This window comes from Psychrobacter immobilis, from assembly GCF_904846225.1.
In the GTDB taxonomy this organism is placed as follows: Bacteria; Pseudomonadota; Gammaproteobacteria; order Pseudomonadales; family Moraxellaceae; genus Psychrobacter; species Psychrobacter immobilis_F.
The window spans coordinates 1-57,671 of sequence record NZ_CAJGZJ010000012.1; the positions used below are offsets into that span (position 1 = coordinate 1).

Here is a 57,671-nt window from a genome sequence, read left to right on the forward strand (position 1 = left end):
TAATGAGGTGCGTATTATAGACGCTTTAATTAGATTGTCAAGAAATAAATTATTTTAATTTAGAAGTAACTTAAAATAGTTTATCTGGTTGGCTAGTTTACTAGAATGATGAATCATTCCCTAAACTGCCTTCCCTTCCGACTGGGACGCATTATACGTGGTTTTAATAAGGGGTCAAGGGGTTATTTCATAGATTTAGCAATTTACTTCGGTCAATATTAAATACTCGCTTTGTTTCAATACGTTATACGCTTAAATGAGTTTGATGTTATTTGCAGAGATAGGAGTTTGGTTGTTGTTTGCTTAGGTTAGGGTTTGCTGGCATAAAAAAGCCACTATTCATGATAGTGGCTTTTTAATAAAATTTAAATTTAGAATCTGCAATTATTAGCGTTTTTGCAACAACAATCACTGGACTACTTATAGTCAATCAACTCTATACGTAATCAATCGCCATCATCAGGCATAGCGCCATCATGATGACAATAGAGAGTCCAAAAATTTTATAAGCCCATTTGATTTGTTGCTCAACTTGGTCTTGCTCGCTATTGACCTTGATAGGTTTCATGGCGACAAACAGCCAATAGCCAGATAATAGTAAATGCACCCCTAAATACCAGTAACCTGTCGCTTTTAAAGCTGTCAGCAAACTGCCAATAACGATGAACAAGGCAATGCTGATAGTAATATGCCATTGCGTCGTTCTAAAAGAGTGCTTGACTGGTAGTACTGGAATATTGGCTGCGCTGTAGTCTGTTTTGCGAAACACAGCAATGGCATACGCATGGGGCATTTGCCAAATAGCAAACATCGCAAACAGCACCCAGTACACAGCATCGATAGAAGGTGTTAAAGCAGCATAACCAATAACTGGAGGAATAGCACCAGAGAAACTGCCTATAAAAGTACCCCAAACAGATTGGCGTTTAAAATACAGGCTGTAAAAACCGACATAGACTACGTAGCCGAACAATGCTGAATACAGTGCCAATGGAGTGGTAGCGGCTAAACATAACACACCTACTCCTAGCAACAATACCGCATAGATTATGGCATTAGTGATAGAGAGCTGACCGGTGACCAAAACACGGTCACAAGTGCGTTGCATCTTTGAGTCAATATCGCGGTCGATGATATTATTGATCACACAACCAGAGGCTATCACAGTCAAGGTACCAACCAAGACTTGAATCAACACCAGCCAATCAGGATTACCTCTAGCCGCTAGGAAATATCCACCTAACACGGTGATAGCATTACCGAACACGATGCCAGGTTTGATCACCTGAACAAGGGGTTGCTTGGCAACATCGAGTTTTAACTGTGCAAGTTTATTCATGATTGTCCATCAATTAATATCGTCATGATACCTTAAGTTCATTGGCAAATCGTTGCCATTTAGCACCGTAATGAGTCCTAGCGTAGCGACTCATTATTAAGGCATTTACGATAACTTGCGCCAACTTGCAGCGCAGATAATAAAGGCAGAAATTTACTGCTGCATCTCAGGCATATCTGAATGATCAGACATGTTTGAGTGATCTTCTTGGGTAGCACTAGCATCACCACCTTGCGTGGGCGCTTGATACGTATCCGGTAGATTTAACTTATCCTCAAATCCTTCAAGCTCACGATCTAATCGAGGGGTACCATCTGCATTAGTAGGCATTTGCATAGGCATCTCTTTGTCCATACCCATACCCATGTCCATATCCATGTCCATGTCTTGACCCATACCAGGCATCATGTGTTCGTTGGCATTGTGCATGATCCATAAGGAACCGACCATAACAATTGCAACCACAAATAGCGTGAACAAAAAGCTGAAAAGCGTATTGCGCTGTTCAGGGCTAAAGTCCATATGCAAAAAGAAATAAACTTGCACAAAAACCTGTACAGCGGCGAAGACACCAATCATCCAAATTGCACTGGTTCCTGACATTGTACCGCTCATTACCAGCCAAAAAGGAATAATCGTTAAGACTGCCGATAGTACAAAGCCGGTAAGGTAACTATTTCTACTGCCATGACTACTCTGACCGTGGCTGACATCCCCATGTGCATGAGCTTGTTGTGCTGCATGCAAATCTTCATTTTTCATAATGCCACTCCTACTAGATACACTAGTGAAAAGACGCAAATCCACACGATATCCAAAAAGTGCCAGAACAGACTTAGACATCTCAAACGCGTCATCATACGCTCAGAAAGACCAAACTTATTTATTTGGAATAGTGTAAAGAACAACCAACAGATACCGACCGTTACGTGAATACCATGCAAACCTACTAAGCTAAAGAAGCTTGATAAGAAAGCACTGCGACCAGGTCCAAAGCCTTCAACAATCAGATGATGGAATTCATAAATCTCCATCCCAATGAAACCCATGCCGAATAGTGCAGTAATAACCAGCCAAGTCTTCAGCTTTGCCATATTATTCTGATACGCACCAAGCATAGCAAAGCCAAAGGTAATACTACTGATCAGTAGCAAGAAGGTCTCAATTAAAACAAACTTAAGATCAAAAATATCCTTAGGACCTGGACCATCTGCTACGCCAACATTTAATACGGCATAAGTGGCAAAAAACGTCGCAAACAAAATCAAGTCGGTCATCAAATAAACAAAGAAACCTAGTACTTTATTGCCCTGCGCATCCAGATGATCTGGATGGTGTGGATCACTAAGGTTAAAATAGTCTAAGTTACCTTTGTTGTTATTATCAGACGGCAACAGCTGCTCACCGTTGTCGTCTGGTAAGTTGCTGTTAGCTTCATGCTTGCTCATACTTTCGGTACCACTCATAATCCATCTCCTGCGTGGGCCGTACGAAGACGCTCGTAATAAGCATTTTCAATTACTTCGATTTCATGAACCGGCACCACATAATCAATATCACGCTTATTCGCTTCACGAATAACAAAGAAAATCATGACTAAGAAAGAGGCAATGACCAACCACCAGATATGCCAAATAAAGGCGAAACCAAAGACAAATGTCAGTAGACCAATGATCACACCAGAATCGGTATTCTTAGGCATATGAATTGGACTGTAATACTCAGGCGCTTTGTCTGAAGTCCAACCACCCTCTTTCAGATAAGCCAATGCATCAAGATCATTGATGACCGGTAACTGAGCAAAGTTATAGAACGGTGCAGGTGACGGCGTGCTCCATTCTAAAGTACGACCATTCCAAGGATCACCGCTAACATCAGCAAGACGTTCACGATCACGATAACTGACATAAAACATCATTAGCTGGCTGAAAATACCGAACATAATAATAGCGGCACCGATAGCAGCAATGATTAACCAGAACTGCCAAGAATCATTAGCATAATGGTTGGTACGGCGCGTCATACCTAGGAAACCTAGAACATATAGCGGCATGAAGGCTGTAAAGAAGCCGATGATCCAGCCCCAAAAAGCGCGCTTGCCCCATTTTTCATCCAAACGATAGCCAAACATTTTCGGCCACCAGAATGCAATACCTGCAAAATAACCAAATACCGCACCACCAATAATGGTGTTATGGAAATGCGCGATAAGGAACAGACTATTATGCAACACATAATCAATACCAGGAACCGCCAGCATAACGCCTGTCATACCACCAACAGTAAAGGTAATGATAAAACCAATGGTCCACATAATCGGAGTACCGAAAATAATCTTGCCGCGATACATGGTAAACAACCAGTTAAAGACCTTAACCCCTGTGGGAATGGCAATAATCATGGTAGTAATACCAAAGAAAGCATTCACATTAGCGCCTGAGCCCATCGTGAAGAAGTGATGCAACCAAACGATGAAACTTAAGATAGCAATCACTAGAATGGCATAGACCATACTGACGTAGCCAAAAAGTTTTTTCTGTGAGAAAGTCGAGATGACTTCTGAGAAAATACCAAAAGCTGGTAATACCAAGATGTAAACTTCTGGGTGACCCCAAATCCAAATCAGGTTGATATACATCATGACGTTGCCGCCGGCATCATTGGTAAAGAAATGCATACCAAGATAGCGGTCAAGCGTCAGCATAATTAATGTTGCAGTCAATACAGGGAAAGCGGCAACGATCAAGATATTGGTACAAAGTGCTGACCAAGTAAAAATAGGCATATGCATCAGGTTCATACCAGGCGCACGCATTTTTAAGATAGTCACTAAGAAGTTGACACCCGTCAGCAACGTTCCCAATCCTGACAGCTGCAAGGCCCAGATGTAATAATCTACCCCCACTGTCGGGCTAAAGTTAAGCTCTGATAATGGTGGGTAAGCCAACCAGCCTGTCGCCGCAAAATCACCAATCACTAGCGAAACGTTGACTAGTAGAGCACCAGTCACGAATAGCCAAAATGACAGTGAGTTTAGAAACGGAAAGGCCACATCGCGCGCACCAATCTGTAGAGGTACGATCGCATTCATTAGTCCTACGACCAATGGCATAGCCACAAAGAAGATCATGATCACGCCATGGGCCGTGAAAACCTGATCGTAATGATGCGGCGGTAAATACCCTGTGCCAGGGTAATTGGCCAGCATCTGATGGGTACGCATCAAGACGGCATCACTAAAACCGCGTAGTAACATTACTATAGCTACGACGATATACATGATACCAATTTTTTTATGGTCAACCGAGGTCATCCAATCATGCCAAAGTGTGCCCCAAAGCTTCTTTTTGGTTAGAAAAATTAAAACTGCTAGCCCAGCCAAGGCCATCATACCACCAGCCATCATAATGATAGGCTCGTGGAAAGGTATTGCCTCGAGGGACAATCTACCGAATATTGCTTCCATAGTCGCCTTTCCTATTATTGAGCGTCAGCTTCTTGCGCATCATCTTTATTTGATGGCGCTGCTGGATTAATACTACCTTCGCCGTCATTCTTCAAATCAGACTCCAGACCTTCTGTCACAGCGACTTCATTATCACGCTGATTGACTTCGCTTGGCGCTACAAACTGATTTTGATTCTGTGTGTGAGAACCATATTGATTCACAATATAATCAAACATGTTAGGTTGCGTCGATTTAAAATATTCGATGGCATGGTTCTCTGATGGTTTCGCTAATTCTTCATAGACAGCGGTATCAAGAACTTTGTTGTCCCCAGCTTTAACTTTAGCTACCCAATTATCAAAACCTTGATTATCAACAGCATGAACTAAGAACTTCATGTCTGAAAAACCAGGTCCACTATAGTTAGAAGATAGCCCATTATAGACACCTGGTTCATTGGCAACTAGATGCAGCTGCGTTACCATGCTTGACATGGCATAAATTTGGCCACCAAGTCTAGGAATGAAGAATGAGTTCATCACTGCATCAGAGGTAATCTTAAAGCTGACTGGTCGATCTACAGGCATATAAAGCTCATTTACAACGGCAATATCTTGCTCTGGATAGATAAACAACCATTTCCAGTTTTGCGCCACAACTTGAATCACAAGCGGTGGGTTATCACTGGTCGTCTCTAGCGGCTTATAAGGATCGAGTGCGTGGGTACTTTTCCACGTAATTACACCTAAGATAGCGATAATAATAATAGGGATAGTCCACATTATTATTTCAATCCAAGTGTTATGTGACCACTCTGGATCGAAGTCTTTATCGGCATCTGGTCTATCCGCACGATAGCGGTAGGTAAACCAGACAGTCATGACGATGACTGGTATAACCACAATCAACATCAAGATAGTAGTAACAATGAGAAGCTCTTTAGTTTGCACGCCAACTTCGCCTTTGGGATCCAATATCCCAGTATCACAGGCAGTTAGGAGCAAGCTGCTTATCAATACCACTAAGTTGGCTTTTAGCCAGATCGGTAATTTGAAAAACGTCATGCCTTGTTAACCTTATATTCGGTCAGTCTTGTTAGCATCTGCTAAGTTTCAGGGTCACTCTATAGATGGCGCAATGTCTTCAAATACGTCAAAAAATGACGCTGGACTTTGATCTCATCTGTACTCTTATATAGTATTCATTGTCATAGCATAATCACTCTCACCAATCGAAATTCAGTAGAGTGAACATGTGATAACCATCAAACTACAAAGAGATTGAGCATTAAATATATTGAAACAATGATCAATAGAATAAATCTTAATACTCACCTACCCAATTAAAGCAGTAGAACAGGCCTAAAAAACAGTAGCAATAATGCTCTGTTTCGATCAGTCTGAAAGATTGGGGGTTGGTAAGTCGCTTTACTAAGAGGGTATCAATATTTAAGAGCCGCTTACTTTAATGCTGAATTTTGTCTGAATAACAGAACAAATATTGCATGCCATATACAAGGTATAGAGGCATTAAAAGCAAACCTTTCTAATTCACTAATACTATACGCTTCTATTTTTTAAAAACACTATTTGCAATAGAGTAGAAATAAAAAAACATGTTTTCAATACTTAAAACATATATATTAACATTGAAAACTTGATTAAGTTCAAAAATATAAAATTTCATCTAAAATCAATGAGTAGAATAGCCGGAATTACTTGATATTTGCTAAGAAAAACTGGTATCCAATAAATATTGTATTGGTATTCGTTAATAATAAGGCGTTAAAGCAAATTTAGCTATCACTCATCGTAGCCCTAAGCGTCTAAAATCTTACACATGCTAGCTAATATGTTCGTTTGAGTAGATCAACCTCACACTTCTAATAGTACAGTAGATACTTATTAGAAGAATATCGGCTATTTGTTACAAGAGCGGTAAAATAGTGCTATTAATTATGACTAAGTCAACAGTAGATATATATTTTAGAATACCCTTGTATGACGATAGTGCTAAATCAGAGACGCTTACGTAAGGTAGTAACGATCCCAGACAAAGCGTAGATAACACCAATGGCTAAAATACCCACAGGTATGTCATAGATCACAATACTTATGACCAATACACCAATGATAAGAACGACAAAAGGGACTTTCTTTTTATCAAACTCTTTAAAGCTGTAGTATTTGACGTTGCTTACCATAAGTAGGCCACAAACGACGACCCAAGCTGCGAATAACAGCATAACTGCCGTATCATACTGGCCAATCCATTCATTATGATCGACCGCCACCATCACAGCTGCTGTCACTAATATAGCGGCGAGCGGACTTGCCAAACCGACAAAGTATTTTTTATCGACGATACCCACTTGCACATTAAAGCGTGCCAAACGAAAAGCACCGCAGGCCGTAAAGACAAAGGCACAACCCAAACCAATGCGGCCAAGTGGCTCTAAGGCGAAGCTATAAATCAAAATAGCAGGTGCAACACCGAATGCCAACATATCTGCTAAAGAATCATACTGCTCACCAAAGGGGCTTTGCGCATTAAGCATACGCGCAACTCGCCCATCTGCGCCATCAAGAATGGCAGACAAGAAAATAGCTAAAGATGCTTTGTAAAATTCACCTTGTGTACTAGCCAAAATCGAGTAAAAGCCTGACAATAGCGACAAAGTAGTAATCAGGTTAGGTGCTAAATATACACCGCGACTAACCACTCGTTTGCCTTCTGCCACTTCCGCTTCAATGACTTCGAATGTCAGACCATCATAGCTGTCATTATCCGCTAAGCGAATATTAAACTCATGCTCATCAATGAAAGGCGGCTGAGTTGCTGCGTTGTCTTGTAATAATCCATCGTTTAAAGATGTATTATTTGATTGGCTTCTAGGTGGTTGCACGTTAGTCATCTCAATATCCTTATTTGCCGATATATTATTCGACTATTCGCCAACCAGCCAGCGTACATTCGTTGCACTGTCAGGTGTTAAGTCTGGCGCATCTGCCACCTTTAGGGCGGGCTGTAAAAAGCGTAAGATTTCACGCGCCTGATTATCAAACTGCCAAGGTGGATTGATAACGAGCAGACCCGTACCATTTAGACCAACGGCCACATCATTTGGATAAATGTTTAACTCACAAACCAGCTGACGTCTCATTTCAGTACGCTTAAGCTTTTTGTAGAACAGCTCAACCGCTTCAACATTTTTGATAGGGAACCAAAGCGCATAAGTGCCTTGTGGCCACTTATTATAAGAAGCCACTAACAGATTGATAAGGCGTGTAAAGTCTTTGTGCTCTTGCTCATAAGGAGGGTCAAGGAAAATTAGACCGCGTTTCTCTTTTGGGGGAATGACCGCAGCGATACCTTCAAAAGCATCACGATGTTGGATGCCGATTGGTAGTTTATGCAACTGATAATTTAGCGCATCATATTCGCTAGCTTTGGCTTCAAAAGCTTCACCGCGTACGCCCGCATCAGGATTTTTTTCAACATGATGGGCAATCCACCAAGGAGAGCCGGGATAGACTTTACTATCATAAGTAAATCTGGCTTGCTTAATGCCTTCCATATAGTCTTTGACAGCGGCTGGTGCCTTTTCGGTATCTGCCTTTAATAAAGCTTGAATACCACCTTTGGCCTCCCCTGTCTTGCGCGCTTCTTCACTGCTGAGTGAATACAGTCCACGACCGCCATAAGCGTCAAGCACATAAAAAGGTTTTTTCTTCTGCCCCAATTGATTGAGGAGTTGTACCAATAAAATGTGTTTAACCACATCAGCAAAGTTACCAGCGTGGTAGGCGTGTTTATAGTTCATAATCTCAAAAGTTTAAATAAGAAAAATTACATCTATGGTAGCATAGGCAGACTAAAAGATAACGATGGTTTTGGTAAAAAGGCATTGATTGACGGTGTATTGACCACTGAATGACAATAAAGAGATGAAATGACGAAGATTATTAGCAATCTTGAGGTTACAAAGCTGATCGTCGATCATCCGATCGGTCAGGATAATCCGCCCATGCTTTTTGTGCCGACTAATGACAAGAGCGCGAAGCCGCCAAATCAGCACGTTCTAAAAATGTCTGACTTTGATGTAAATTGGGAAGACAGGCTAACAAATACGCAGTTTGATACGTTTGTGGATGATGGCTGGCTAATCATTGATAATGTTTTTGACAGTACCGCATTATTGGCGCTGCAAGCAGAAAGTGGTTTTATTGATTATCGTGATGCCGAGCTGACTGCTGGTGTGCGTATCAGCGATATTCGCGGTGATAAGATTCGCTGGATTACTGACAGCTTCTTTGCTGGGTTTTATTATTTGCAAAGTATTAATGCGCTTGCCTCTTTATTCAATCGTAGCTTGTTCGCCGGTATTCGTCATAGTGAAGCACATTATGCCTGCTATCCAGTGGGCTTTGGCTATCAATTGCACAGCGACAACCCTGCTGGGCGTGACGAACGTGTTATCTCAGCGGTCTTTTATCTCAATGACGAATGGGCAACCCACGATGGTGGTGCGTTAGAAGTCGTCGATAAACACGGTGGCCATCATAATGTCATGCCTGTTGCCAATAGATTGATAATATTTGACAGTGACCTCAAGCATCAAGTGCAAATTGCGCATCGGCAGCGCTACTCTATCGCCACTTGGATGCGCCGAGATGGTTTAGTACCCTTTGTTGAACAGGGCAATTAATACTCAATGGCTAACAAACCGTTTATCATGCTCAATTTTGCAAAGATTTTAAAAGCGGTGTAATTGATAACACACAATATAAAAATAAATAGGTGGATATCACTATAGTGTCACTAACGCCATCAAAACGTTAACAGTTAACTTTAAATATAAAAGGTTTATCCATGTCTGATTCCAATAAACAAACAACGACTCATCAACAAGCGACCCTAGATTTAAGTATTGCGTTGTTGGAGCGCCCTTCGGTCACTCCAGATGATGACGGTTGCCAAGACATACTATCATCTCGACTAAAACAGGCGGGATTTGACTGTGAGTTTATGTATTTTGGTGATAAACAAAAAAGCGGTGAGCATGCAGAAGTCAAAAATTTATGGGCACGCCGTGGCACAGCCGATCCGGTAATTTGCTTCGCAGGTCATACCGATGTCGTACCAACTGGTGATATAAATAATTGGACATATCCGCCATTTACGCCCACTATTGCAGATGGTTATTTATGGGCACGCGGTGCTGCTGATATGAAAACGGGTATTGCCGCTTTTACTATTGCAGCTGAACGCTTCGTTGCTAATCATCCTGAACATAATGGCTCTATTGCCTTTTTAATCACCTCAGATGAAGAAGGCCCGTCAGTTAATGGCACAGTTAAGGTCATTGAGACACTAGAAGCGCGTCATGAAAAAATTACTTATTGCCTCGTTGGTGAGCCATCAAGCACGGATACGCTGGGCGATATTATTAAAAATGGTCGCCGCGGCTCATTGGGTGCAGAACTTACCGTCACTGGTAAACAAGGCCATGTAGCCTACCCGCATCTCGCGTCTAATCCTATCCATGCCGCCATGTCAGCATTAGCAGAATTGACAAACGCCACTTGGGATACTGGTAATGATTACTTCCCTGCGACGTCTCTACAAATCTCTAATATCAATAGTGGCACAGGGGCGACCAATGTTATACCCGAAACTTTAGAGGCCATATTTAATTTCCGTTTTTCAACAGAAACCACTGAAGATGAGCTAAAAGCAAAAACGCACGCTATTTTCGATAAGCATTTCGTTGATAGCAAAGCAAATTATGCGATCAATTGGAAGCTATCTGGTCAGCCGTTTTTGACACCTGAAGGTAAATTGGTATCAGCATGCCAAAAAGCTATCAAAAAAGTGACCAATATCGACACGACGCTATCAACCTCTGGTGGCACATCAGACGGACGTTTTATCGCACCAACGGGTGCCCAAGTGGTTGAGCTTGGTGTGCGTAACGCGACGATTCATCAGGTCGATGAAAAAGTAGAAGTGGATGATTTAGGAAAGCTCGCGCAGATTTATGAAGGGATATTGGAGAATTTGCTGCTTGATTAATTGCCGTTATTCAAAGTAAAAAAAGCGCCCTCTGATACAGATTGGGCGCTTTTTTTATTATTTTAATGTGAATGGCTTAAAAAACTTACTAAATGATGATCTTAACTCATATGTTTTCATGTTTTTCAAAACCAATTTCAGATTAAGATTGTTGCATAATGACTTTTAATACGTATAATTTTATTCAATACCAATATAAAGATCAACTTGACCATATTCTAGATTGCCACCGATATAATGCTCAAAATCAACATTGTACGTTCGTACGTGTTCACAGCTGCGATCATTAAAATAGGTCCAAGCCTTTTCCCAAGCATTCATCACGGTATATGGCATTCTACCCTCTTCAGAGAACACCAAATACTTTTCTGCAGGAATATTTACTGTTACTACGTTTGCAGCCTTAGCGGTATTGTCTGATGGCTCTTGCTCACTGTTTATTTTCCAACCCGCCACAACATCAAAAGCGCCTACCAAATCATCGCTCTCATAGCTATGATAAACACCATAAATGTCTTCACCTTTAAGAAGATCACCCGCATGGTTTTGATAAAATTTTTGCCATAGACGACCCAGCTTAGCTGTTTCTTGGCTAATCTCAGCGTTATTAGTAGTACGAACGCTAATGCCACTGCAAGCAATCGCTTCGGGTAGCTCTTTAATTTGTGGAGTCATGATGTTGCCTATCCTGTATATTTATTTGGTTTTTTATTTGAGATAACATTTAAAACTATACTTAAATCAGTGCTTAACGTTGCAGCATTTGTCTAATCCGCTTCATCAATCCAGTTCATCTGAATGGCTTCTAAGATACCTTCGTTAGATTTTTGTGGATCATCATCGAAACCTTCAAGTTCAGTTACCCAGCGATGCAAATCAGTAAAACGTACATACTGTGGATCTGTCTCTGGGAATTTTTCATACAACTCAATGGCGATATCTAAGCTGTCGGTCCATTTTAATTTTTGTGGTGTCATAGTGGTTCCTTAATTTTTCATCACTTTTATAAAACGTTAATTATTTTCACAAAATAATATGATCGACTTAATAGGCTCTATCCTACCAAAATTCGCCAGATGATTATAGACAAGTTCTCTATGCTTTCACTGTCTGTTTGGCGGATTTAATGGCTACTTGATGCTTATTCCATGTAGTAATGACATCGGTTAGTTGCTCTCCCATCATATCTAGCACCTCTGGCACCTGCTGTTGTCCTTTTTTATCCATCAAGACAAACTTACTCATACCAACACTCATGAGCTGGTTTTTCACAAAGAATCGATGTTCGAAATATACATATTTATGGTCCCAACCTGCAACTGCGCTACTCAGCGTCATTTTGTCCAAAAAATTGATTTGTTTCAAATAAATCATTTCTTGCATCGCAATCACCCAATTTAAAGGCTTGATGCCTTTTTGATGACAGCACGCCATTAGCCAGCGGGTCACATTTAATTCAATAAAAGACAGATAACGGTAATTGGGCAGATGATCACGAAAGCCCATATCATGTGGTAATACGCGATAATGACGGACTGTTGGTGCGGTCAAGGTCTCTATACTAAGACGCTCAGTGACCGATTGCTGTTTGAGTTGTTGTTTTAGCAGACTGCTCATAATAAAAAAACGTATCAACATATTCATAAATGACTCTCTTATTTCTTAATATTTATAATTGGTACTTATATATAGCCAGTGAAAAGTAATATCGATACGTCACGCACTGCTGCTATTAATTTTTTTGCTTGCTGTACCTGCGCAGACAGAGGCTGCAAAAATTTGATATCAGCAGTACCGTAGCGTTTTTAAGGTATTTTGACTATAGTCGATTCAATTTAAAAATGGTACAAGGCAACCGATTGCAGATGTATCAGTCATACTTCAAGCGAGGTTAACGCTGTAACAATTTTATAAGGGAATGACTATATCGTAGGCAATAATATCCAAGTCATAATTGCCGCACACTTTAACGCAAAAAAGCCACCTCAGTGACTTTTTATTGACAAGCTCCTATGTAAAAGCTTATTTCAAAGTTTAATAAGCACCATTAATACTCCGAACCATCTCTTCAACCATTTTCTTCGCATCGCCAAAGATCATCATGGTTTTGTCCATATAGAACAAGCTATTATCTAAACCGGCATAACCCGTGCTCATTGAGCGCTTAATCACCATCACCGTTTGGGCTTTCGTCACCTCTAAAATCGGCATCCCAAAGATTGGAGACGTCGGATCATCCTTCGCAGAAGGATTCACCACATCATTTGCACCAATGACTAACACCACATCGGTACTGGCGAAGTCTGAATTGATCTCATCCATCTCAAGAATGTCATCATAAGGCACGTCCGCTTCCGCCAATAACACGTTCATATGTCCTGGCATACGACCTGCGACCGGATGAATAGCAAAGCGTACATTGACGCCTTCTTCTTTTAACAACTCATACAGCTCTTTGACCGCGTTTTGTGCACGGCCTTGCGCCATCCCGTAGCCGGGAACAATCACCACACTACTGGCATTGGCCATGAGGAAACCTGCGTCTTCTGCTGAGCCTGCTTTGTAATTCTTTGGCGCGCCATCATCGCCGCCTGCTGCTACTGCTGCCGTACCCATACCACCAAATAAGACGTTGAGTAATGATCGATTCATGGCTTTACACATGATATAAGATAAAATCGCACCTGATGAGCCAACGAGCGAACCTGCGATAATCAGCATCGAGTTGCCAAGCGTAAAACCAATGCCTGCGGCGGCCCAACCCGAAAATGAATTCAGCAAAGAGACAACGACTGGCATATCGCCACCACCAATTGGCGCAATCCACATCCAACCAAATATAACCGCAATCACTGCCATCGCATAAAAGGCTGGTAGCGAATCCGTGACGAAATACACGCCACCGAAACCAATCATCGCAATGAACAATAATGCTTGGACAGGTTTGACCCAACTGCCGACCAGTGTCTTCGCCCAGCTTTTTGCCGCCAATTTACCAAAAGCAAAGACAGACGCTGAAAAGGTAATCGCACCGATGAAACAACCGATAAACAGCTCAACTCGGGCAACGGCGCCATGCTGCTGCTCAGTATGAAGTACCGTTGCTAACGCAATCGCCACTGCTGCTAAACCGACAAAAGAATGCATCAAGGCAACCGTTTCTGGCATTTGGGTCATCGCGACTGTCTTTGCCTTCCACATTCCGACAACAGCACCTAAAACCATCGCGCCAATAATCAACCAAAGGACAGGGCCTTCTGCTAAAAAGAATGTCGTTATGACCGCAATCGCCATTGCTGCCATACCAAAGCGATTACCACGAATAGCAGTCTTTGGGCTGGATAAACCCCGTAAGGTCAAGACAAAGAGAATAGCGCCAACCAGATAGAACCAATCAGCATTCGCAGAAATCATAGCTGTTAAATCACTCATGCGCCGCCTCCACTTTCAGTGGTATTGGTTTCAAGAGCAGAGATCTTTTTTACTTTCGGTTTAAACATCGCAAGCATCCGCTCAGTCACGGCAAAACCACCAAAGATATTGATACTGGCCAAAAATACGGCAAAGGCTCCAAGCAAGCTGGTCGGCGTAAACATCGATCCATCAATCGTGACGGTCTGTAGCATCGCACCCACGATGACGATACTTGATAGTGCGTTGGTTACTGCCATCAACGGCGTGTGTAATGCTGGGGTCACGCCCCAAACGACGTAGTATCCGACAAAAATAGCGAGCACAAATACCGTGAAAATCGCTACAAATGGTGTGCTACTCATGGCCGCACCCGCTGGCGCTGCCGCTAAAACAGTGGCAATCATCATATCCTCCTAAAAATTATTTTGTGTCTGGGAATGAAATCATCGAGACTTGAGAGTTAGCGCTGAACGAGGCGTACCTGACTATCATGTGTCACCGCCAGTGCGCCTTGAATCTCATCATCCATGTCTAAGTTAAGGGCCAAGCTAGGTGATGCGTCATTTGCTGAAGCGTCGTCGCTAGCAGGCGCAATCAAGGTGGTGATAAAATTAACCAAGTTATTGGCATATAAGTCTGAAGACTGGGCAGCAAGTTGTGAGGGAATATTAGCGGCACCAACGATACGTACGCCATTTTCTGTGATGATAGTCTCGTTAGGCACGCTGCCTTCGACATTACCGCCAGTACCAGCCGCCATATCGATGAGTACTGAACCCGCCTTCATTTTGGCAAGCGTTGCCCCGTGTACTAAACGCGGTGCTTGACGACCAGGAATCTGTGCCGTGGTAATGACGATATCAGCATGACTCAAGGCTTTATCAACGATGGCTGCTTGGTCTTTAATATATTGTGCTGATGGCGTCCACGCATAGCCGCCTGTGGATTTAGCGGTCTCAGCTTCCTCTGCACTCATCGGCACATCAAGCCACTTACCTCCTAATGACTCGACTTGCTCGCGAGCGGTCGGACGTAAGTCACTGGCTTCTACCACGGCACCCAAACGCTTGGCAGTAGCAATCGCCTGCAAACCCGCCACACCAACGCCTAAGATGACGACCTTGGCAGGCTTAACTGTTCCCGCTGAGGTCATAAACATGGGAAACGGACGCGAGTATTCATTGGCGGCGAGCAACACAGCTTTATAACCGGCAAGGTTGGCTTGTGAGGATAGTACGTCCATATTCTGCGCCCGTGATAACGTACGCGGTAATAGCTCCATGGCAAAGGCGGTCGCGCCTTTGGCTGCATAAGTATCCAGTTGTGTATTGCGATACGGATCAAGCATGCCTATGACGATTTGCCCCGCTGTCAAACTCTCTGTCACCGCAGCAGACAAGTCATTGACCGTGGTAATAATCTGAGACTGGGTGACGACTTCGGTGCTGCTATTAGCAATGTCGGCACCTACGGCCTGATACATCTCATCAGCGTAATACGCTGCTTGACCTGCACCTGACTGTATGACGACGTCAAACCCAAGCTTACGCAATTTTTTGACTGCGTCTGGGGTTAGCGCGACTCGACTCTCACTTGCGACATCTGCACTGATTACACCAATTCTCATATCGTCTCCTTACTTCTTAATGACTATCCTTAATACCTTCAATGCACATTTAAAAAGCACAGAGGACAAAAAACCTTTGGCCTATTGGTTAAATATTAGCAACCAAAGATTATCAATTTAATAAATGATAGATACTTTTCCATCACGTCTTTTTATTATAGAGACAACGTCTGCTAACTTTCATTGCCAAATGATGACCCATAAGTAAAATAAAAAGTTAAGTGTTTACACCATTTTCATAACTTTTATTGTTATATTGAAAGTTTTGTCTTTCTATCATATGGTATGGTTTATCAAAGATCGCCTCACCACCATGACTTTTTAAATAATTATAAAATTTAAGAGAAATATAAAACGACCGTCAGTAAGAGAAATTACATCGGTGAGTATCGTATAGTCTAATCCAAATAATTTCGATACAAGGAAGCCACGCACAGATAGTACGAGTAGTACATCAAGCGGGGTTGACGATGTAGCGGATTTATAAGGGTTTGACTATATAATAAGAAAGATTGATACTTTGATAGGTTGGTCATTGATTCACTATAAGAAGGAATAACGATGTATTTTTTACTATCCCCTGCCAAATCTTTGAACGACACAGATACGGTGCCAGTAAACCTTGGTAACTATTACAGTCAGCCTGAATTGATTGAACATTCACAAGCATTGATGAAAATACTCAAGTCGAAAGAGCCGATTGATTTGCAAGCGCTCATGAGCATCTCTGATGATTTGGCTCAACTCAATGCCCAACGTAATCAAGACTGGGCTTGGAGTAAAGATCAGCCGTTTACCGATAACGAGTCTGGTAATACTGCAAAACCTGCTGGTTATTTGTTCGATGGTGATGTTTATAGTGGTCTTGATATGTATCACATGGATAAAGAGTCGGCTATTTATGTCAATGAACATTTAGGTATCTTATCAGGTCTTTATGGCTTGCTAAAACCGTTAGATTTGATTCAACCCTATCGATTAGAGATGGGCACTAAGCTGAAAAATGAGCGTGGTGATAACTTGTATGAGTTTTGGGGTGAAGAAGTGACCAATACTATCAATGCGCGCATGACGGATAGTGATGACAACGTGTTGGTTAACTTAGCTTCTAACGAATACTTTAAATCCGTCAAGAAAAAATCACTTCATGCGCAAATAATCACGCCACGATTTGAAGACGAAAAGAACGGTCAATATAAAGTCATTAGTTTCTATGCCAAAAAAGCACGCGGGCTAATGGTTAAATATGCGGCCGATAATAAGCTGACCAATGCTGAGCAGCTAAAGCAATTTGATTTGGCGGGATATTATTACTGTGAAGCTGAGTCTGATGAGCAGACTTGGACGTTTAGAAGGGATGCAGCTAGTCAGTAGTTTTAAAAATATATATCTAATTAGCATAAAAAACCCCGATAAGCTCTCGCCTATCGGGGTTTTTTAAACTAGGTTTACTAAGTGCTTTATGACAAAGTCATACTTCTAGCGAAAAGCGATTTGTCGAGAGAGACGAGCGAAAATAGTACCTATCGTACATTGAGCGCGTCTGACAAAGAGAAATCGCTTTGCAGCAGAAGTAAAATTACATCATGCCGCCCATTCCACCCATACCGCCCATTCCACCAGCGCCCATGCCAGCCATGCCATCATCACCTTGTGGCAAATCAGTAATCATGACTTCGGTCGTTAGCATTAAGCCTGCAACAGATGCCGCATTTTCTAGTGCTGAACGAGCTACTTTCGCTGGGTCAAGAATACCCATCTCTAGCATATCGCCGTATTCACCAGAAGCAGCGTTGTAACCGTAGTTACCAGTACCGCTCTTCACTTCGTTAACGACAACTGACGCTTCTTCGCCTGAGTTGGTAACGATTTGACGCAATGGCGCTTCCATTGCACGACGTAAGATATTGATACCAGCGTTTTGGTCGTCGTTATCACCGCGTAGCTCAGACAATGCATTCATTGCACGAACTAGGGCAACACCGCCGCCAGGAACAACACCTTCTTCAACCGCTGCACGAGTAGCATGTAGCGCATCATCAACGCGATCTTTTTTCTCTTTCATTTCAGTTTCAGTCGCAGCGCCCACTTTGATAACGGCAACGCCGCCAGCCAGTTTCGCCATACGCTCTTGAAGCTTTTCTTTATCGTAGTCAGACGTTGATTCTTCAACTTGACGTTTAATTGATTCAACGCGGTTTTCGATATCAGCAGAGTTACCAGCGCCATCAACGATTACAGTGTTTTCTTTACCGATAGTGACTTTTTTAGCCGTACCCAATTGCTCAAGGGTCGCAGTTTCTAAGCTAAGACCAATCTCTTCAGAGATAACGGTACCGCCAGTTAACGTGGCGATATCTTCTAGCATTGCTTTACGACGATCGCCAAAACCTGGTGCTTTGACGGCACAAGTTTTTAAGCCGCCACGCATGTTGTTTACAACTAACGTTGCCAATGCTTCGTTTTCTACGTCTTCAGCAATGATTAGCAGTGGTTTGCTTTGTTGCATTACTTGCTCAAGTAATGGCACGATTTCACGGATATTGCTGATTTTTTTATCAACTAGCAAGATATATGGGTTTTCAAACTCAGCGGTTAAGCTGTCTTGCTTATTTGCAAAGTATGGGCTGATATAACCACGGTCAAACTGCATACCCTCTACTACTTCCAGGGTATCTTCAAAGCTTGAACCTTCTTCAACAGTGATAACACCTTGCTTACCGACTTTTTCCATCGCTTCAGCAATCAATTCACCAATTTTGGTGTCTGAGTTAGCAGAGATAGAACCAACTTGAGCGATTGCTTTTGAATCGTCAGCTGGCGTTGATAACAAATGAATTTGCTCAACGGCTGCACGAACGGCTTTATCAATACCGCGTTTCAGATCCATTGGGTTCATGCCAGCGGCAACTGATTTCATGCCTTCTTGCAGGATTGACTGAGCCAATACGGTCGCTGTGGTTGTACCATCACCAGCAACATCGTTGGTGCGGCTAGCCACTTCACGAACCAATTGAGCGCCCATGTTTTCAAATTTGTTTTCAAGCTCGATTTCTTTGGCAACCGATACACCATCTTTAGTGATGGTAGGCGCGCCAAAAGATTTATCGATAACCACATTACGACCTTTAGGGCCTAAGGTGACACGTACTGCGTTTGCTAGGACGTTTACGCCGTTCATCATTTGTTTACGGGCATCTATGCCGAATTTTACGTCTTTTGCCATGTTAAATTACTCCACTATTATAAGTATGAGAATGCGTTCGAATGAATCGATATGGTATTGTGAAAAACAATTGTCAAAAATGTGCTGAGTATAAAATACTCAAAAAGGACTAGCCTTCTAACACACCCAATACATCGGATTCTTTCATAATAAGTAATTCTTCGCCGTCAACTTTCACGGTTTGACCAGCATATTGACCGAACAAGACTTTGTCGCCAGCTTTTACATCTAACGCGCGAGTTTCACCGTTGTCACGGATTTGGCCATTACCAACTGCAATGACTTCACCTTGTGAAGGCTTTTCTTGAGCAGAACCAGGAAGTAAGATACCACCAGCCGTTTTTGTTTCTTCTTCTATGCGGCGGACAACAATACGATCATGTAAAGGACGAATATTCATCAATATGTCTCCAAAAATGAGTTATTTGAATTAAGGGTTTATTTGAATTAATACTCTCAGTACCAATATCTATTAGAACTGCTAATTAAAAATAGCGTTCTAACGATAAGCCTTGAGCTTGTATCAAAAAGTGGGGGCAAGCTAAGCGAGGTTCAAGTGTAAACCCCAAAAATTTACAAGATTTTTTGGAGGCTTTATACTAAAAGCGACCTTTATAAGCGAGCTTGGAAGAAAGTGCTGTACTTAACATTTAATGCTATTTATTAAATACTGAGTACCATTGGCAGAATAATAAAAACACGACACGACAGCTATAGATTAAAAAAGCTCGCGAGGCGCAGTCTTTGACTTAAAGCTTGTCAATTTACTTATTTCTTTTGATGGGTTTGACAGCAACATTGGCTACAAGAGCAACACGTTAAGGCTAGCCCCTACTCTTGAAAATGTAACAAAGTATGGCCATTATAGTCTCTTAGATTATCATAACAGTCATAAACAAAATCTAAAATGACCGAATAGACGTTAATTAAGGAATATGCATGCGTTTTTTATCAATCAATAAGAAGTCGTCTGTCGCTAAAGCTAATGACACACAGCCTAGTAAATCTAAACTCTTAACTGCCTTGACCACAGGCACTGGTATCGTTGCTATTGGAGCTTTAAGTATGACCGCACCTGTACTTGCTAATGCAAAAACCATTAAACCATCAAGCGCCAGTTATAGTTTTACGGTAGAAGATAAGTACAAAGGCACGGCTACTCGTACGCTAAATAAGTCAGGTGATACTTGGAAATATGATGTAAATGCTCGAGTGGCTGGCGTAGCAAGCGCGGCACAAAGTAGCACCTTTACGATCAATGGTAATAATGTCATCCCTACTAAAGCCAGTACCACTTATAAATTACTAGGTCTTGGTCGCACGCATAAATTAGATTTTAATCCAAGCGCTAAAAAAGTCACTAGCAACTATAGAGGCAAAACGACAACCTTGAACATGCCGCAACAAGCCTTTGATGACTTGAGTCTGGAAGCACAAATTCGCCAAGATTTATTAAACGGTAAATTCTCTGGTAATTATTATATGGCGAAAAAAGACAAAATCGAAAAGACACCATTTAAAAAGTCTGGTAATACCAAAGTAACTGTGCCCGCTGGTACATTTGACACGGTGCGTGTCGATCGTATCCATGATGATAACAGCCGCTCTACCAGCTTTTGGTTAGCACCAAGCTTAGATTATTTGCCCGTAAAAGTGAGTCAAATTAATGATGGTAAGAAAATGGATTTAGAGTTGACCAAGGTTAATGAATAAAACTACAGTCAAAAAACAATAAAAGCGGCGTCCTATTTTAGAGCGCCGCTTTTTTATGTTTAAAATTGATAATATCTAGCGGTTTTATATGATGATGACTATCACATTAATTTATTAGCTACGTGGTTGTTTGATGACATTGTTCATCGATGGCAAGCGCTTAAGCAGAATAAACAACCAAACATTGATGGCTAATAATAGTAAGAAATCAAGCAGATAAATGATTATCTCAGCCCAACTACTGCCGTAAACGCGAGCGAATAGCACCACACCACTGGCACCCAAGTAAACTAATATAAACATACTGCTTATTAATAACGCATAAGGGGAGCGTCCACGCAGTATCCATGGGGTCAATATAAACGCAGGCACCAACCATAGCGCTTGCCATGCGATACCACCGACGATATCGGGATTGCTTGAATTAAAGACGCTAATAAAAATAGGCAATGCAAACAACCTATAGAACAACCAAATGAGCCAAGTCACCATCAAGCGTTGACGAATAGGCGCAATCGGCTTCTTAGCTTTGATAGGTTTGCCATTTTTTTTCACTGGTCGGGTCGCATTTATTTCACTATTTTCACTATTTTCACTATTTTCACTATTTTCACTATTTTCACTATCGGATCGGTTGGTAGCCATTAGATGTATTTACTTCCTAATTAATCGCCCAGTACTTCACTGTCATTAAAGCACTGTATGAGAGGGCAGCTTAGCGGCTCCAATTGGCTTGCGCCAATGCAGTTGCACTAATAGCCAAACGACGACCTTGGACCATAGCCAGTTCGCGCTCATCCACAGATATCGGCTGATCATGTAATGCACCACTGACATGACTGGCACCATAAGGGGTGCCGCCACGATGAGTACGATTGAGCGCGGGCTCCGCATAAGGTACGCCAAGGATAATCATACCGTGATGCATCAAAGGTAACATCATAGTCAATAGTGTCGTCTCTTGACCACCGTGCATCGAACCTGTTGCCGTAAATACTGATGCTGGTTTGTTCTGTAGATTACCTGCCAGCCATACGGTGACCGTATTGTCCCAAAAATACTTCATGGGTGCAGCCATATTACCAAAATGCGTTGGGCTACCAAGTGCAAGCCCACTACAATCTTTCAAATCATCCATCGTGCAATAAAGGTCACCCTCATCAGGTATCGCAGACTTGCTGGATGTGGTCTCGGGTGCAACGGTTGGTACCGTGCGGATACGCGCCGTCATGCCTGCATCTTCAATACCTTGAGCGATAGCATATGCTAATGTCTTAGTCGTACCATAATTAGAATAATAAAGCACCAAAACATAAGGGGCAGTCTGACTCATTAGCATCACTTCCTCATAAAATCGTTAATGTCATTATCTATGTCAATCGCCTGTATCATCTTCTACGTCCATTTAGGTATGGATAAGAACCGTATCCACCGCATAGAAATATATAGACGGTATTTTTACCGTAGAAGTACGTGCACATTATGCCCGAGTCATTCACTGACATGCAAATGACCTCGTTTAATAATCTAGCAGGTAACATCCTATCATGGAGACTGCTGTGCATTTTGACACAATTAAATGGCAGATGATAACGACCTATGTTTGTTACACTATTCTCACTCTAATCCTCGCTAAATGGTCGACATGGAAAACTTATCAAAAAAAATTCCGTTTTTACATCAACGCTGGTTTCAATTTTTACGATTTTTAACTCGGCATTTTTTTGAAGACAATTGCCAACAAAAGGCGGCGTCACTCACTTATACGACGATGCTATCGATTGTCCCTATATTGACGGTACTGTTGATGATCTTATCCTCAGTACCAGCGCTCGCGTCAGTTAGAGCGCAGATCTATGAGGTAATTTATAGTAACTTGTTACCAAAATCGAGTATGCAGGTCAGTGAGTATATCAATAGCTTTGCTGAAAAATCGTCCAATTTAACCATTATTGGCGCTATGATTTTATTCTTTACGACCATTATGACGCTGACGACTATCGAGCGGGCTTTTAACCAAATTTGGCGGGTAGAAAACCGCTCAGGCGGCCTAAAAAGCATGTTGCGCTACTGGACTATCGTCACTATGGGTCCGCTGGTTTTGGGAACCGCTTTTATCGCCTCAAGTGCGGTACAAAGCCTGAGTTTCTTGAATCGACAAATCGCTGGTTATGGGATTGATTGGTCATTTTGGGTTCAAGCTGTCTCTATCGGTATCACTCTCGCAGGCTTTGTTGGAATGTATTGGTTCATTCCTAAAGCACGCGTACCAGCGAAAAACGCTGCCATCGCTGGTATATTTGTAGCGATCGTATTTGAGCTGATGAAGACCCTTTTTGGTAATGTGATGGCTAACTTTACCAGCTATGAAGCTATTTATGGGGCATTTGCCGCGCTACCCATATTTTTATTATGGATCTATTTATCATGGAATCTCATCTTATTAGGTGTTGAGATTAGCTATACCTTGACTATTTTTGAAACCGAAGAGGTGTATCCTCGCCATCCATTGCTGAGCTTGCTCGACATGCTAAATTTGGCCTATACCCATCACCTAAAAGGTGAGGCCGTCAGCGAACAATCACTGCGTAATGTACTCGGACGCAAAGAGTTGCCAAAGTGGTATACCTATATAAATTATTTACAAGACTGCAATCTAATCACCATGACAGAAGACAATGATTATGTGCTCAAAAAAGATTTGAGCAAAATGACATTGTGGGATTTTTATCGCACTTTGCCTTATCCTCTACCTATTAAAGATGAGCTTGATGAGATGACATGGGAAGATCAAAAACCGTGGTTGAGCTTGTTGGTAGATCGTTTTGAGCATACTGAAGCTTATGCAAAACAGCAATTAAACCTGCCACTAAATGTTATTTTTGCCAATAGTGAACCGCGTAAAAAAGCATCGCCTGACACAAAAGATGTTCGCAAAGATGATAAAAGCAATTTATTTAGAAAAACAACATCTACAATGAATAATCAGTCATCAAAAGAGCGTTCAGACGGTGAAGAGTCACCGCACTTTGACCCTGTCGCCTACGACAAAGAAAGCGATATTGATTATGATGAGCACAATAATGAAGTGATTATTCCTATCGGCTCTGATGATGATAAGAACGCGATCATTACTGAAGCGGACAATCCAAGGCAAATTAACCAAAAGTAGCAAATTAACTAAAAGTAAAAAGCCATCGCTGGACATTTAGCATAGAACCATAAAGTTATAAACAAGCCGCCATACGATTAATTTTGGATACATTGACACTTATGACAGTGAAAAAAGACGATAAAAAGAGCTCATGGATACGTGCGCTTGAGATGGGACAAAACAGATTCAGGCAGTTTGCTCAGTTATGGTCGCTACAGACACTAACGGATTTGCCTGACCGTCTCAGAAATATGTGGCAGCAGCTGATTGGCTCTTACTGGTTTATTCCAACTGCTTGTGTGCTCTTGGGCATTTTGCTGGCACCCATATTAGTGACGATCGATCAGCACTTTGACCGTGCAACCGTTCGAAAGATTACTTTTGCTTTTACTGGTAACGATGATGCGGCACGCGCAATCATGACAGCGATTGCAGGGGCAGTATTGGGCGTAGCAGGAACCACCTTTTCGATTACAATCGCTGTACTATCGATGGCCTCTTCACAATTTGGCCCAAGATTGTTACGCAATTTTTTGACAGACAAGCCAAATCAGTTCGTATTGGGCGCGTTTATCGGAACCTTTAGCTACAGTTTATTGGTATTAAAATCTATTCATAAATATGACGTGGCTTTTGGTGTGCCGCAATTAGCAGTGACTTTTGCTATTATTATGGCCATTATCTGCGCCCTTCTACTTGTGTACTTTGTACAACATATGGTACATGCTATTCAAGCGTCACATGTCATCCAAAATGCCAGCAATGACGCTATCAGTAATGTTCACTACTGGTATAGCGACCACTGTGATATACAACATCAACGCGATGTCCAGCATCATGAGGTTGAGCAGTTTCACGATTGGCCTGCCACGCCTATTTATCCGCCAAGCTCAGGCTATGTCCAGCAATTTTATATTGAGTCAATGATTACGCTGACACAAGAATATGGCGGCGTGGTGCAAATTCATATCAACCTCGGTGATTATGTCACTGATAAAAACGTGATTGGGCATTTTTACCAACGTCCAGCAGGTCATCCAGACAATCGACAAAAAGCGGCAACACCGCACTTAGCGATTGTACCGCGCGCGCCTGATGGCATGTTTTGGCAGCGTTTTGTGGGTTGTTTACGACTCGAACAACGATTGACGCATTCTAATGACATCTCTTATAGTTTAGGTCAAATGACTGAGATTGCAGTACGAGCATTGTCTCCGGGCATCAATGACCCAAAGACAGCTGTCAATTGTGTCCAATCCCTGACCAGCTGCTTGAGTATTATGATGCGCCGTCAACCACCAAGCCCCTATCATTTTTATATACCAACGCAAGATACTGATGCTCCTGAGTCTGTGGTCGAACAGCAAAGAGTGGCAATATTAGCTCTGGTTACTCACACGCCCAAAATATCTGACTTCATAGATGTATCGCTTGGCGAGATACGTCGCTATGCAGCGGCTGATCTGATGGTGCTAAAAGCATTGTGTGAGGCAATGGTGAATCTAAATTATGCCCGAGTAAATATTGCCCAGCAGCAAACACTATTGCACGAGCTGAATTTGGTTAAACGCGCTGGAGAGGAGAATCTAAGCTATCAAGAGTTGGTGGATGATTTGACTGACATGTGCCAACAAGCAAAGCAATTTATCACTGATGATGACGCGCAACATCGACACTTTAATTATGTGAGTGAGTTCTCAAGCCATATCGAGCAAGCGTTACAAACACAATCAAGATAAAAACCTACGTCAGTCTTATATGTAGGTTAAATTTTATATTCACACGAGATCTACTTTATGGCATCTGCAAACAACCTCTCCATACTTGAAATCAGCGCCATATTTTTATCCATTACAGCGTCATTAACCTATATTAATCATCGCTTCATTGGTCTGCCCACTACGATCGGTGTGATGGTTATTTCCATTTTATTGTCTATTGGTGCGATATTTTTGGGTTTTTTAGGATTTGATCAGCTGATCGATTACGAAGTCAGTTTATTAGAACAGCTCGATTTCACCGAAGTGCTATTAGACGGCATGCTCTCTATGCTGCTATTTGCAGGTGCCTTACACGTCAATATTGGTGATTTAAAACGTTATAAATTACCCATTGGCATTCTTGCAGGGCTCGGCACTATCGTATCGGCAATGCTCATTGCCATCGCTATTTACTTTATGCTGCCGCTGTTCGGTTTCGGTTTACCATTTCTTTGGTGTCTGCTGTTCGGTGCTCTGATATCGCCCACTGATCCGATCGCGGTCATGGGTATCCTTGCATCAGCAGGCGCACCAAAAAGTATTGAAACCGTCATCGCTGGTGAGTCCTTATTCAATGACGGTATCGGTGTGGTCATTTTTGTCTTGCTGCTTGGTATTTTATCAAGTGGCGATATTCCAACGGTCAACTACGTCGTACATACCTTAGCGGTTGAAGCTGGCGGTGGTATAGTCTTTGGTTTGGTACTTGGGGCGATTTTGTATTACTTACTCAAAAGCATTGATAGCTACCAAGAGGAGGTCTTATTAACCCTAGCGGGCGTCATCGGCGGCTATGCACTCGCTAGTCATTGGCACCTATCAGGGCCACTAGCCATGGTAATGGTTGGGCTAATGGTTGGTAACCGCGGGCGTGAGCTGGCAATGAGCGATCAAACTCGCCATTATATTGATTTATTTTGGGAACTGATTGATGAGATATTGAATGCGATCTTATTTGTTTTGATTGGTCTCGAAATCGTAATCATTAGCTATTCAGGTAATTTATTTATCGCTGGCGGATTGACCATTATCATTGCCCTATTAGCAAGGCTGATCGTCGTGGGTCTGACGACTAAAACGTTTCATCGTCAGCTCGACTTGCCAGCAGGAGCATGGAAGGTGCTGACATGGGGCGGGCTACGTGGCGGTATTTCGGTTGCCTTAGTGCTACAGTTGCCAGTGGGCGACGAGCGCGATATCTTATTGGCACTCACTTATGCAGTCGTTATATTCTCTATATTGGTGCAGGGTTTAAGCGTCGGTAAAGTGGCAAGAAGCATTCGAACAGATTAGAAAATAGCGGTGCATTAGCAATAGTCGATGAAAATTTAAACCGATAAATCAATATTCAGCTACTACTGGTATAAACTTCTCTCGCTTGCTGTGCCGTTGCAGACAGAGGCTTCGCAAAATCCATTCCAGCAGCACTGTCGCGCTTTTATTGTTTTTTAACGATATAAAATTGCTCAGATAGCAAAAAGCCCAGTATAAAAATACGATTTTTATACTGGGCTTTTTACATTAAAGGTAGAAAATTTCTGTCCTTTAAATCAGGCCTTTATGCTTCATGCTGCGATATACCACAATCACGATTACCACGTTCAAAACAAAAATGGCTAGGTTAAACCAATCAAAAGGACTGGAGACCAAGTAGTACAACTCAATAGGAATGAATAGTCCATAACCAATGACGCTGAACCAATATGCCCATATTTTATCTTGCCATAATCCATAAGCTTCGATGAACCGTATCGCCGCATAAATGAATATTACAAACAGAAATAAATCCCAGTTATCACTTGCGTCCTGAGCAATTTTTACGATGCTTGCTACTTGCGGGGCGAGAAATTGACCAAAATTCTGTTGCCACGTTAATGTGGCCGTATCAAGCCAACGTTCAAGATCATCATGCCATAACCACAAGGCACCAGCGCCCAATAGCGCGCCAATTCCTTTCACAATCTCATAGATAGCCACAGCCTTGATGGATTCGCTAGATTCTCCCTGCAGTCTATTAACGTGGCTAAGCGCAGCCTGACTATGACCCTTTGAAGAGGCCTGCAAGCCATCATCCTGTCGTGGCGAATTAACCAAAGAATGTCTCCACAACACGACCTTGTAGTTGCTGATTAAAGAATGGCGTATTTTTACCATTTGATAGCATTGATTGTGCAGTGACTTTCCATTCAAGAGTCGGATCGACCAACACCGCGCCGCCGATGTTTTCATATTGCTCGCTAATACCTGCAATTTTTGCAGGATTGAGACATATTTTATCCACCAGTTGCGCTAAGGTTAATACGTCATCATGTACCAACTGACATGCCAGCGCCATAAACGTATCAAAGTTTGAAATGCCAGGGGTGCTTTCAGCAAACGGTGCCTTTTTGGCAGTGCTATTTAAAGGCTCATGATGGCTACAAATCGCATCAATGGTACCATCTTTTAGGCCACGGCGAATGGCTTGCTGATCAGTGTTACTACGCAGTGGTGGTAGTACATAGGCTTGGGCATTGAAGCCTTCCAAATTATCGTCGGTTAGATAGAGTTGATGCATCGCCACATCGCAAGTGACTGGCAGGCCTTTATCTTTTGCCCAGCGCATCAGCTCTACTGAAGACTTGCAAGACAATTGACTAAAGTGAGCAGCAATGCCTGTTTCTTCAACCATCAACAACTGGGTAGACAAAGCAACTGTTTCAGCAATCCATGGGATACCTTGTAGCCCGTGGTAGGAAGCAATGTACCCTTCATGCGCGACTCCGTCTCCTGACAAGCTTGGTTCATCAGGATAAAAGAATACTTTCATCCCAAAAGTCGCGGCATACTCTAAGGTACGTAGCAGTACCAAGTCGTTTTGAAAAGGTCTACGCGCATTAGAGACGGCAATACAGCCGCCTTTTTTTAATCCAGCGATGTTGGATGGACGCTCCCCTTCCAAGCCAGCGGTCAACGCTCCTAAAATGTGCAAATAAATCCCGCCATCATCAAGCGCGCGCTCGCGTAAACCTTTTAACAGCGAACCGTTTTCTAAGATAGGATTGGTATCAGGAGGAATCACGACATGCAAAAAACCATTAGCGCGTGCAGCACGCCCTTCAGACTCTAACGTGCCATGTTGCTGTTGTCCGGGTTCACGTAAGCGTGCACACAAATCAACCAATGGTGGCAGTAACCACATTTCATGCCCTGATTTAAGGCCAGCCAGCTTGTCAGTTACAGCGCTTGGCAACGACTGTTTAATGGCATTAGGAAGATGGTCAATTAGCGGTGCATCAGTATTCAGCATAGTAGACATGAGCGTTATTACCGTATCAATAAAATGGGATAAATAATTATAAAAAAGCGAGGCAGAAGATTATTTACTCGCAGCTTGATGAGCGCGTTGACCTTCCATCGCAAGCGACAATACGGCCATACGAATAGCGATACCGTTATTTACCTGCTTTAAAATCACCGACTGTGCGCCATCAGCCACGCTCGAAGCAATCTCAACCCCTCGGTTCATCGGTCCTGGATGCATGACCAACACGTCAGGTTTAGCAAGCGCCACTCGCTCTGGCGTAATACCATAGTGTTTGTAGTATTCACTCGAGGACGCTAATAGTGGCGAGCCGATACGCTCGTTCTGGATCCTCAATCCCATAATGACATCACAGTCTGTGACGCACTCATTCATATCTTCATAAACTTGCACACCATAACGCTCTATTCCTTTGGGCAGCAATGTACGTGGCGCACAGACACGGATGTCTTTGACGCCTAAGGTTTGCAGCGCACTGATATCAGAGCGAGCCACCCGTGAATGCTTAATATCACCAACGATAGCCACTGACAGCTCTGCAAATGGACGCGGCGCTTCACGATGGATGGTCAGCATATCAAGCATGCCTTGCGTCGGATGTGCATGCCAGCCATCACCACCATTGATAATCGCAATATCAGGCGTCACTTCTGTCGCCATAAAATGGGCAGCACCCGATGCTGAATGCCGTACCACAAAGATATCTGCCGTCATCGCTTGCAGATTCCATAGAGTATCGCGCAAGCTTTCGCCCTTTTTAGCACTAGAACGTTCGATATCGATATTCAGTACATTAGCGCCCAAACGCTTTTCGGCGACTTCAAAAGTAGTGCGCGTACGAGTCGATGGCTCAAAAAACAAATTCATTACTGTATAGCCATCAAGCTCAGGACGATTGATTAGCTGGCCATTGTCATCAAAAAATGTCTCTGCTTTTGCGATAATCGCCTGCAACTGTGCTTTGTTCAGACCTTCGACACCCAAAAAATGACGAATACTACCATCTGTATTGAGCTGCGGACGACTCAGTGAGGTATTGAGCTTTTGATGAATAGTATCGGAATCGAATTTTGCATAATCAGTCGGTGAGACCGTATGTGTTGAGTTGCTATCGATAGATTTTGACATAATGACAAGTCTTTATTGTGGGTTGATATGAGTCTATATTAATCATTTATTCATCTTTATTCGAGCATTTATCATTGATACGCACAGATACAGGGACATTTTGACACTTATTTGCTACAATTTACCATGATAAAATCAGCGCCATAAAACATCACTAGCCACTCTGTTAACTTAGATAATGTAAGAAACGTTTTAACACCTATTATAGAAAATAAAATTGGCAAAACTATCATTAAATAATAACACACATAGTGTAGCTGATTTTTTGGTCGGGACAAAGATGCCTTATAGGCTATTTAGAATTTTGCTGGCTTAAAACGCACTTCAAGCAATCCATTTTTCACTCATTCTTCTCTATTTTTTACTCTCAATATCATTTATTAGGAAGCTTTATGACCACTTTAGCAAATTATCTAAACGATCATACGACCAATCCTGCGCTTAATGACGTGATTACAACGGTTACTAACGTTGGCAAGACTATTTCTCAGTTACTTAGAAAAGGCGCTTTAGCAGATATTCTAGGTGAAGCTGGTAATCAAAATGTCCAAGGTGAGGATCAGAAGAAACTGGACGTACTGGCCAATGATTTATTATTAGACGCTCTGGCAAAAAATGCGCATTGTGCAGGTGTTGCTTCAGAAGAGCTCGATGATGCCATTCCTGCCAATGATAACGGCAGTCTATTGGTATTGTTTGATCCACTTGATGGCTCATCAAATATCGATATAAATATGGCAGTTGGGACTATTTTCTCTATTCTGCCGTATGAGCGTCAAGGTCAAACCAGTGAGAACAGCGATTATTTGCAGGCAGGTAATAAACAGCTTGCAGCCGGGTATTTGTTATATGGCACCTCTACCGTACTGGCACTGACCATCGCAGATAACGTTGTTATGTTCAGCTTAGATCCAGATACTGGTGATTATGTGCTCATTGAAGACAATGTCCAAATTGATGCCGATACCAGCGAATATGCTATCAATAGCTCAAACTATCGCTACTGGCGTGCGCCCATGCAACAGTATATTGACGAGTTAATCGCAGGCGAGGCAGGCGTGCGTGGTCGCGATTTCAATACACGCTGGGTTGCTGCCATGGTGGGTGATGTTCACCGTATCTTATGTCGCGGCGGTCTATTTACTTATCCATTTGATACTAAGTACGCTCATAAAGCCGGTAAATTACGCTTGATGTATGAAGCCAATCCAATGAGCCTATTGATCGAACGCGCAGGTGGCGGCGCTACAGATGCCGTCAATCGTATCTTAGATATCGAGCCGACTGATATTCATCAGCGTGTTCCTGTGGTACTTGGTAGCACAAATGAGGTCAATTATATTAAAGACTTACACGTAAATTATTCTGATCAATAATTGATTTAGCATTTATTAAGAACCACCCGCATAAAGCTAAATGATAAGCTTTATGCGGGTTGTCCAACCTCCTCACTCTTCTCTAAGCGATCCACTATGGTACTAAATCCCACCGAGCTGATTACCTCAGATAAGAATACAACCGTGAAGCTTGTAAAAGCGCTATTGGCACAAGCACGCCAGCGTAAAAAGCATGGTCAGACCGTCATAGAGGGTATTCATCTAATCGATGCTGCACTTCGTAGCGACTATCCATTTGTTCAAATATTACTGGCTGAATCAGCGCGTAACCATGCCGAGGTTCAGCAGGTACTCACTCGCCTGCCTACTTATACCCCTATTCTTACTTTGTCAGACACGATTTATGAAAGCATTCGCAGCTTGGGTACAGGCATCGATATTATGGCAATCATTAAAGTGCCAGAACCTCGTTTATCAATGATTAATAATGACTGTCTGATTCTGAATGACGTGCAAGATAGCGGGAATGTCGGAACACTGTTACGCACGGCAGCAGCGGTTGGTATTCAGCATATTCTCTGTACCAGTAATACGGCTCAAGCTTGGTCTCCTAAGACATTACGAGCAGGCATGGGCGCGCAATTTGCACTAACCATCTATGAAGGTTTAAGTACGCAAGATATTTTAGATCAGGTACAAGTACCGCTGTTAGCAACCAGCTCCCACACTGATACGTTAATCTATGATCATAATCTATCTGCGCCTGTGGCTTGGATTATGGGGCACGAAGGTCAAGGCGTTTGCGACGAGTTGATGCAGTGTGCCACGCCTATTGCCCTACCTCAGCCAAATGGACAAGAGAGTCTTAACGTCGCGATTGCAGGATCGTTATGTCTGTATGAGACCTTGAGACAAAGACAATACGCCTAAAACATTCTGTCATATATGTAGTCCAGATAAAGCAATGACTGAGTCAATATATTGATTCAGTCATTTTCTTATTTAGAACTTATTTTATCAACGCTATGTGAAAACTAACTTTGTGCTTCCATAAAGCTTGTAGAGTAATTGTTCGGGGCATTAAAGTTAGTAAAACTAATGCTAATGGATTTCTCCAGTCCATTCACACAATGCCACCACCCAATAGGAATAAATAATGCCTCGCCAGCTTTAATAGTGACTTCAACTGGCGTTACATGCTGCATCAATGGATGTTTTGTCAGATCAAAATCAGGAAAGTTCACTTCACTATACACGTGCAAATCATTATATAACCAAGGCACTTGCCACGATGGGATCAATGTCACTTTCTTAGTGCCATATACTTGAACCAACATATTGTTAGTTAGATCATGGTGGAGCGGGGTGAAAGTGCCTTTGGGTCCCATCCAAAAATACGTACTAAAGGCTGCGTCATTATCTAAAAGCTGGCGATAACCTTCACCAAAATCACCGATGTCATCCAGTGTCTGTCTAATGGTCTCAACGTTTTGTTGCGTGTTATTGGCAGTCATATAATAGTTGTTACTTTCACCATCATTTTCTATCATATTAACAAATTCAGACATCAGCATTGATTTACGATACTTATCAGAATGACGTTCGAAAAGCGCATCATTCTCGCGATTAAACTGTACCTGTATTTCGGCATCTCCTACTGTATCTGCGAAATACTGCGGACTCCATTTCTTCAGCGCTGGCCAATGATCAATACCTTTCTTAAGCACCACAGGCTTATTCTTACTATAATAATCTTTGATAAAGATTTCAAATGCTGGCGTATCGATTACCTCAATTTGTTGATTATAACCAAAATCTAACTTAGCTAAGTCATCACAAGTATTAAGAAGCCATTCTCGTTTTTTTAGTAGCTTAACGGCTCTAATACCTGCTTGTAGATAAGGGCTTTTAGAAGCCGTCTCTATTTCTAGCAATACCTCTGCATGACTAAATCCTTGCTTTACTAATAATTCCGCAATACTATTTTTACTGGTGCCTTCAAGTAAATTGGTAGCGACCCATACTTTCCAGTTATTTGGCAGACTACGAATCGGTTGTTTACTATCGTTTTCCACTCCCTTGAAATAATCACTCAGCGCAGCTTTAATTTGAGCGTCTGAAAAATGATTATCCTTTAGTGTTTGGACAATTGTCTCTGGTTGTACACCACGAATTATATTAGTCGCTACCCAGTCATTCCATTCCTGAGGTAAGCGTTCTGGCATATTTAACTCTACCTTCATTAGTATTCCCTAACCCCTTAATGTACTAATTAAGCAGTCTATTATATAATCCATCTATTATTAATTGTAGTAAGTAAGTTAATTACCATTAGAAACATGCTCTACAATTTGTACAAATCAAACGATAACATCAATATATTAGCTGACATTTATCCATTTGACTAGAGCATGTCCTCATTTTAAAAATGCAGATACAAAGAAGATGAACTGCAGCCATAGAAAAAACAGCGCCTATTATCAAAGTATTGAGAATACTCTATAAAAAAGCCTTCGATTCATTGAATCGAAGGCTTTATGATTTGTGATAAATTAAGTGATATTAAACGCTTAACCACTCAAATCTATATCTTGCTGGTTAGTTCAGGTAGTGCTGTAAACAAGTCAGCTTCTAAAAAGTAATCGGCAACGCTAGCAATGGGTGATTCTGGATCATTATTGATAGCAACGATGACTTTAGAGTCCTTCATGCCTGCTAAATGCTGAATAGCACCTGAGATACCAACGGCGATATAAAGCTCCGGTGCAACGATTTTACCTGTTTGACCGACCTGCATATCGTTTGGTACATAACCTGCATCAACTGCGGCACGTGACGCACCAACGGCAGCGCCTAATTTATCAGCCAATGGTTCGATGTATTTGGTAAAGTTTTCACCGTTTGCCAATGCACGACCACCAGAAACCACGATGCCAGCTGAGGTCAATTCTGGACGATCAGACTTCGCCACTTCTTCACTAACGAAGCTTGCTTTGCCAGTTTCTTGTACATTGTCGATAGTCTCAACAGTGGCTGAACCACCTTCGCTAGCAACTGGATCAAACGCCGTTGTACGTACGGTTAGTACTACTTTATCTTCTGATGTTTTGACGGTTGCCGTCGCGTTACCTGCATAGATAGGACGCTCAAAAGTCTGAGCATCTACGACAGCCGATATTTCTGACAACATGCTGACGTCAAGTAACGCAGCAACACGTGGCATAAAGTTTTTGCCAGTGGTCGTTGCAGCTGCTAGGATATGGCTGTAATCACCAGCGATATCAGCAACCAATAGCGCGACGTTACCTGCCAATTGATGCTCATAGGCAGCGTTGTCCGCTAATAATACTTTGATCACACCTTCCACTTTGGCCGCTTCGTCAGCGACAGCTTGGTTACCACTACCTGCAACCAGCACATGGATATCATCGCCTATTTGTTTAGCAGCAGCGATTGTATTTAAAGTTGCCTTTTTTAGACTGGCATTGTCATGTTCTGCATATACCAAAATTGCCATGGTTTTAATCCTTTATTTATTCGTATTATCTATTCATGATGTTGTTTGTGTACACAGCTATTGAGTAGTCAATATTTTAATGTTAAATAAGTGAGCCAAACATATAGCTTTGCACCTGATATGCCGTAGCGAAGTATTAGATTACTTTTGCTTCGTTTCTTAGCTTATCGACCAACTCATCAACTGACCCTACTTTAATACCAGCTTTACGTTCAGCAGGTGGCACAACTTTAATAATCTCTTGCTTAGAGGCCATATCAACACCAAAATCAGCTGGTGTTTTTTCATCAAGTGGCTTCTTCTTCGCCTTCATAATGTTAGGCAATTTGGCATAACGCGGCTCATTCAACCGTAAATCAGTTGTGATAAGTGCTGGTAAATCAAGTGCAAGCGTTTGTAGCCCGCCATCGATTTCACGCGTCACGTTTACTTTATCGCCTTCAACTTTCACTTCTGATGCAAACGTACCCTGACCGATACCCATCAACGCTGCGAGCATCTGACCCGTTTGGTTGTTGTCATCATCAATGGCTTGCTTACCTAGCAAAATAATATCAGTACTTTCTGATTCAGCGATGCTTTTTAGAATCTTGGCAACTTGCAGTGGATATGGTTTGGCATCAGTCACTACTAAAACGCCGCGATCCGCGCCTAATGCTAGGGCTGCACGAATCTGTTCTTGCGATTCTTTTGGACCAATTGAGGCAACAATGATCTCGTCAATAACACCCGCTTCTTTTAGACGCACTGCTTCTTCTACTGCAATTTCGTCAAAAGGATTGATTGACATCTTAGTGTTTGACAGATCAACGCCAGAGTTATCAGCTTTGACACGAACTTTTACGTTATAATCAATGACACGCTTGACCGCTACTAATGCTTTCATACGTTCCTCGTTTATTAATGTTATGAATTAAAATTATCAGTTAAGCACTAAACATTTCTGGTTACTTAAACTGTCGTTCAAAATACTACTTAAGGTTATTACTGCCTCAGCGAAAAATCATTAACCAAGCAAGGTGAATCGATGCCCAAAAGCATACTGCCATCATATAGCTTATTAATAAAATCTACTGAAGCTAAGCCAACCGTTATTATAAGACTTATATATCTTGCGTGACCACAGGCATAAGGTCAAGACAACGCCGTGAATAATGCGTCATAAATTTGTCACTATTCTATAATAAATCGTTTATAGACACACAATTTCACAGATTTCTTTACCTCTTTATAGCATTACTACTTCTCTGTTCATTTAATATTTTGTTATTATTTATCTCTTTGAGAGTATTAGAACATCAGAATAGTACTACGATGAGCTTTTTTTAGGCTTAATCAGTAAATCACTATCACGTATATCATCGAATAAAGTCCAATCTGGTATGGTTTCATTATTTTTAATGACACTCATATCACCTGTCGTTTCCATAATGACGGCAAATACTTCCGTTTTAGACTTGAGACCATTCTTACGTAATACTTCTTGGACATCACTAGTGCTTAGGTTGGCTTCCTTTAAGTTATCCTCAAAATACTCACCATGTGCCATCAAGATGATAGCCTGATTATCTATCAAAGCTTTTAACGGTTTTATTTTACGTCTAATAATCGAAATAATACCTTGAATCAAAAACAGAACAGCGACAGCAAATAAACCCTGAAGCAGAGACGGCGTATCAGACAGTACTGTTGAAGCAAGTATGCTACCAATCCCAACCGTCATTGCAAAATCATGGCTTGAAAGCTTAGAGAAACTACGTAAACCCATCAACCGCGTGAACAGCATTAGCCCTATGTAAAATCCTAGTGCCGATAATGATATACCTAGCACCTGCTGCCAATCAATTGAAAACCAGTTCTCCCACTTCATAGAATACCCTTCTCTTATTATGCTTCTGTTAAGTCAATACTCTCGTTCATCCAATCATACTAACAGTTAGACTTCATCAGATTCTGATTTTACAAAATATACATATAAAAAAAGCAACCTGATGAGAGGTTGCTCTTTTTTAAAGTTAATACAGTATTTTTATTGTTTTAACAAACAAAACAATCAATGCGTATTGGTAATCTTACTGTCATTAAGCCTACTGAAAATCAGTCTGCTTGATAACGAATGAGATTAGATAGCTTCGATTTGCTCAGCTTGTGGGCCTTTTTTGCCATCACCTAAGATGAAAGATACTTTTTGGCCTTCAGCTAGGGTTTTGAAACCGCCACCTTGGATAGCGCTGTAGTGAGCAAACACATCTTGTCCGCCATTGTCTTGAGCGATAAAACCAAAACCTTTAGCTTCATTAAACCACTTTACAGTGCCTTCAACTTTATCTGACATAAATTTTCCTGACTCTTTAACTGTTGGCGAGACTTGTGTCATCACCGATTAATTGATATATACCCAAATTATTTTTGCTTATTACAGCGATAAAAGCTACTAAATTATCTTAAAGATAACTCGAAGCTTTTACCTAAAATTATTCGAGTACAGCTTGATTATAACAGTTTTCTATAACCACAACTGGTTAAATTGATGATTTTTGTAAATAATTAAAATTGATTTGAAAACGTTAGAATAGTATATAAGTAGGATGATAATGTCCTGATATGAAAGATGTTTTTATAATTAAACAGGTACACTTTTGCTATCGATAACTTATTTGCCCTAGTAAGACATAAAACTGAGCGTGATTATCGGGCAACAATACAAAAATTTGCTATTGAGGGATTGGAAGCCATGGTGAGGCTAATACCAACAAACAAAGTGCAAAAAATATCAGTGAAAACGATTGGCTATAAGCAATATATTTAGCAGGAACGACCAAATCTTTGGGTGAATCAGGAATGCCTTTACGTTTCAACAGCCGCGTTCCATAAACCCAGCCAAAGGTAGTATAAATACCATAAGCAGCAGGTACAGCAATAGCTAGTGGCGCAAGATCAATCACATATAGCACGACCACGGAAATGAAAAACCACAATGTATCTAGGAGTGAGCTGATGTGGAAGAATTTAGATTTGGGCAATTTGCCATCTGTTTTTTTGAGCATCTCTCCTTCTATCCAAATTAGAACGGCGACTACGGCGCTAAGAGTGACATATACGAATTGCGGCGTTAGCCAGTCGGGATAAGATATTTGCACAACACACAACCTATTATCTATAAAAAATAAGAATAAAGAAATTTTTTGCTTTATTTAATAACTCAAAAACAAACCAAGATAACGCTCATCGTCTAACTGAACAAGTAGTTTACTAACATAATGACGCCTGTCTATATTGGGAGACTATGATTGGTTTTCAACCCATAAAACTGAGCCCTGTAAAAACATTCATAAAACAATGCGCATTAAAAAACCCATGCTATTATCCAATAACATGGGTTTTATATGACTTACTAGGGCATGTCATCAATTAGCACACTTAATCATTTAGTGGTCTTAAAATCTAAATGATGACACGCCCTAGGTCTTTTATAATTTAATATGAGCTTAGTTTTTGTCTTTATCGATAATTTTATTGCCGCCAATCCAAGGCATCATACCGCGTAGCTTGGCACCAGTCACTTCGATTGAATGCTCAGCGTTGTTGCGGCGACGAGCAGTCATAGACGGATAGTTGGTTGCGCCTTCAGAGATGAACATTTTTGCGTATTCACCAGACTGGATGCGTTTCAGCGCATTGCGCATGGCTTCACGTGATTGCTCATTGATTACTTCAGGACCAGTCACATATTCGCCGTATTCAGCGTTGTTACTGATTGAGTAGTTCATGTCAGCGATACCGCCTTCATACATCAAATCAACGATCAGCTTAAGCTCATGCAAGCACTCAAAGTAAGCCATTTCTGGTGCATAGCCTGCTTCGGTTAGGGTCTCAAAGCCCATTTTTACCAGCTCTACAGCACCGCCGCATAGAACCGCTTGCTCACCAAATAAGTCGGTTTCAGTCTCATCTTTGAACGTGGTTTCGATGATTCCTGAACGACCACCACCAACACCAGCTGCATAGGATAGCGCTAATTGTTTGGCTTGTCCTGAAGCGTCTTGGTAGATGGCGATAAGATCAGGAATACCGCCGCCTTTAGTGAACTCAGAGCGAACCGTGTGACCTGGTGCTTTTGGTGCAATCATGATCACATCAAGATCGCCACGTGGTACCACTTGGTTGTAATGAATAGCAAAACCATGAGCGAAAGCCAAGGTAGCGCCTTCTTTAATGTTTGGCTCGATCACATCATTATAAAGCTCTTTTTGAAACTCATCAGGCGTCAAAATCATGATGACGTCAGCGGCTTTTACCGCCTCTTCTACTTCTGCAACTTTTAAGCCCGCATTTTCAGCTTTTTTCCATGAGCCTGAGTTAGCACGTAGACCAACAGTCACATCGACGTCTGAATCTTGTAGGTTAAGCGCGTGCGCATGGCCTTGTGAGCCGTAACCGATAATGGCAACTTTTTTACCTTGGATAATTGATAAATCACAATCTTTGTCATAAAAAACGTTCATAAATAGAGTCCTTTGCCTAAAGCATGGCGTACCATGGATAAATAAGCGCTTAGTTTACAGTTACTGTATTAAAGTAATTTGCTATATAAGCGCTATGTTAAGTTCTGAATAAATAATTTTTAAATACATTGTTTCAAATACAATCAATACTGATTATATGCTTAGCGTTTTTTCACCACGAGCAATACCAATCACGCCCGAACGCACCACTTCCATAATGCGTTCACGACCAATCACATCGATAAAGCCATCAAGCTTTGCTTTATCACCAACAATTTGAATGGTATACAAGCTAGCATTGACGTCAACAATTTGTGCACGGAAAACATCAGCACTACGTTTGATCTCTTCACGCGCATTACCCGTTGCTCGTACTTTAATGAGCATCAGCTCGCGTTCAACGTGGACGGTATCTGATAGATTAAGCACTTTAACCACTTCAATCAATTTATGCAATTGCTTGGTAATTTGCTCAATTCTTTCAGGCGAGGTAATGGTTGTTACTGTCAGCCGTGAAATACTTGGGTCATCAGTAGGCGCGACGTTTAGCGTTTCGATATTATAGCCACGTTGTGAGAACAAGCCGACTAACCGCGACAACGAACCCGCTTCGTTTTCCATCAATACCGAAATCAGATGTTGTTGTTGCATTAAGTACGCTCCCCTTTCGTTAACCACATATCACGCATCGTTTGCCCAGCGATTTGCATCGGGTATACATGCTCATTACGATCGACATAAACGTCAATAAATACTAACTTATCTTTCATTGCCATGGCTTCTGCTAATTGGGCTTCCATGGTCGCAGGATCAGTAATCTTGATACCAACGTGACCATAACTTTCAGCCAATTTTACAAAGTCTGGTAATGAATTCATATATGACTGCGCATGACGACCCTCATACAGCATGTCTTGCCACTGTTTTACCATACCCAGCTGAGCATTATTAAGGTTCAAAATTTTGACTGGTAGATTGTACTGTAAGCACGTCGATAGCTCTTGGATATTCATCTGAATAGAGCCTTCGCCAGTGATACAAACCACATCGCGATCTGGATTCGCAAGTTTGGCGGCCATAGCATACGGCAAGCCCACACCCATCGTACCAAGACCACCCGAGTTGAGCCATTGACCTGGTTCTAAATAAGTATAGTAGAGGGCAGCAAACATCTGATGCTGACCGACGTCACTAGTGATAATAGCGTTGCTGTTGGTCACTTTGTCTAATGCTTGTACGACGCTTTGTGGCTTGATGCCATTTTCGGTACTGGTGTCATAACGCAGACCATGACGCTTACGCCATTCATTAATTTGAGACCACCAATCCAGTAAGGCATGCTGCTCCAATTCTTTATCATCACCGATAATCTCTAACATATCAGTCAGAACTGATTTTACGTCACCAACGATAGGAATGTGGGCAAGAATAGTTTTGGAGATAGAAGCTGGATCGATATCGATATGAATGATAGTCGCATTCGGGCAGAATTTTTTGACATTATTGGTTACACGGTCATCAAAACGCGCACCGATAGCTAAAATAACATCCGAATGATGCATACTCATGTTGGCTTCATAAGTACCGTGCATACCGAGCATACCCAAGAACTGGCTGTCAGAACCAGGAAAAGTTCCCAAACCCATTAACGTGTTGGTCACTGGCAAGTTCAGACGATGCGCAAGCTCCGTTAGCTCTTTGTGAGCCTTGCTCCAAATCACGCCACCGCCTGCATAAATAACAGGGCGCTGGGCTGCTAATAAAGTCTCAACAGCTTTTTTGATTTGACCGCCATGCCCTTTCATTGAAGGCTGATAAGAGCGTATAAATACCTCTTTTGGATATTCATAGGCGAATTTTTCGCTAGGTGCGGTCATATCTTTTGGCACATCGATTACGACAGGCCCAGGACGTCCAGACTGAGCGATATGAAAGGCTTTTTTGACAATACCTGGGATTTCGCTAGGATGGCGCACTTGAAAGCTATGTTTAACAATAGGACGCGACACACCGATCATATCGGTTTCTTGAAAAGCATCTTCACCGATTAGGCTGCTTGGCACCTGACCCGATATCACCACCATCGGCACTGAATCCATAAAAGCCGTTGCAATAGCAGTGACTGTATTGGTTGCACCAGGACCTGAGGTCGCCAACACGACACCAGTGCTTCCAGTCACTCGCGAATAGGCATCTGCCATGTGGCCCGCTGCTTGCTCATGACGCACTAAAATATGTTCGATGTTATCTTGTTGAAACAAGGCATCATAAATATGAAGAACGGCACCGCCTGGGTAACCAAAGATATATTTGACGCCCTCATCAGTCAGCGATTGCACCAACATCTCAGCGCCAGACAGCATTACTGGCTGCTGGCTATTTTCAGCAAGGCGTTGTTGCTTCTCTTTAAAATTTTTGGCAGCATTACCCGTTTGGGTATGTCCAGTCATATTTGGACTTTGCGTGGTTTGCGTCACTGTCATCACCTTTTTTTGTGGCAAAAAATTGCGTTATTTTATAAAACAAAACAACCATGTCTGCACAGTGTTGTCCATCTCGTAAAAGTGAATGCTTATCGTGCCTGCTATATTTTAGTCATGCTATTTTGGTAGACAGCATGCCGCTTAAACACAGCGATATATTTAAGGTCAGCTTTGTGGCAGGAGGTTATCGATATACAGTGACAAAGTGCGAGTGCACTTATAAAAGAAGCTTATTATTTTATGATAATTAGTATCAGCTCGCATTCATACAAATTGCTTCATGTATCTGCGTCGATAATAATAGATAGATTAACTTTCATAGCCAATATTACATTGGAAGATCGTTAAATATTATAACGGGTGCATTGATTAAATCACCACGTAACTATCCGTAACTACCTATAGTACCAATTGATACAACCGCTAGAATCATACATAGCGAGTGTCAAATAATAAGTTTATCTTAGTCATTGTAGACAGATAAGTCCGGAGACAATGTATAAAAGTATCAATAGAGCGCGTTATGGCTGCTATCTTTTTTATATCATTATCACAAAGAAAGTAAAACGGCGTCGGCTACTGATAAGTAACTCGTCGTTTTCGTTTTCAAGTGCCACGGCAATATCGTAAAAGCCGCTCACTGACCAATCAACTTCTATTATATTCGACGGTTTACAAGCTATTGTCAAGAAAATATTCTAAAGCCCATACCTAACTATTGGTTATTAAATAATATACATTCATAAGGATTATTTGCTAAAATCAATCGCTCGTACATTTTTAGTACTATTAAAACACTCAAATGTTATATTTAGCCATATACACATCTGTTTTTCCCTATTGAGAGGATTGCTACAATGGCATATGCATCTAAGATAAACAACGCTGCTATCTTGCTTATTAGCACTGCATGTATGCTAATGCTGTCAATCAATGCCAGTCATGCTGTTCAAGTTTATAAATCCATTGGTACGCATGGCGAAGTTAAATACAGCCAACATGCACCGCAAAATGGTAAAAACGTTGAACTCATTGAATTTCGTAGTGATGGCAGACAAAGTAATGCTGGGCAACTGGCAGGCAAAACAGAAGCCAATCAAAGCACCAATACTCAAACTGCAGAAGAGCAGCGAGTGGTACAGCTAGAAGCACGTATTAAAGAGCAAGACGCCCAAGCCAATGCTCAGCGCTGCCAATCATTGCGTAACAATTTAACCAATCTAAATGTTGGCGGACGCATCTATGAGATGGATGCTAGCGGCAAACGTCAGTATCTGGATGGCCGTGAAATTGAGCTTAAGCGTGAGCGCGTTCAGAAGGCGATTGACCAGTATTGTGGTAATGCTGCTACCTAGCTTTTAGGCGTTAATGCTCAATTACTAGTCACTAGTCGTTAATGCCCAACTGCATGACATGACGAATGGCGGCTGGCATATCTTGAGCTTGTAGTCCTCGTTGACCAATCAATAGCGTTCTATGATCACTATTCGTTTGGTTAGCGAGCGTATCTCCTGCTAGAGCGTGTATGACAACCGCTTGATGCAAGCTGCGTGCCTCTGCGGATAAATCTTTTTGTGCTAATAGTCCAGCAATAACGCCAGAAAGTACATCCCCCATGCCAGCCGTTGCCATACCCGCATTACCAACACCGCACACATAAACGTGCTCTCGCTCTAAGCTTTGCTCTAGTATCAAAGAACCAGCTCCTTTTAGCACCCATTCACCACCATAAATCGCTGCACATTGTTTTATTGCAGCCAACCTATTGCTCTCCACCTCATTTATTTTTTTATTAAGCAATCTGGCGGCTTCACCACTGTGCGGTGTCAAGCGAACCTGATGATTAACGCTATATTCTCGTAACTGTGTCACCAGTTCATGATTGCCCATTTTTAGTGATGCCAAATGATAAAGACCGTCAGCATCGATAACTATCGATTTTTCCTCTGCTATGGCTACTTGTATATAAGTTATAAACAAGGCTTTTGCTTTTTCATCTCGACCCAATCCCATACCAATCGCAATGACACTAGCCTCTTTGATTAAATTTTTGACTCCGTCAGTATCATGTAAATTGATCGTCATTGCATCAGGTAATGACGTTAGCAATGCCCCGTGAAAGGCGTCATGACAGGCGACTGTGATTTTCCCCGCTCCTGTGGCCATCGTACTCGCCGCAGACAATATAGAGGCCCCTCCCATCCCTTGTGAGCCATCGACACGATTACCACCAATAACCATTACATGACCATAACTGCCTTTATAACTGTTTTGGCGGCGTGCATCCATACCATGTAAAGTCGTCAGCAGTGTGGCAACGGGGGTAAATACTTGAAGCGTATTTTTGGCAGGTTTTGTATCGTTGAAAGCTGGTTGTTTGATAGCCGTTTGATAAGGTATCAATGGTATATCGATTATCTCTCCGCTATAGTCAATGCCATCTTTGGTATGCAAACCAAACTTTCGAGCAATCAGGCACAAAGTTACGTCAGCTTGTATCGCTACACCCTCAAAAACCTCACCAGTAGAAGCAACCAATCCACTTGGAGTATCGACGGCGATTGCTAACGCATTATTTTGCTGAGTAAAATGATTAAAAGCCTGAATTGCTTGCTTATAAACACCCTCTGGCGCACGATCAAGTCCAATACCAAACAAGGCATCGATATAGATATCCGCTGGCAAATTTATTTTGCTCGAATCATTCTGGCTGTCGCTATTATCCTCAAAACGCTGATAATCACAGTTGGCAGATAAAGCTATTTTTAGCGCCTTTACTGAGTCGGTTATTAAACCTGCCGCGTTAGAAACCTCGGTTGTGTCATTTATATCGAAATCGTCATTGTCAAAACCGACTGTTATCACTTGTACTTGCCAGCCCGCTTGTTGTAGATAATGAGCAATTAGCCAGCCGTCACCACCATTATTGCCTTTGCCAACCCAGACGCTCACTCGACGCTGGCAGGTATGATGACGATAAACATTAGTAGCTACTGACGAACCAGCATATAGATGTTTTTGCTCAAAAATCTGCTCGATATACTGTGTCATTTGCCAAGCTGCTTGTTTCATTAAACCAAAACTATCATGGCCTTCTGAAAACCAAGCCTGTTCCATAGCACGGATTTGTTCGCTACTATAGAGCATTAAAGGTTTTTTACTTTTTGTACATAAAAAATTGGAATGAGTTTGCATGACTGACTCTCGACTATTTTTATTGATTTATTTTACATGACGGCAAAACGTGCTTATTTCTTACTGTCATTAGCTTAACAAAGCTGACTTTGACTTATGTATCAATATGAATGCAAGTTTATTCAATTTTATACTTGCGCTCTTCGCTCACTACCTTATCATGGCGGTATTCACATCAACGTCTATTGTCACACATGAAACAATCATCTCAACCAAACTTGTTAACTTCTTCAAACCAGCAGACTTTATCCAAGAACCTGACTTCTATAGACGCTCATCCGTCCGAAAATAAGATTGCTATCAATAACACCCAAGCATTTTCAACGCCAGCAGACGTCAAGCAATGGATTAAAACCCAAGCTCAGGCGTTAGGGTTTGCTGACTGCGGTTTCTTATCGGTTCACCATCCTTTATTTGCTAAACAAATGGTGCAATTACAGAAATGGTTGGCAAAGGGTTATGAAGGCCAACTACAGTTCATGCACAACAACCATCATCTACGTGCTCATCCTGAGCAGCTGGTAGATGGAGCAAAGACCATCATCAGCGTACGTATGGACTATTTAACCCAAGCGCCGAAACCGCGTGCCGTCACTGATAACGACCTTCCTAATCAAGGTATCATTGCACGTTATGCAAGAGGGCGCGATTATCATAAGACCATGCGTGGCCGTTTGAAGCAATTGGCATTGACTATCGAAAATATGCTTCCTGAATGGCAACACCTAGACATCGGCTCAGAAGAAGAATTCGTTTTTAGACCTTTTAGCGACTCTGCGCCTATTTTTGAACGCCCTATTGCAGAAGCTGCTGGTCTTGGGTGGACAGGAAAACACACTTTACTAATAAACAAACAAGCCGGTTCATTCTTTGTATTGGGAGAGCTATTTATTAGCCTAGAATTGCCTGATGATAGTCCCGTGAAAGAGCACTGTGGTAGTTGCAGTGCCTGTATCGACATTTGCCCTACTCAAGCGATTGTCGCGCCCTATCAACTCAATGCTTCCGCTTGCATCTCTTACCTTACTATCGAACACGATGGTGTCATTGACCTAAAGTACCGCCGCGCTATTGGCAATCGCATCTTTGGTTGTGACGACTGCCAACTGATCTGCCCATGGAACCGTTACGCCAATCTCACGCCTGTAGAAGATTTCTCACCACGGCACAACCTTGATAACAGCAACTTGTTAGAATTGTGGCAATGGCAAGAAGCTGATTTTATGAAAAAAACTGAAGGCAGCCCGATTAGACGCACAGGTTATGTGAATTTTTTACGCAATATTGCCATTGCACTTGGAAATGCCAATGGCAGCCAAGAGACGATTGCTCAATTACAAGCAAAATTGGGTATACATAATGAGATGCTAGATGAGCATATAGTTTGGGCATTAGCTGAGCAACGCGATAAATTACAGGCAGCCAAACCTTAGATTTGCCTTTATATAGACCAAAAAAATGCCTCTTAATTAGAGGCATTTTTTATTAGCTTGTATCTATAAAAATTCAAAAGCAATATTATGGTTTAGGAATACGCAATACTTGACCTGGATAGATCTTATCTGGTTTAGAAAGCATTGGCTTATTGGCTTCGAATATTTTCATATAATCATCAGCTGAGCCATAAACTTCTTTAGCAATTTTAGATAAGTTATCGCCAGATTTTACCGTATACATGGTAGATTCAGGCGCATCTTCTTCAATATCAATATTGTCAATTACCTTAGCAACGTTTTGTACATTACCAATAGCAATAATTGCCTTTTCACGATCTGCTTGCGTCTTAGCTTTACCGCTAATCTCCGCAGTATCTGTTGATCCATTATATTTAATCTTTAGGTCACTAATATTAAGATTCTGCTGCTGAATACGACGAAGTAGAATATTCGCCACTGACTGAGCTGAAGGCTCGGTACTATTCACAGGTGTATTGGCATCTGCTTTCGTTTCTGTAGCAGCATCGTGTTTGGCATCATCACGATTAAAAATTTTATCACCGATATCTTTTGCAAAACTGAACATACCCATATAATTACTCCTTGAAAACTCATTATTTATTATTTGTCGTTGTTTTTGATAGTGAGTATATTTAAACCTCACCATATTTTTCTGCTTACCACAATGAGTATAGACAAAGGGCAATAAGGTAGATAGTAATAGTATGTTTAGTAATGTTGATTTGGCGTAGCTTATGTTAACGTAGTTGTGAACTGAATCATTATAAATTGCTAGGGCGTGTCCTCATTTTAAAAAAGGTGATAAAAATGAGATAAATTGTAGTCAAACGAGGAAAATAGCACAGATAATATCGGGATATTAACCAGCTATTTGACAATGTTTGGCAAAATTTAGCCGTTTTTAGTCCATTTAGATAGGATCGTTTGAATTGAAGACATGCCCTGAGAGAAGTGTGAGTAATTAATAGGAATGATAGGTATAAAAAAACCGCCTATCATTTAGATAGGCGGTGATATAAAAACTGTTAAGCTAAGAGCTAATTATAGCTGCGCTTGTACATAGTCAATTGCTTTCTGTACAGTCGTTAATTCTGCTGAATCTTCATCAGGAATAGTAATGCCAAAATCGCTTTCAAATGACATAACTAGTTCAACTAGGTCTAGTGAATCAGCACCTAAGTCTTCCATAAATGAAGCATCGTTGTTGATGTCTTCAACATTCATACCTAATTGCTCAGCTACTGCTGCTTTGACTCTTAGCTCGGTATCATTACTCATGTAGATTTCTCCTTTTTGATCTATTATTTTGATAAATTGCTATAGGCCTGTAATTAGATCCTATGCATTGTATATAAAATGGGGCTTTCAAATTAGCAGGTCGTCTAATTGCTTTATAACAAGTTATACGTTTTAACTAATGTCTGATAAAGCCTTGCTATCATACAGGGCTTTGACATGAAAGTGTTCGTATTATAGCACCCTTTATTATAGTTTACACTCGTTCACACAGTTTTTTATTATAACTATGTAACACTTGTTTCTTACCTACATATACATGCCGCCGTTAACAGGAATAACCGCTCCGGTGATATAGCTCGCTTCATCACTGGCTAAGAAATGGACTGCTGCTGCAATGTCTTCTGGCTGACCAAGACGACTGATTGGCACCGCATCTAACATTGAGTTTAGTAGACGCTCATCGAGCTCGTCAGTCATATCAGTCTCAATCAAGCCTGGCGCGACACAGTTAATAGTAACTTGCCGTGAACCAATTTCACGCGCTAGAGTACGGCTGAACCCTTCTACCCCAGCTTTGGTCGCTGCATAGTTAGATTGACCCGCATTGCCCATCTGAGCGACAACAGAGGTGATATTGATGATGCGTCCACGGCGCGCTTTCATCATGCCACGGACCGCACGTTTACTCATGCGATATACTGAGGTCAAATTGGTATCGATGACATTGCCCCAATCATCATCTTTCATACGCATTAATAGCCCGTCTTGGGTGATACCAGCATTGTTTACCAATACTTGTACCGCACCATAAACGCTTTCAATCTCTTCAAACAATTTCTCAATTTGAGCGCTATCTCGCACATCTAAGACTCTACCAATACCGCCACTATCATGGAGATAACCATCAATAAGCTCAGCGCCTTTTTCTGTAGTCGCTGTTCCAATGACAAAATGGCCTTCTTTAGCAAAACGTTTGGCGACGGCTTTACCGATACCACGGCTAGCGCCAGTCACTAATGTAATCGTACGACTCATGATAATATCTCCATTAATTTCTCAAGACGGGCAGGCTTATCAGTAGGATAGCTGATGATTGGTTGTGCTTGACGCTTGGCCAAATTACTCAACACATTACCACTGCCGCATTCGATTAGAATATTGATTTGTTTGTCAGCCAGCTCTTGCATTGTTTTCGACCATAGTACAGGTTGACTCAACTGCTCTGTTAATGCTTGCTTGATACCTATCGCATTACTCTCAATGCGCGCATGACGATTTTGGATAACAGGAATAGTCGCTTGGTCAAATTTGATTTCTGCTAAGATATCAGCCAATGCATTACTTGCTGGTTCCATAAGGGCACAATGTGATGGCACACTTACCTTCAAAGAAATCGCTTTTTTGCCAGTATTTTGCACTTTATCAATGACAGCATTAACGCCAGCCGCATTACCCGATATGACTACTTGTCCGGGGCTATTAAAATTAGCCGTCCCAACAACCGCACTCTCAACGTGTTCAGTTGCTTGTTCACACAGGTTTTCGACCCGATTGTCCTCAAGCCCTAACACTGCTGCCATGGCCGTATCGATGCCTACAACAGCTTCTTGCATTAACTGACCGCGTTTATGCACTAGCGTTACCGCATCAGCAAGTGATATCACATCAGCTGCACACAGCGCACTATATTCACCTAGAGAATGACCCGCTAGATAACAAGGCGCTGTCACTAGTTTCTGTTTTAAGATACGCCAAATCGCTATGCTGGCCGTCAGTAAGGCTGGCTGAGTATATTGAGTTTGATTGAGCTTTTCTTCATCTTGACAGATTGCCCATAAATCTTCACCAAGCGCATTACTCGCCTCGGCGAAAGTCTCGCGAATCTCTGGGTAAGTGTCAGCAAGCTCGTTAGTCATCCCGACTACTTGTGATCCTTGTCCAGGAAAAATTACCGCAATACGTGTAGGCTGTTTTTTTACCACATCGGATGCAGAGGCCATAACCAATATTCCTTATTTAATTGGAAACTTCCCTAAAAATAATGGGGGTTATTATATTATTAGATACTATCTAAAGCCGTACTTTACTTATTTGTCTATAAAAATGAACCATCAGCAAACTATACACTGACGCACTCTATTATCATAGCGAAGGAAACTTAAACACACGCAGCAAAGAACCTTACTTGAATCAAAATAATAGATTGCGTCCGTTAATTTTGATATCGGTTAAAGGCCATAAGTACAAAACCATTGAAATGCTCGCTATAAAAAACTTATAGCAAAAAGCCAAGTTATCCAGCCACATAATATATGATAGCAAAATAACTTGGCTTTTTTTAACTCAAAGCATATTGTCTAATAACGGCTGCATATAAAGTAATAACAATCACCAGTAATGTCGTTACCTTGATATTGGCTATTAGACAGTCAATGACTTAAGCTTCTTGACTAACCTTAAACAACTGACGGCCACGGTAAAAACCATCTTTAGTCATATGATGACGACGATGTTTTTCACCAGTGGTAGCATCTACGCTCAGCTCAGCAATTTCCATACGATGGTGTGAACGGCGCATGTCACGACGAGAACGACTTTTACGACTTTTTTGAACAGCCATGATATAGCTCCTATACTTAAAAGGGATAAGCTTAAAATTCAGCTTTAGTCGATACTGACAGAGGCTATATAATCATAACAACCTAAGTCTTAAGCATCATTAGTTAAATAGATTGCTACTTACATAAAGTGCTGACTATATCCAAAATCCATAGAAATTTGCTTAGTCAGCATCTATCAGCGAGTAACTTTTTGCTAGAATGCAATAAACCGGACATTATACGCATGTTTATTAGATTAATAAAGCCCTGCTTTTCACTCTTCTATATAAAGCCTTGAAAGTGCGCGATAAAGCTGCCCAATTAAATGCTTATATAGCTAAAGCTTGCCTTTAAGTGAGGCCAAAGCAGCAAAAGGATTTTCGACTTCTTCCTCTTCTGGAATCTCACCAAACTGCTCTACGGTCATCTCACAATCCACATGCTTCGGTGCCATAGGAGTCTTGAGCAATATCTCATCTTCAACCAGTTTCTTAAATGGCAATAAGCGCTCTGGTGATTGCTCAGTAATGATTTCATCAAGTAATAAATAATCTTGCTCTTCATTTACTGAACGTATTTGGCTCTCGTTTTCAAGCAAGGCGATATTATAATCATCAGACAAATCTATAGCAACTGGCTGCAAACAACGCTGACAAGTTAACCAAACGTCACCAGTCAGTGTAAAAGCTAAATGTAGGACGTTATTGCGTCTGTATAATTTAGCATTGAGCTGCATTTGTGATTGCTCATGTTCTGTTGACAACACGGTAGCAAGACGTTTAAAAGAGCCTGGCTCTACTTCTCCTTGCCATTCATAACCAGTGTCTGCCCATTTATCTAAAGAAATATGCTCAGGCATGCTGGTAGATACAGGCGCTTTTTTATTGTCAGCGTGTGGTGCTGACGGATTATTTTTTGGAGTGCTTGACATGCGCGGCCTCATTCATCAAAACGGTGTATAATATTGCCTGCCATACTAACGGAAAGCACTGAGCTGCGCTAGCGATAGTGTGTTAAATTTTTTTAGCTGCTCTATATAAATCTATCTACTCATCTTTATCATTTATTTGGTCAATATCCTATCTATGTATTCAGTTAACAATAAAATTGATTTTTCTAACTTGCTATCTTCTGTCAAAGCCAAAAATCTGCTGCATCATCTAAGCGAGCTAGCAAATAACAATGAAGCAGCTTTTACTGACTCAATGAAAATTGAAAAAAGTGAGCGTTTAACAAAATTGAAAAGTGAATGGCAAAATCTTTCTACTATCAAAGCGAATAGTCATACTCGGCCATCCTTTGATGATATCGAAAGAATATCTACAAATTGGCTCATTCAATTATTTAATGTTTTATTTGCAGAACAAAAAGTCGTACTAGCTCGTAGCGCGAGAGAACCAGAATACTTCCCTGCACAAGATAATCAGCCAGCAAGAATAGAGTTTGCCAATGGATTTTTTGCCAGTGCGCTGCACGAGGTGAGCCATTGGTGCGTCGCAGGTAGAAGGCGAAGGACACTTAGTGATTTTGGTTACTGGTATGCACCAGATGGACGCTCAGCAGCCCAGCAGCTCGCTTTTGAACACGTAGAGATTAAACCACAAGCATTAGAGTGTCTGTTCACTTTAGCTTGTGGTGGCTATTTTCAAGTATCGCAGGACAATTTGTTTGCAGAGTTCGATACCAGTGGTAGCACATTTGCCAATGACGTTTACCTACAGGTTGAAGCATACATTACAAAGCCGGACACGCTACCAAATGATGCCAAAACGTTATTACTTACCTTACTTAGCATCTGTTCTTCTGACTCAGGCATTTCCTTGTTTTAAAGATCAGCTAAACTGCTGCCTAACAATAAAAATAGGCCAAGTAGTATCGACATTAAGTTATAGATACGCCCTAATATAGCTTAGCGAAAACCTATCTCTTTCATCTGATTATTTTTTCGTTAACGATTTTCTACGGATAGTAACGCCTTGCCACTAAACTTATATTTGCTTTGCGCTATACTGATTACTGAAGCAAGCTATTTATTTGAATAATGACATGCATTCAATAAATATCAACACATTGATATGATAAAAAACTAACAATTATAAAAGAGGGAATCGTTATGCAAGTACTTTATATTCATCCAGACAACCCACAGCCACGTCTTATTGAACAAGCTGCCGATCTATTGCGCAAAGACCAATTAATCATCTATCCCACTGATACCAGTTATGCTTTTGGTTGCCGTTTGGGAGCAAAGGATGCGCTAGAAAAGCTTAAACAAATTCGCGAACTCGATGACAAACATCAGTTCACGTTACTGTGTCGTGACTTGAGCGAAATTGCTAATTACGCCAGTGTCGACAATGTACAATTTAAACAAATAAAAGCACATACGCCAGCACCAATTACTTTTATCCTGAATGCCACAAAAGATGTACCGAAAAAACTAGCACATGCCAAGAAAAAGACTATTGGTATTCGCGTGCCGAGCAATCCTATCGCTCAAGCTCTTTTGGAAGCTATGAATGAGCCGATCTTGACCAGCTCATTAATATTGCCTAACAGAGATGATATTCTTGATGATCCATTTGAGATAGAAGATCTGCTAGGCAATCAGATAGACGTTTTGATCAATGCTGGTATAAAAACGACTAAATTGACTACTATTGTAGATATGACCAGCAGCCAGCCCGAAATTATCAGGCAAGGTGCTGCTAATGTTGATTCATTGTTGCTTTAATAAACTAATACTAAAGCACGCCCTCAACCTAGGCGATGATATCTATAGTCAAAAAAATACTAAAAGCACTACAGTACTGCTGGAATGGATTTTTCGAAGCCTCTGTCTGCAAGGGCACAGCAAGCGAAGAAAACTTATACCAGTAGTACCTGACTATTAATGTATCTATTTAACTTTTCACCGACTATATATGGGCTAAAAATAACTAAATTTTGCCAAATGTCGTCAAATCGTTCATTAATATCTCGATCTTATTTACGCTATTTTTCTTGCTTAACTGCAAGTTATCTCATTTTTAAATTGAGGACACGCCCTACTTAACCAAATTTAAGCACAAAAAAAAGCTCCAATTGAATTGGAGCTTTTTTATGAAATATATCTTTATTGCAAAATTAGTCGCGATCAACCAATTCTACATAAGCCATCGGCGCATTGTCACCATCACGGTAACCACATTTTACGATACGCAAATAACCACCTGGACGTGCTTGGTAACGAGGACCTAGCGTGCCAAATAATTTGCCTACCATAGCTTTGCTACGCATACGGCTGAATGCTAAACGACGGTTAGCAACGCTGTCTTCTTTAGCCATAGTGATCAATGGCTCGGCAACGCGACGTAGTTCTTTAGCTTTTGGTAAAGTTGTTTTGATCAGTTCATGCTCAAATAATGAGTTAGTCATGTTCTGAAACATTGCCTTACGATGACTGCCGGTACGACCCAGCTTGACTCCACTCTTACGATGGCGCATAGTCAAAAATCCTTAAAGTTTAACGGCTACGATAAGAAAAGCGATCATCAACACGTAAATCAGCTGGTGGCCAGTTATCTAGGCGCATACCAAGCTCTAAATCTTTAGACGCTAATACGTCTTTGATTTCAGTTAATGATTTCTTACCAAGATTTGGGGTTTTTAATAGTTCAGTCTCTGAACGTTGTACCAAATCACCGATATAGTAAATGTTTTCAGCTTTCAAGCAGTTGGCTGAGCGAACCGTTAGTTCAAGATCGTCCACAGGGCGTAATAGCACCGGATCAACCTCTTCTTTTTCTTTCACAGGCTCAGGCGCTTCTTCAGCTTCTAGGTCAACAAAGATAGAAATCTGTTGTTGTAAAATAGTGGCTGCTTTACGAATTGCTTCTTCTGGATCTATAGTGCCATTAGTTTCAAGCTCAATGATAAGACGATCAAGATCAGTACGCTGCTCTACACGAGCGTTCTCAACCTGATAAGCAACACGGAGCACAGGACTAAAACTTGCATCAAGTTTTAAACGTCCAATTGCTTTAGTATCACCATCTTCACGGCGCTGGTTTGCTGGCTCATATCCACGACCCATTACTACACGCAAACGCATCTTAAGATGACCACGATCGCTCAATGTACCCAAGACCAATTCTGGATTGATGATGTCTACATTATGCGGCAACGTGATATCTGCAGCAGTAATAGTGCCTGGACCTTGTTTATCCAAGGTCAAAAATACTTCATTTTGGTCATGAAGCGTGATTGCCAAGCCTTTTAAATTCAAAAGCAGGTCAAGCACATCTTCTTGTAGTCCTTCAAGCGTTGAGTATTCATGGTCAACACCATCAATCTCAGCTTCAATGACTGCAGCACCAGGTAATGAAGATAACAAGATACGACGTAAGGCATTACCTAGGGTATGCCCAAAGCCGCGTTCTAACGGTTCGAGCGTGACTTTCGCAATCGTTTCGTTAACCGTATCCACGTTAATGGCATTCGGCGTTAGAAACTCAGTTGCATTTAGCATCATGATGTCACCTCGATTTATTAAACTGGTTTAATTAACGCTAATTGCTCAATGCTATTTTCACAACATTGAGCAGTGCGTTATTTATTTAGAGTATAGCTCAACGATCAAGCTTTCGTTGATTTCAGCAGGTAGATCAATACGATCAGGCGCTTTTTTAAACGTGCCTTGTAGTTTGCTGTGATCAACATCAAGCCATTCTGGAATACCACGTTGTGTCGCTAGTTCAATAGCGTTTTTAATACGTAGCTGTTCGCGAGACTTCTCTTGGATAGCGATGACATCACCATCTTGAAGCTGAATTGATGGAATGTTCACACGAACAAACTCATCACGACCAGCTTTTTTTACCATAACAGTACGATGACTGACTAGCTGACGTGCTTCAGCGCGAGTTGAGCCAAAGCCCATGCGATATACCACGTTGTCTAGACGGCTCTCAAGCATTGCTAGTAGGTTTTCACCAGTAGCACCGCGCTTACGAGCCGCTTCTTTATAGTAATTAGCGAACTGACGCTCTAGTACACCGTAAATACGCTTAACTTTTTGCTTTTCACGCAACTGTAAAGCATATTCTGAGGTCTTGTTACGGCTTACACCGTGTTGACCTGGTGGACGACCAGCTTTTTTCGTTTTTACATCGTATGGTTTAACGCCAGACTTAAGACCTAAGTCTGTACCTTCACGACGTGATAATTTAAGTTTTGGTCCAATATAGCGGGCCATTGTTATGTCTCCTATAAGCTTTTGGGATAAAAAGCTTCGTCTTTAATATTAGACGCGGCGCTTTTTCGGCGCACGGCAACCATTGTGTGGGATTGGGGTTACATCAGAGATGCTATTAACTTTATAACCCAATGCACCTAGTGCTCTTACCGCAGACTCACGACCCGGTCCTGGTCCTTTGACCAAAACGTCGATATTCTTAACACCATATTCTTGAGCCGCTTTACCAGCGACTTCAGCTGCAACCTGAGCTGCAAATGGTGTAGATTTACGTGAACCACGGAAGCCTTGTCCACCTGAAGTGGCCCAAGCCAATGCATTACCTTGACGATCGGTAATCGTAACAATGGTGTTATTAAAAGACGCATGGATATGGGCTACGCCCTCCGATACTGAACGACGAGCCACCTTTTTGCGACTGCGAGTGTCTTTTGCCATCTTTTAGCTTCCTAAGTTAATTATCTTTTGAGAGGACGTGTCGGACCCTTACGAGTACGAGCATTGTTCTTGGTATTCTGACCTCTAACTGGCAGGTTACGACGATGACGGATGCCACGGTAACAACCAAGATCAACTAAACGCTTAATATTCATTGAAACTTCACGACGAAGATCACCTTCGGTCATGTAATTTGCAATTTGTGCACGGATAGCATCTAACTGTGTATCATCTAACTGACTAACTTTAGTAGTAGGGGCAATGCCAACTGCTTCTAAGATTTTCTGAGCAGTGGTACGACCTACACCAAAGATGTAAGTTAGTGAAATAACAGCATGCTTATTATCCGGAATGTTTACGCCGGCAATACGAGCCATTGATTTCTCTCCATTAAAGAAAAACAAGCTTATCTAGCGATAAGGGATCATTCTTCAGATTTGTTGCTGTCAATACTAAAAATTTTATAATCTCAATCTCTATTTTGGTCTAATAACCGACTTATTTTCGATTGTATTATAAAAGATTTTGCATAAACTACGGCAAGTGGCGGATGATATCGCATCCGCCGTTATTTTTCAAGTATTAATTATAATAGTAACAAAAGCCTAAGGCTCAATGATACTAGATATTAACCTTGACGTTGCTTGTGGCGAGGTTCTGCTGTACAGATAATATGTACACGACCTTTACGGCGCACAACTTTACAGCTACCACAAATTTTCTTAACTGATGCTTGAACTTTCATAGCATGCTCCTTGAAATATCGTACCACTCATTTAATGTTGAGTAGGCGATTGAATTAACGTCTGATCATGATATTGATGGGTCATCAAATGCGCTTGTATCTGCGAAATGAAATCCATTACCACAACCACCATAATCAGTAAAGACGTACCACCAAGTTGGAACGGTACACCAAACGATGACTGGACGACCATAGGCATTAAACAAATAACCGTCATATACATCGCGCCAATAAAGGTCAGTCGGTTTAATACATGATCGAGGTAACGCTGAGTTTGTTGTCCTGGGCGAATACCTGGAATATAAGCACCACTACGTTTAAGGTTTTCAGCTACTTCACGCGGACTGAATACTAATGCCGTATAAAAATAACAGAAGAAAATAATCATCGCACCGAACAGTACCAAATATAGCGGTTGCCCTGGAGACAATACTAATGCCATATTTTGTAATATCGTTTGTGTAAAGGTAGGATCAGTAGATTGACCAACCCACTGCCCTAAACTTGCTGGAAACAACAGTAAAGAACTGGCAAAAATAGCAGGAATAACCCCCGCCATATTAAGCTTCAACGGCAAATGTGACTGCTGCTGAGCATAAATCTTGCGACCTTGTTGTTGCTTTTGCGCATAGTTTACAGGTACACGGCGCTGAGCACGTTCAATATAAACGATACCAGCAGTGACAGCTATACCTAATAACACAAAAATGAACAGTACAATCAAGTTCATC

Annotated in this window: 56 protein-coding genes (1 of these 56 running past the window's edge); 13 read left to right on the forward strand and 43 right to left on the reverse strand. The window is 41.5% G+C overall.

The annotated features are described in order from the left end of the window. Positions 1-436 precede the first annotated feature (436 nt). The 7 genes from cyoE to JMX48_RS09070 all read right to left on the reverse strand — a co-directional run bounded on the left by cyoE (position 437) and on the right by JMX48_RS09070 (position 8,610). Positions 437-1,339 carry a heme o synthase gene (gene cyoE, locus JMX48_RS09040; RefSeq protein WP_201536894.1) on the reverse strand — a complete coding sequence of 301 codons (903 nt, stop codon included), beginning with the start codon at positions 1,337-1,339 and terminating at the stop codon, positions 437-439. A gap of 153 nt (positions 1,340-1,492) precedes the next feature. Further along, positions 1,493-2,101, reverse strand: coding sequence for a cytochrome o ubiquinol oxidase subunit IV (gene cyoD, locus JMX48_RS09045; protein ID WP_201536896.1), 609 nt, complete (start codon positions 2,099-2,101; stop codon positions 1,493-1,495). Continuing rightward, positions 2,098-2,805 (reverse strand): cytochrome o ubiquinol oxidase subunit III, encoded by a 708-nt coding sequence (gene cyoC, locus JMX48_RS09050; RefSeq protein WP_227687963.1) that lies wholly within the window; start codon positions 2,803-2,805, stop codon positions 2,098-2,100. The genes cyoD and cyoC overlap by 4 nt, the downstream gene beginning before the upstream one ends. Further along, complete coding sequence (gene cyoB, locus JMX48_RS09055) at positions 2,802-4,805, reverse strand: cytochrome o ubiquinol oxidase subunit I (protein ID WP_265088779.1); 2,004 nt, start codon at positions 4,803-4,805, stop codon at positions 2,802-2,804. Before cyoB ends, cyoC begins: the two co-directional genes overlap by 4 nt. Before the next feature lie 14 nt (positions 4,806-4,819). Next, complete coding sequence (cyoA, locus tag JMX48_RS09060) at positions 4,820-5,851, reverse strand: ubiquinol oxidase subunit II (RefSeq protein ID WP_201536898.1); 1,032 nt, start codon at positions 5,849-5,851, stop codon at positions 4,820-4,822. Positions 5,852-6,804: 953 nt separating this feature from the next. Further along, positions 6,805-7,701, reverse strand: coding sequence for a CDP-diacylglycerol--serine O-phosphatidyltransferase (gene pssA, locus JMX48_RS09065; protein ID WP_227687964.1), 897 nt, complete (start codon positions 7,699-7,701; stop codon positions 6,805-6,807). Positions 7,702-7,734: 33 nt separating this feature from the next. Next, positions 7,735-8,610, reverse strand: coding sequence for a 23S rRNA (adenine(2030)-N(6))-methyltransferase RlmJ (locus JMX48_RS09070; protein WP_201536900.1), 876 nt, complete (start codon positions 8,608-8,610; stop codon positions 7,735-7,737). Between the two features lie 129 nt (positions 8,611-8,739). Here JMX48_RS09070 and JMX48_RS09075 point away from each other — a divergent pair, with 129 nt between their 5' ends. Next, positions 8,740-9,495 (forward strand): 2OG-Fe(II) oxygenase, encoded by a 756-nt coding sequence (locus JMX48_RS09075; protein WP_201536902.1) that lies wholly within the window; start codon positions 8,740-8,742, stop codon positions 9,493-9,495. A 164-nt stretch (positions 9,496-9,659) separates the two neighbouring features. Then, positions 9,660-10,862, forward strand: a complete 1,203-nt coding sequence (dapE, locus tag JMX48_RS09080; RefSeq protein WP_201536904.1) for a succinyl-diaminopimelate desuccinylase — start codon at positions 9,660-9,662, stop codon at positions 10,860-10,862. Positions 10,863-11,042: 180 nt separating this feature from the next. Here dapE and JMX48_RS09085 read toward each other — a convergent pair whose 3' ends face one another. The 6 genes from JMX48_RS09085 to JMX48_RS09110 form a co-directional block, all read right to left on the reverse strand. Further along, positions 11,043-11,537: a GyrI-like domain-containing protein gene (locus JMX48_RS09085; RefSeq protein WP_201536907.1), complete on the reverse strand. Its 495-nt coding sequence runs from the start codon at positions 11,535-11,537 to the stop codon at positions 11,043-11,045. Positions 11,538-11,629: 92 nt separating this feature from the next. Beyond that, positions 11,630-11,839: a Fe-S cluster assembly protein IscX gene (gene iscX / locus JMX48_RS09090; protein ID WP_201536908.1), complete on the reverse strand. Its 210-nt coding sequence runs from the start codon at positions 11,837-11,839 to the stop codon at positions 11,630-11,632. Positions 11,840-11,957: 118 nt separating this feature from the next. After that, positions 11,958-12,506: an acyl-CoA thioesterase gene (locus JMX48_RS09095; protein ID WP_201536910.1), complete on the reverse strand. Its 549-nt coding sequence runs from the start codon at positions 12,504-12,506 to the stop codon at positions 11,958-11,960. A gap of 390 nt (positions 12,507-12,896) precedes the next feature. After that, a complete protein-coding gene (locus JMX48_RS09100) occupies positions 12,897-14,294 on the reverse strand; it encodes an NAD(P)(+) transhydrogenase (Re/Si-specific) subunit beta (RefSeq protein ID WP_413786357.1) in 1,398 nt (465 codons plus the stop codon). After that, a complete protein-coding gene (locus JMX48_RS09105; protein WP_201537045.1) occupies positions 14,291-14,638 on the reverse strand; it encodes a proton-translocating transhydrogenase family protein in 348 nt (115 codons plus the stop codon). Before JMX48_RS09105 ends, JMX48_RS09100 begins: the two co-directional genes overlap by 4 nt. 98 nt (positions 14,639-14,736) lie before the next feature. Beyond that, the gene (locus JMX48_RS09110; RefSeq protein WP_201536912.1) at positions 14,737-15,903 is read right to left on the reverse strand and encodes an NAD(P) transhydrogenase subunit alpha; all 1,167 of its coding nucleotides are present in this window, start codon (positions 15,901-15,903) and stop codon (positions 14,737-14,739) included. A 561-nt stretch (positions 15,904-16,464) separates the two neighbouring features. Between JMX48_RS09110 and yaaA the strand changes: the two genes are divergently transcribed. Further along, positions 16,465-17,277, forward strand: coding sequence for a peroxide stress protein YaaA (gene yaaA, locus JMX48_RS09115; protein ID WP_201536914.1), 813 nt, complete (start codon positions 16,465-16,467; stop codon positions 17,275-17,277). A 205-nt stretch (positions 17,278-17,482) separates the two neighbouring features. Here the strand turns inward: yaaA and groL are convergent, their stop codons facing one another. Further along, positions 17,483-19,129, reverse strand: coding sequence for a chaperonin GroEL (gene groL / locus JMX48_RS09120; RefSeq protein WP_201536916.1), 1,647 nt, complete (start codon positions 19,127-19,129; stop codon positions 17,483-17,485). A 109-nt stretch (positions 19,130-19,238) separates the two neighbouring features. Further along, positions 19,239-19,532 (reverse strand): co-chaperone GroES, encoded by a 294-nt coding sequence (gene groES, locus JMX48_RS09125; RefSeq protein ID WP_201536918.1) that lies wholly within the window; start codon positions 19,530-19,532, stop codon positions 19,239-19,241. A 536-nt stretch (positions 19,533-20,068) separates the two neighbouring features. Here groES and JMX48_RS09130 point away from each other — a divergent pair. Continuing rightward, positions 20,069-20,842 (forward strand): DUF3108 domain-containing protein, encoded by a 774-nt coding sequence (locus JMX48_RS09130; protein ID WP_201536921.1) that lies wholly within the window; start codon positions 20,069-20,071, stop codon positions 20,840-20,842. Between the two features lie 114 nt (positions 20,843-20,956). Here JMX48_RS09130 and JMX48_RS09135 read toward each other — a convergent pair whose 3' ends face one another. Continuing rightward, a complete protein-coding gene (locus JMX48_RS09135; protein WP_227687966.1) occupies positions 20,957-21,487 on the reverse strand; it encodes a hypothetical protein in 531 nt (176 codons plus the stop codon). 70 nt (positions 21,488-21,557) lie between these two features. Then, positions 21,558-22,175: an NAD(P)H:quinone oxidoreductase gene (wrbA, locus tag JMX48_RS09140; protein ID WP_201536924.1), complete on the reverse strand. Its 618-nt coding sequence runs from the start codon at positions 22,173-22,175 to the stop codon at positions 21,558-21,560. 312 nt (positions 22,176-22,487) lie between these two features. On the opposite strand from wrbA, the gene JMX48_RS09145 reads away from it, so the two are divergent. The 3 genes from JMX48_RS09145 to JMX48_RS09155 all read left to right on the forward strand — a co-directional run bounded on the left by JMX48_RS09145 (position 22,488) and on the right by JMX48_RS09155 (position 27,049). Beyond that, positions 22,488-24,014 carry a YihY/virulence factor BrkB family protein gene (locus JMX48_RS09145; protein ID WP_201536927.1) on the forward strand — a complete coding sequence of 509 codons (1,527 nt, stop codon included), beginning with the start codon at positions 22,488-22,490 and terminating at the stop codon, positions 24,012-24,014. 101 nt (positions 24,015-24,115) lie between these two features. Beyond that, on the forward strand, positions 24,116-25,735 hold the full coding sequence (locus tag JMX48_RS09150) for a DUF2254 domain-containing protein (protein ID WP_201536929.1): 1,620 nt from the start codon (positions 24,116-24,118) through the stop codon (positions 25,733-25,735). Between the two features lie 57 nt (positions 25,736-25,792). Then, complete coding sequence (locus JMX48_RS09155; RefSeq protein ID WP_201536931.1) at positions 25,793-27,049, forward strand: cation:proton antiporter; 1,257 nt, start codon at positions 25,793-25,795, stop codon at positions 27,047-27,049. A gap of 252 nt (positions 27,050-27,301) precedes the next feature. Here the strand turns inward: JMX48_RS09155 and JMX48_RS09160 are convergent, their stop codons facing one another. From JMX48_RS09160 to JMX48_RS09170, 3 genes are read right to left on the reverse strand one after another with little or no spacing between them, the layout of a single operon-like run. Beyond that, positions 27,302-27,850, reverse strand: a complete 549-nt coding sequence (locus JMX48_RS09160; RefSeq protein WP_227687967.1) for a DUF2127 domain-containing protein — start codon at positions 27,848-27,850, stop codon at positions 27,302-27,304. Next, on the reverse strand, positions 27,843-29,054 hold the full coding sequence (locus JMX48_RS09165) for a dihydroorotase (RefSeq protein WP_201536935.1): 1,212 nt from the start codon (positions 29,052-29,054) through the stop codon (positions 27,843-27,845). The genes JMX48_RS09160 and JMX48_RS09165 overlap by 8 nt, the downstream gene beginning before the upstream one ends. Positions 29,055-29,114: 60 nt before the next feature. Next, the gene (locus JMX48_RS09170) at positions 29,115-30,188 is read right to left on the reverse strand and encodes an aspartate carbamoyltransferase catalytic subunit (protein WP_201536937.1); all 1,074 of its coding nucleotides are present in this window, start codon (positions 30,186-30,188) and stop codon (positions 29,115-29,117) included. 392 nt (positions 30,189-30,580) lie between these two features. On the opposite strand from JMX48_RS09170, the gene JMX48_RS09175 reads away from it, so the two are divergent. Then, positions 30,581-31,564, forward strand: a complete 984-nt coding sequence (locus JMX48_RS09175) for a class 1 fructose-bisphosphatase (protein ID WP_201536939.1) — start codon at positions 30,581-30,583, stop codon at positions 31,562-31,564. Between the two features lie 96 nt (positions 31,565-31,660). Further along, a complete protein-coding gene (locus JMX48_RS09180; RefSeq protein ID WP_201536942.1) occupies positions 31,661-32,455 on the forward strand; it encodes a TrmH family RNA methyltransferase in 795 nt (264 codons plus the stop codon). Positions 32,456-32,559: 104 nt separating this feature from the next. Here JMX48_RS09180 and JMX48_RS09185 read toward each other — a convergent pair whose 3' ends face one another. The 9 genes from JMX48_RS09185 to JMX48_RS09225 form a co-directional block, all read right to left on the reverse strand. Continuing rightward, positions 32,560-33,768, reverse strand: a complete 1,209-nt coding sequence (locus tag JMX48_RS09185; RefSeq protein WP_201536944.1) for a cupin-like domain-containing protein — start codon at positions 33,766-33,768, stop codon at positions 32,560-32,562. A gap of 341 nt (positions 33,769-34,109) precedes the next feature. Continuing rightward, on the reverse strand, positions 34,110-35,042 hold the full coding sequence (locus JMX48_RS09190; RefSeq protein WP_201536946.1) for an electron transfer flavoprotein subunit alpha/FixB family protein: 933 nt from the start codon (positions 35,040-35,042) through the stop codon (positions 34,110-34,112). 136 nt (positions 35,043-35,178) lie between these two features. Beyond that, positions 35,179-35,928, reverse strand: a complete 750-nt coding sequence (locus JMX48_RS09195) for an electron transfer flavoprotein subunit beta/FixA family protein (protein WP_201536948.1) — start codon at positions 35,926-35,928, stop codon at positions 35,179-35,181. 423 nt (positions 35,929-36,351) lie between these two features. Further along, positions 36,352-36,912, reverse strand: a complete 561-nt coding sequence (locus tag JMX48_RS09200) for a DUF421 domain-containing protein (RefSeq protein WP_201536950.1) — start codon at positions 36,910-36,912, stop codon at positions 36,352-36,354. Positions 36,913-37,164: 252 nt separating this feature from the next. Continuing rightward, a complete protein-coding gene (locus JMX48_RS09205; protein ID WP_010196799.1) occupies positions 37,165-37,377 on the reverse strand; it encodes a cold-shock protein in 213 nt (70 codons plus the stop codon). Between the two features lie 379 nt (positions 37,378-37,756). Beyond that, positions 37,757-38,182 carry a hypothetical protein gene (locus tag JMX48_RS09210; protein WP_201536952.1) on the reverse strand — a complete coding sequence of 142 codons (426 nt, stop codon included), beginning with the start codon at positions 38,180-38,182 and terminating at the stop codon, positions 37,757-37,759. Between the two features lie 348 nt (positions 38,183-38,530). Next, positions 38,531-39,547, reverse strand: a complete 1,017-nt coding sequence (gene ilvC / locus JMX48_RS09215; RefSeq protein ID WP_201536954.1) for a ketol-acid reductoisomerase — start codon at positions 39,545-39,547, stop codon at positions 38,531-38,533. Between the two features lie 153 nt (positions 39,548-39,700). Beyond that, positions 39,701-40,198 carry an acetolactate synthase small subunit gene (gene ilvN / locus JMX48_RS09220; protein WP_201536956.1) on the reverse strand — a complete coding sequence of 166 codons (498 nt, stop codon included), beginning with the start codon at positions 40,196-40,198 and terminating at the stop codon, positions 39,701-39,703. Beyond that, the gene (locus tag JMX48_RS09225) at positions 40,198-41,910 is read right to left on the reverse strand and encodes an acetolactate synthase 3 large subunit (protein WP_201537051.1); all 1,713 of its coding nucleotides are present in this window, start codon (positions 41,908-41,910) and stop codon (positions 40,198-40,200) included. The genes ilvN and JMX48_RS09225 overlap by 1 nt, the downstream gene beginning before the upstream one ends. A gap of 977 nt (positions 41,911-42,887) precedes the next feature. On the opposite strand from JMX48_RS09225, the gene JMX48_RS09230 reads away from it, so the two are divergent. Then, entirely contained in the window at positions 42,888-43,385 is a 498-nt protein-coding gene (locus JMX48_RS09230; RefSeq protein WP_201536959.1) for a DUF4124 domain-containing protein, read from the forward strand. Between the two features lie 31 nt (positions 43,386-43,416). Here the strand turns inward: JMX48_RS09230 and JMX48_RS09235 are convergent, their stop codons facing one another. Next, a complete protein-coding gene (locus JMX48_RS09235; RefSeq protein WP_201536961.1) occupies positions 43,417-45,225 on the reverse strand; it encodes an NAD(P)H-hydrate dehydratase in 1,809 nt (602 codons plus the stop codon). A 194-nt stretch (positions 45,226-45,419) separates the two neighbouring features. On the opposite strand from JMX48_RS09235, the gene queG reads away from it, so the two are divergent. After that, positions 45,420-46,658: a tRNA epoxyqueuosine(34) reductase QueG gene (gene queG, locus JMX48_RS09240; protein WP_201536963.1), complete on the forward strand. Its 1,239-nt coding sequence runs from the start codon at positions 45,420-45,422 to the stop codon at positions 46,656-46,658. An 85-nt stretch (positions 46,659-46,743) separates the two neighbouring features. On the opposite strand, the gene lysM is transcribed toward queG, so the two are convergent. From lysM to JMX48_RS09270, 6 genes are all read right to left on the reverse strand, one after another. Next, entirely contained in the window at positions 46,744-47,253 is a 510-nt protein-coding gene (gene lysM / locus JMX48_RS09245; protein ID WP_201536965.1) for a peptidoglycan-binding protein LysM, read from the reverse strand. A 470-nt stretch (positions 47,254-47,723) separates the two neighbouring features. Then, positions 47,724-47,960, reverse strand: coding sequence for an acyl carrier protein (acpP, locus tag JMX48_RS09250; RefSeq protein WP_025652201.1), 237 nt, complete (start codon positions 47,958-47,960; stop codon positions 47,724-47,726). 267 nt (positions 47,961-48,227) lie between these two features. Further along, on the reverse strand, positions 48,228-48,956 hold the full coding sequence (fabG, locus tag JMX48_RS09255; RefSeq protein WP_201536967.1) for a 3-oxoacyl-ACP reductase FabG: 729 nt from the start codon (positions 48,954-48,956) through the stop codon (positions 48,228-48,230). After that, the gene (fabD, locus tag JMX48_RS09260; protein ID WP_201536969.1) at positions 48,953-49,921 is read right to left on the reverse strand and encodes an ACP S-malonyltransferase; all 969 of its coding nucleotides are present in this window, start codon (positions 49,919-49,921) and stop codon (positions 48,953-48,955) included. Before fabD ends, fabG begins: the two co-directional genes overlap by 4 nt. 437 nt (positions 49,922-50,358) lie before the next feature. After that, on the reverse strand, positions 50,359-50,541 hold the full coding sequence (gene rpmF / locus JMX48_RS09265; protein ID WP_068034628.1) for a 50S ribosomal protein L32: 183 nt from the start codon (positions 50,539-50,541) through the stop codon (positions 50,359-50,361). 317 nt (positions 50,542-50,858) lie between these two features. After that, positions 50,859-51,452 (reverse strand): YceD family protein, encoded by a 594-nt coding sequence (locus JMX48_RS09270; RefSeq protein ID WP_201536972.1) that lies wholly within the window; start codon positions 51,450-51,452, stop codon positions 50,859-50,861. Positions 51,453-51,606: 154 nt separating this feature from the next. On the opposite strand from JMX48_RS09270, the gene JMX48_RS09275 reads away from it, so the two are divergent. After that, a complete protein-coding gene (locus JMX48_RS09275) occupies positions 51,607-52,350 on the forward strand; it encodes an elongation factor P hydroxylase (RefSeq protein ID WP_201536975.1) in 744 nt (247 codons plus the stop codon). A 284-nt stretch (positions 52,351-52,634) separates the two neighbouring features. Next, positions 52,635-53,255: an L-threonylcarbamoyladenylate synthase gene (locus JMX48_RS09280; RefSeq protein WP_201536977.1), complete on the forward strand. Its 621-nt coding sequence runs from the start codon at positions 52,635-52,637 to the stop codon at positions 53,253-53,255. Positions 53,256-53,647: 392 nt separating this feature from the next. Here JMX48_RS09280 and rplQ read toward each other — a convergent pair whose 3' ends face one another. From rplQ to secY, 7 genes are all read right to left on the reverse strand, one after another. Further along, a complete protein-coding gene (gene rplQ / locus JMX48_RS09285) occupies positions 53,648-54,007 on the reverse strand; it encodes a 50S ribosomal protein L17 (RefSeq protein ID WP_011279809.1) in 360 nt (119 codons plus the stop codon). A gap of 19 nt (positions 54,008-54,026) precedes the next feature. Further along, on the reverse strand, positions 54,027-55,034 hold the full coding sequence (locus JMX48_RS09290) for a DNA-directed RNA polymerase subunit alpha (protein ID WP_011279808.1): 1,008 nt from the start codon (positions 55,032-55,034) through the stop codon (positions 54,027-54,029). Positions 55,035-55,115: 81 nt separating this feature from the next. After that, entirely contained in the window at positions 55,116-55,757 is a 642-nt protein-coding gene (gene rpsD, locus JMX48_RS09295) for a 30S ribosomal protein S4 (protein WP_058025563.1), read from the reverse strand. Positions 55,758-55,805: 48 nt separating this feature from the next. Further along, positions 55,806-56,195 (reverse strand): 30S ribosomal protein S11, encoded by a 390-nt coding sequence (gene rpsK / locus JMX48_RS09300; RefSeq protein WP_192518015.1) that lies wholly within the window; start codon positions 56,193-56,195, stop codon positions 55,806-55,808. Between the two features lie 20 nt (positions 56,196-56,215). After that, a complete protein-coding gene (gene rpsM, locus JMX48_RS09305) occupies positions 56,216-56,572 on the reverse strand; it encodes a 30S ribosomal protein S13 (RefSeq protein ID WP_010196723.1) in 357 nt (118 codons plus the stop codon). Positions 56,573-56,823: 251 nt separating this feature from the next. Next, entirely contained in the window at positions 56,824-56,940 is a 117-nt protein-coding gene (rpmJ, locus tag JMX48_RS09310; protein ID WP_010196721.1) for a 50S ribosomal protein L36, read from the reverse strand. Between the two features lie 31 nt (positions 56,941-56,971). Continuing rightward, positions 56,972-57,671 carry the 3' portion of a preprotein translocase subunit SecY gene (gene secY, locus JMX48_RS09315; protein WP_201537053.1) on the reverse strand. Its footprint extends 632 nt past the window's final position, so the window shows 700 of its 1,332 coding nt (coding positions 633-1,332); the start codon falls outside the window, past its right edge; it ends in the stop codon at positions 56,972-56,974.

Coding starts and splice junctions, on each gene's coding strand:
- groL (WP_201536916.1), bottom strand. CDS start 19,129: ATGGCAAAAGACGTAAAATTCGGCATAGATGCCCGTAAACAAATGATG.
- rplQ (WP_011279809.1), bottom strand. CDS start 54,007: ATGCGCCATCGTAAGAGTGGAGTCAAGCTGGGTCGTACCGGCAGTCAT.
- JMX48_RS09200 (WP_201536950.1), bottom strand. CDS start 36,912: ATGAAGTGGGAGAACTGGTTTTCAATTGATTGGCAGCAGGTGCTAGGT.
- JMX48_RS09130 (WP_201536921.1), top strand. CDS start 20,069: ATGCGTTTTTTATCAATCAATAAGAAGTCGTCTGTCGCTAAAGCTAAT.
- ilvN (WP_201536956.1), bottom strand. CDS start 40,198: ATGCAACAACAACATCTGATTTCGGTATTGATGGAAAACGAAGCGGGT.
- cyoB (WP_265088779.1), bottom strand. CDS start 4,805: ATGGAAGCAATATTCGGTAGATTGTCCCTCGAGGCAATACCTTTCCAC.
- JMX48_RS09205 (WP_010196799.1), bottom strand. CDS start 37,377: ATGTCAGATAAAGTTGAAGGCACTGTAAAGTGGTTTAATGAAGCTAAA.
- JMX48_RS09155 (WP_201536931.1), top strand. CDS start 25,793: ATGGCATCTGCAAACAACCTCTCCATACTTGAAATCAGCGCCATATTT.
- JMX48_RS09185 (WP_201536944.1), bottom strand. CDS start 33,768: ATGAAGGTAGAGTTAAATATGCCAGAACGCTTACCTCAGGAATGGAAT.
- JMX48_RS09230 (WP_201536959.1), top strand. CDS start 42,888: ATGGCATATGCATCTAAGATAAACAACGCTGCTATCTTGCTTATTAGC.
- JMX48_RS09270 (WP_201536972.1), bottom strand. CDS start 51,452: ATGTCAAGCACTCCAAAAAATAATCCGTCAGCACCACACGCTGACAAT.
- JMX48_RS09135 (WP_227687966.1), bottom strand. CDS start 21,487: ATGGCTACCAACCGATCCGATAGTGAAAATAGTGAAAATAGTGAAAAT.
- JMX48_RS09175 (WP_201536939.1), top strand. CDS start 30,581: ATGACCACTTTAGCAAATTATCTAAACGATCATACGACCAATCCTGCG.
- cyoD (WP_201536896.1), bottom strand. CDS start 2,101: ATGAAAAATGAAGATTTGCATGCAGCACAACAAGCTCATGCACATGGG.
- JMX48_RS09100 (WP_413786357.1), bottom strand. CDS start 14,294: ATGAGTGATTTAACAGCTATGATTTCTGCGAATGCTGATTGGTTCTAT.
- yaaA (WP_201536914.1), top strand. CDS start 16,465: ATGTATTTTTTACTATCCCCTGCCAAATCTTTGAACGACACAGATACG.
- JMX48_RS09180 (WP_201536942.1), top strand. CDS start 31,661: ATGGTACTAAATCCCACCGAGCTGATTACCTCAGATAAGAATACAACC.
- JMX48_RS09170 (WP_201536937.1), bottom strand. CDS start 30,188: ATGTCAAAATCTATCGATAGCAACTCAACACATACGGTCTCACCGACT.
- JMX48_RS09105 (WP_201537045.1), bottom strand. CDS start 14,638: ATGAGTAGCACACCATTTGTAGCGATTTTCACGGTATTTGTGCTCGCT.
- cyoA (WP_201536898.1), bottom strand. CDS start 5,851: ATGACGTTTTTCAAATTACCGATCTGGCTAAAAGCCAACTTAGTGGTA.
- iscX (WP_201536908.1), bottom strand. CDS start 11,839: ATGACACCACAAAAATTAAAATGGACCGACAGCTTAGATATCGCCATT.
- JMX48_RS09165 (WP_201536935.1), bottom strand. CDS start 29,054: ATGTCTACTATGCTGAATACTGATGCACCGCTAATTGACCATCTTCCT.
- fabD (WP_201536969.1), bottom strand. CDS start 49,921: ATGGCCTCTGCATCCGATGTGGTAAAAAAACAGCCTACACGTATTGCG.
- JMX48_RS09235 (WP_201536961.1), bottom strand. CDS start 45,225: ATGCAAACTCATTCCAATTTTTTATGTACAAAAAGTAAAAAACCTTTA.
- rpmF (WP_068034628.1), bottom strand. CDS start 50,541: ATGGCTGTTCAAAAAAGTCGTAAAAGTCGTTCTCGTCGTGACATGCGC.
- rpsM (WP_010196723.1), bottom strand. CDS start 56,572: ATGGCTCGTATTGCCGGCGTAAACATTCCGGATAATAAGCATGCTGTT.
- lysM (WP_201536965.1), bottom strand. CDS start 47,253: ATGGGTATGTTCAGTTTTGCAAAAGATATCGGTGATAAAATTTTTAAT.
- JMX48_RS09075 (WP_201536902.1), top strand. CDS start 8,740: ATGACGAAGATTATTAGCAATCTTGAGGTTACAAAGCTGATCGTCGAT.
- acpP (WP_025652201.1), bottom strand. CDS start 47,960: ATGAGTAATGATACCGAGCTAAGAGTCAAAGCAGCAGTAGCTGAGCAA.
- JMX48_RS09280 (WP_201536977.1), top strand. CDS start 52,635: ATGCAAGTACTTTATATTCATCCAGACAACCCACAGCCACGTCTTATT.
- fabG (WP_201536967.1), bottom strand. CDS start 48,956: ATGAGTCGTACGATTACATTAGTGACTGGCGCTAGCCGTGGTATCGGT.
- wrbA (WP_201536924.1), bottom strand. CDS start 22,175: ATGAGTCAGACTGCCCCTTATGTTTTGGTGCTTTATTATTCTAATTAT.
- cyoE (WP_201536894.1), bottom strand. CDS start 1,339: ATGAATAAACTTGCACAGTTAAAACTCGATGTTGCCAAGCAACCCCTT.
- JMX48_RS09145 (WP_201536927.1), top strand. CDS start 22,488: ATGGAAAACTTATCAAAAAAAATTCCGTTTTTACATCAACGCTGGTTT.
- JMX48_RS09095 (WP_201536910.1), bottom strand. CDS start 12,506: ATGAATATGTTGATACGTTTTTTTATTATGAGCAGTCTGCTAAAACAA.
- rpsD (WP_058025563.1), bottom strand. CDS start 55,757: ATGGCCCGCTATATTGGACCAAAACTTAAATTATCACGTCGTGAAGGT.
- JMX48_RS09195 (WP_201536948.1), bottom strand. CDS start 35,928: ATGAAAGCATTAGTAGCGGTCAAGCGTGTCATTGATTATAACGTAAAA.
- JMX48_RS09225 (WP_201537051.1), bottom strand. CDS start 41,910: ATGCTGTCTGGCGCTGAGATGTTGGTGCAATCGCTGACTGATGAGGGC.
- ilvC (WP_201536954.1), bottom strand. CDS start 39,547: ATGAACGTTTTTTATGACAAAGATTGTGATTTATCAATTATCCAAGGT.
- JMX48_RS09150 (WP_201536929.1), top strand. CDS start 24,116: ATGACAGTGAAAAAAGACGATAAAAAGAGCTCATGGATACGTGCGCTT.
- cyoC (WP_227687963.1), bottom strand. CDS start 2,805: ATGAGTGGTACCGAAAGTATGAGCAAGCATGAAGCTAACAGCAACTTA.
- JMX48_RS09190 (WP_201536946.1), bottom strand. CDS start 35,042: ATGGCAATTTTGGTATATGCAGAACATGACAATGCCAGTCTAAAAAAG.
- dapE (WP_201536904.1), top strand. CDS start 9,660: ATGTCTGATTCCAATAAACAAACAACGACTCATCAACAAGCGACCCTA.
- pssA (WP_227687964.1), bottom strand. CDS start 7,701: ATGACTAACGTGCAACCACCTAGAAGCCAATCAAATAATACATCTTTA.
- JMX48_RS09085 (WP_201536907.1), bottom strand. CDS start 11,537: ATGACTCCACAAATTAAAGAGCTACCCGAAGCGATTGCTTGCAGTGGC.
- rpmJ (WP_010196721.1), bottom strand. CDS start 56,940: ATGAAAGTTCAAGCATCAGTTAAGAAAATTTGTGGTAGCTGTAAAGTT.
- JMX48_RS09070 (WP_201536900.1), bottom strand. CDS start 8,610: ATGAACTATAAACACGCCTACCACGCTGGTAACTTTGCTGATGTGGTT.
- rpsK (WP_192518015.1), bottom strand. CDS start 56,195: ATGGCAAAAGACACTCGCAGTCGCAAAAAGGTGGCTCGTCGTTCAGTA.
- JMX48_RS09275 (WP_201536975.1), top strand. CDS start 51,607: ATGTATTCAGTTAACAATAAAATTGATTTTTCTAACTTGCTATCTTCT.
- queG (WP_201536963.1), top strand. CDS start 45,420: ATGAAACAATCATCTCAACCAAACTTGTTAACTTCTTCAAACCAGCAG.
- JMX48_RS09110 (WP_201536912.1), bottom strand. CDS start 15,903: ATGAGAATTGGTGTAATCAGTGCAGATGTCGCAAGTGAGAGTCGAGTC.
- JMX48_RS09290 (WP_011279808.1), bottom strand. CDS start 55,034: ATGATGCTAAATGCAACTGAGTTTCTAACGCCGAATGCCATTAACGTG.